Origin of the sequence: Mucilaginibacter lutimaris (assembly GCF_042676625.1) — a bacterium.
Classification (GTDB): Bacteria; Bacteroidota; Bacteroidia; order Sphingobacteriales; family Sphingobacteriaceae; genus Mucilaginibacter; species Mucilaginibacter lutimaris.
On record NZ_JBHTIA010000025.1, the window covers coordinates 1 to 55817 of the forward strand.

Sequence of the window (55817 nt, forward strand, 5' to 3'; positions counted from 1 at the left end):
CAGTATCTTTCTTTGAACATGTTGATACCAACTGTTTATAACCAAACCTGCTCTCAACTCTTTTCACTTAAGTACCATACAAACATAGGAGTAACCAAAGAAAAGTCGCGACTGCGCCACCTTCTGTGAAAGTTAGTGCTGCTGCAATGGCTGTACCACCCAAATGTGACAAGGTCGCATTTTGAGGTGTCATTCCGTCCGTTTTTTGGTCTAAACCTGAATTTCAAGAATTTTCAGAATTGTTTTTAACGAGCGGTGGCTCAAACGTCAAAGGGGGCGGGCCGGGAGTTGGCGGGAATGCCGGTTTAGCCAGTGCTCATAAAAAGTAGCGATGGGTTTAAAACCCATCGCTAAGAGTAAATTCTGAAAATTTGGTTTCAACAAGAGGGCCTGATGAACCGAACGTCAGCTCTCTTATTGCGGCCTTAGCGCGTTGCGGATAGTACTGACATTGCCTTAGCACATCCTTTAACAGCGACGCGGTTAAGCCGCGTGTTTTTTCTTTTGGTACTTTTCTTTTTTGCGACAAAAAAGAAAAGTACATCCACTAACGATTCATATACCCACCATTATTCCTAATGAAAAACTAATCGGCAACATTTCCTCCTAAAGATTGCTTAGTACCTTTCATCAAGAACACCCCTTTTCTTATTGCCCGCTAAACTGCTCAGCCTTTACACCAAACCTGTTTAAAAAATCAACCCCTTCATCGCTGGTAAGGCCTTTGTATTGGGCATACGATTTATCGAAGTAAACGTGTTTGATGCCGGCAGAAAAGATAAGCCTTGCACATGGCAGGCATGGCGATAGCGTGGTGTATAACGTAGCCCCTTCCAGATTGGCACCATTCTTCACAGCGTATAATATGGCGTTCTCCTCGGCATGCAAGGCAAGCGAGCAGCTCCCTTTAGAATCGCGGGCGCAACCTGTTTGGGGCCATTCCTCGTCGCAGTTATGGGTACCCGCTGGTGGACCGTTATAGCCTATAGAAATTATACGTGTGTCCTTAGCTAAAACGGCACCGACCTGGGCCTTTACGCAGTGCGAGCGTTGGGCCAGGTCGGTTGCCAAATTCATGAAAATATGTTCGAAACTGGGTTTCATGTTAGTAAATTAGAGATTGGAGATCAGAGATTAGTTGCTCGACTATATAAACCTAATCTCAAATCAACTAACCTCCGGTCACTAATATTAATGTCCTCCGCCTGCTTCCAGGTTGTCTACATCTATACCCTGTTTTTTAAGGATAGCGCCTGCTTTGAACGCGAAGAATGCAAGGTAAGCGAAACCTACAACCGGAATAATATATGATTTATGGATACCGATGCCATCGGCAAGAATACCTTGTACCGGAGGAATGATAGAACCACCCAGGATCATCATAATTAAAAACGCCGACCCCTGGCTGGTGTATTTACCCAAGCCGGTTACCGACAACGAGAAAATTGATGGCCACATAATAGAACAGCATAAACCACCCGCTGTAAACGCGAAAATGGCTACCATACCGGTAGATACTAAGCCGATGACCATGAAGATAGCACCAAGTATACCAAACAATGCCAGTGTGCGTACCGGTTTTTGGTTACCAATTAAGAAACCGATCACCAAAATAGCCACACAACCCGCGTAAGGGTAAAGCATGCTAACGTCGGTACCGCTGATGCGGTTCACTAATAACACCACACCAAAGGCTACAAACGGAACAACAACAGTAAGGATAAATTTAGTGGTTTTTGAAAGGTTGAAAGCTGCGATGGCACCTGTCCAGCGGCCTATCATTAAACTGCCCCAGTAAAGCGAAATAAACGGCGCTACCTGGTCTGTAGTGAAGTTACCAAAGGTTGGCGTTTCTAATAACGACCCCATGTTACTTTGGATAGTTACCTCAACACCTACATAAGTGAAGATAGCCAACATACCGTAAACCAACTGCGGAAACTGCATGGCGCCCCAACCCTGGCTGCCCTTACCTGCTGCCGATGATGTACCTATAAGGGTAAACAGGATAATAGCTAAAGATGCGTAAACAAGGTATTGTTTATCTACACCTGTGGCTTGTGCAAGTGGTGTAGCTGCTAAAATAAGCAGGAATGCTACAAATATAATGGCAAGCGGTGTATTTGCTTTGTTGCTGGGCTCTATTTTCTCATCGCTGGTTACGCTTGGTAACTTAGATACCCAAAAGAACAACGCCACTGCCAGGAACAAACCCGCCAGTATCATATATAAAGTATTTACCGAGGCTATCTTTACTTCAGATGCAGGGATCTTGGCAGACGCCGAACCGAACAGTACAAAACCAACAATAACCGGCCCCCAGATACTACCGAAGTTGTTTACACCACCCGCGAAGTTTAAGCGGTGGGTACCGGTTTCGGGGCTACCTAAAGCAACCACAAACGGGTTTGCCGCGGTTTGCTGTAACGAGAAACCTAATGCTATTACAAAGAAGGTGAATAATATAAACGCGAACGACCCCGAGTTAATAGCCGGGATCATGATCAACGCACCAACAGCCGAAATTAAAAGGCCGTAAATGATACCGTTCTTGTATCCAATTTTGTTAAGAATATCAACCTTAGATGCAGCCGAAGCAAAATACAATATTAACGACCCGATGAAATAGCCACCGTAAAATGTAAAATCGATCAGTTGAGATTCAAATTGTGTTAAGCTAAAGTGCGCTTTACAAAAAGGGATGAAGATACCATTAGAGGCTGCTAAAAAGCCCCAAAAGAAAAACACGGTAATGATGGTGTATAATGCCGAACCATTACTCTTAGAGTTGTCTTGTGCCATTGTTTATTTAAAGGTTAATACTTATTGGTGTGTTTAAAACACTAAACATAAATCAAATTTTATAATTATGGCTATAAATTCTTCAAAATTTAAATTACAATTTTATAATACCGTTGTTTAAAAGATAAATTTGCATCTTAGTGACCTGATTTTTTTACCTGTAAAAGAAACAGGATATATAAGCCTATATAATGATAGAAGCCATTATTTCGGGAATTGGATTTGGATTAGTGCTCACGTTTATAACAGGCCCGGTCTTTTTTGCTTTAATAAAAACCAGTATTGAAAAAGGCTTTCACGCGGGTTTATCACTTGCCCTGGGCGTAGTAACCAGCGATATGGTTTTTGTGGGCGCCATCCTTTTTGGTTCGCAATATTTTGATATTACCGCGCACGATAAAACCATAGCAGGCATTGTTGGTAGCATCATCCTCTTTACTATCGGTATTTACTACATTTTTAAAAAAGCAGATGTTAACTACAACAGCACCATACCTAAAAAAATAAACCACGCGGGCTATTTCTTAAAAGGCTTTGTGATGTGCATTTTTAACCCAACCGTGCTGCTGCATTGGACGGTAGTGATAGGCGTTGCCAGCACCCAGTTCCACGCGGGTATTCATAACCGGATGCTAAAGATTGCGGTAATGTTCCTCACCATTCTTATTATTCAATTTGGATTGGATGCTGTAAAAGCTTTTTACGCCAATAAGCTCCGCGAAAAGATCTCCCCCAAATTTGTACACCGACTAAACGAGGTGGCCGGCATTGCTCTCATTATCGCGTCATTGGTTTTGATAGACAGGCTGGTAACACACTTTATATTTTCGGCACCGGCGGTTAGTTAAGCCAAAGTCTCCCTGAAGGAGAAGTTCTTGAAGCGCAATTAATTATACTCGCGGAAATTGCATCTCGCCCATTTTACTCAACCGGTCATTGCTTCGCTTGACCAGCCTCTCTCCGCTACGCGGAAAGAAGGAATCTATCTTTACCCCCTCTCCTTCGGAGAGGGCCGGGGTGAGGCCTCTTAACCCTCTTTGCGAAGCAGAGAGGGTCGCGCACGTAGTGCCGCAGGGTGAGTAAATTGTACGCCTGACTCTTCATTGTAGAAAATCACATATAATTACAGGAAACTAAAAAAGGCGAAAAGTATAAATACCTTCCGCCTTTTACCTTTAAGCTTTCGCCTAAAAATTACATATACGCCCTTTGGTTATTACCTTCCATCCAGTTAACAAAGGCGCGGTTTACAACTTTATTACCGCCCGGGGTTGGGTAATCGCCGCTGAAGTACCAGTCGCCAAGATGACCGGGGCAGGCTATGTGCAGATTATCGAGTGTTTGATATAGCACCTGTACTTCGGCAGTAATATTCTTAGGAGTAATGATCTTCGCGATGCGGTCAGAAATTTCCTGATCGGTAAACGGCGCGTAGATGGCCTTTACGTAGTTCTCTACTTCCTCTTTAGGCAGCTTAGAGCTATCCTTACACTTCTGGTAAACCTCTACAATGATGTTTTCTTTACCCTGCTCTTTTAACAGGCTTATCGCAGCTTCAAAAGCCACAAACTCGCCCATGCGCGACATATCAATACCGTAACAATCAGGGTAACGGATCTGCGGGGCAGACGATACTACAACAACCTTTTTAGGGCCAAGGCGGTCTAATATCTTCAGGATGCTTTGCTTTAAGGTAGTGCCACGTACAATAGAGTCATCCAACACCACCAAAGTATCGGCATCTTTTTTAATCAGGCCGTAGGTGGTATCGTAAACGTGGGCAACCATTTCGCTGCGGTCGGCATCCTGCGTTATGAACGTGCGGAGCTTAACATCTTTAATAGCTATCTTTTCTACACGTGGGGCAAGCGCCAAAACCTCTGTTAACTCTTCTTCGCTAATTTTATCTTCGCGGTTCAGGAGCCTGTCGCGCTGGTATTTTTTAATGTATTTGTGTACACCCTCTACCATGCCATAAAAAGCCACTTCGGCGGTATTTGGTATGTAAGAGAATACGGTGTTCTTCACGTCATTGTTAACGGCATCCAATATCTGCGGACAAAGCAACCGGCCCAGCTGTTTACGCTCGCGGTAAATAGCCGCGTCGCTGCCACGAGAGAAATAGATACGCTCGAACGAACATGATTTATTCTCCAGCGGTTCGCTAAACATGCTCTCCGTTATCTTGCCGTCTTTTTTAACAATAAGGGCATGTCCGGGTTTTATCTCGTTAATAGCCTCAAACGGGATGTTAAAGGCCGTCATAATTGCGGGGCGCTCAGATGCGGCAACCACTATCTCGTCGTTATAGTAATAGTATGCCGGGCGGATGCCTACCGGGTCGCGCATTACAAACGCGTCGCCGTGGCCAAGTATACCTGCTATGGTGTAACCACCATCCCAGTTCTTAGCGCTCTTGCGTAGTATCTTGGCAACATCCATATCGTTGGCGATCAGCTTACTAATTTCAGCGTTATCGTCAAGCCCTTCGCGTTTGTATTGGTCAAACAGGCCTTGTACCTCAGTATCAATAAAATGGCCTATTTTCTCCAATACGGTAACGGTATCGGCTTTCTCTTTAGGGTGCTGGCCAAGTTCGTAAAGCTGCTGCAGCAATTCATCAACATTGGTCATGTTAAAGTTACCGGCAATAACCAGGTTACGCGTCATCCAGTTGTTTTGGCGCAAAAACGGGTGACAGTTCTCTATACTGTTTTTACCGTGTGTACCATAACGCAAATGGCCCAACAACACTTCGCCGGTAAAGCTTACGTGCTCTTTGAGCCATTCGGTATCAGCCATCTTCTCGGGCGATTCCTTCTGTATCTCAGCAAACTTTTTCTGGATATATTCGAATATATCAGCAACGGCGTTACTCGCCATCGACCGGTGCCTGCTTATATACCGCTTGCCAGGCTCAATATCCAGTTTAATAGTAGCAACGCCCGCGCCATCTTGCCCGCGGTTATGCTGTTTTTCCATTAAAAGGTAAAGCTTGTTCAATCCATACAGGGCAGTCCCGTACTTTTTCTGATAAAAAGAGAGTGGCTTTAAAAGGCGGATAAATGCCACACCGCATTCATGTTTAATCTGATCGCTCATGATTGGGAATGAGCCTGCAAAGGTAAAATTTTATCTTATATACTGTTTAAACAATATGTCATTAGTTGGTATTTTTTGTGCAACACCCAAACCCTCTCCAAAGGAGATGTTTGCGAAGAAATTTCCTCACCCTGTATACTGCGTAGAGAGGGTCGCACAGGTAGTGCCGCGGGTTGAGTAAACCATCATGTTCGGAAGTTGACTCACCCCCCCTGCCCCCTCTCTGCTGCGCAAAGAGGGGGTGTTTGTTTCCCTAACCCTTACCCACCCTCTATACGCAGTAGAGAGGGTCGCGCAAGCAGTGCCGCGGGGTGAGTAATCCATCAGGAAACGTTCGGAAGTTTACTCACCCCTCTCTGGAGTGCAAAGAGGGGGGTGAGCAATTTTTACATTTCTTCCTTACCCTCTTTCCACTTGTGGAGAGAGGGTCGACCAGCGAAGCGATGTCGGGGTGAGTAAATTACCAAGCGACGAATATTCTCCTTAAATTTACGTACATGAAAATCGCCCTTGCCTCCCCTACTTTCCCCAAATCCATTGCCGATGGCTTAGCCAAAACATTAAAGATGGCAAAAGAAGCCGCAAATAAAGGAGCCATCATCATTTGCTTCCCCGAAACTTTTATTCCCGGCTACCCGCTGGCTGACGTAAAAGTGCCCAAAGCCTCGCCTCAAGAATTGCAGGTTGCATTGGATAAACTTCGCCAGATAGCCGCCGAAAACAACATCGCCATTATTATGCCCATGGATTGGTACGATGATGGCAAATTCCTGAACGTTGCCCACGTTATATCTGCCGAAGGGAAGGTGTTGGGCTACCAAAGCAAAAACCAGCTGGACCCAAGTGAAGATACTACCTGGCAACCGGGAACAGACCGCAGCGTATTTGAGGTTGGCGGATTGAAATTTGGCATAACCATTTGCCATGAAGGTTTCCGCTACCCCGAGTCGGTACGCTGGGCAGCACGCGGGGGCGCGAACATTGTGTTCCACCCACACCTAAGTGGCAGCGATGTAAGCGGAGTAAAACTCACCGAATGGGGCAACATCAATAGCCCATATTACGAAAAAGCCATGATGATGCGGGCGCTGGAAAACACCATTTACTTTGCCAGCGTGGGTTACACCATGCAATACCAGAAAGCAGCTACCTCCCTCATAGCGCCAGACGGCAAGTGCATTGCCTATCAGCAATATGGTGAAGAGTGCATTATTGTAGCAGATATTGACCCTGCTAAAGCAACCGGGTTATTGGCAAGAAGGTTTAAACCGGAGTTATATAAATAATCAGTTGTTATGGTGAGCCTGTCGAACCATCAGCCATCGTTTAAATCTTCGATAAGCTCAGACTAACATGAGGGGTAGATTATTTACTAAACCCGACCATTTTATGCAACACACTGGGGTCGTAAACTTTACCCGCTTTTATCACCATTTTAACATTACGTACATTGCTAATGTTGGTTAACGGGTTGCCATCTAAGATGATCAGATCGGCATTTTTGCCCGTGCTAATGGAGCCGGTTTGCTTGCCAAGACCCATCACTTGCGCGGGGGTAATAGTAGCCGTTTTAAGTGCCTGTGCCGGGGTTAGGCCTGCTTCTACATAAAGTTCCAACTCCCTATCCACGCTAAAGCCGGGGAAACCCATATCCGTACCTGCTACAATGGGCACACCGTCGTCATACAGTTTTTTAACGATCACCTTCATACTTTTCAGCATTGGTGCAACACGCGCTACCGTGGCCGAGTCCTCGCCGTAAGTCCTGAACTGAGTTTGCAGCATTGGGGGTAGCGTATTAAAGGCCGGCTCTAATTTGGTAATGTCATCTTTAACATTGCGCAGAGCCAGTTCGTATACGCCTATAGTTGGGTCTATAACGGTACGATGGTCTTTAATAAACTTAAGGGCGGCTATGCTGGTACTATCCTCAAAGTTAACAGAGCGGTCTTTGTTTCTCTTCAAGATGCTGTACACATATTGCATGTGGTTAACCATGTTCATACCCGAGTCCACTCCTGCCTGCAGCGTCATTCCGTTGGGGATGTGGCCGGTTACCGTAAAGCCTATCTTATGCGCTTCATCGCAAATAACTTTTAAAATGGCCGGCTTAACTGAGCTGTAGACTTTTATTTGGTCGAACCCGCGTGCTTTATAAGTATCAACAGCTTTTATCGCCTCCTCCTTAGTATGAACCTGTATAATACCTAACGACATCGGGCCCTTGCCATCAATGATACCGGCCATCAGTATTTTAGGGCCAATACCTTTGCCGCTATCGATAGCTTTTTGGATGCCATCAATAAAACCAAGCTCATTACCGCAATCGCGCACGGTAGTTACGCCCGCCGCCAAATAAGCCGGGCCCCATTCGGTTTGTTCAAAGTGGGCGTGCATATCCCATAAGCCGGGCATAATTGTTTTACCGCTGGCATCAATAACTTTCGCGCCTGCAGGGATAACGGTACCAGCTTTAGCAATACTGCTGATCTTACCATTCTTTAATATGATCACCCCATTCGGTACGGTTGTGCCGTTAATAACATCTACAATAGAACCTCCTTTGATAGCAATAATGCCCGAACCTCCTTTTTGCACCGGGGAAACCTTTGCAAAGGTTTCCATCCCGTAACCGGCTGCACGTTTGATCAACTCGGGTAACAAGGTTTCGTATTGCTCGCGCATCATTTCTGTTTTGTCGCCTTCAGCATCAATGGTGAGAATGCAGATCAGTTTTCCTTTTGTATCCGTCCAAACCAGTTCATTCCCCCAGATTAGTCCGCTAATAGTATGGCGTATAAAACTAATGGGCTTGCCGTTAAAAGTTAGGTTATCAACGCCCGTCTTTTTTATTTGTAGCGAGCCAAAAGGCAGGGTTTGGATAGTGGCAGGCTGCTTTTTATTATTCCAGTATTGCAGCAATAATTGTTGAACCGTTGCAGGCGAATAACCCGTTACCGGGAAAGCAATAGGACCAATATTTTTGGTGAACGTGGAATCGCTTACGCGAATGTTAGCGGTTCCTCCTTTTATATGAATAGAATCGCTGATGGTAGAAAATCTGGAGGTATTACCCTTTACAACCAAATCTATCGGGTCGCCCACGGGGTTTAGCTTAATAGTAGCTTTCAAAGGTACGGGGCTGCCCCTATCCACAAATTTGAAATCAATCAGATATTTCTTCTGATCCTTATAATTATAAACCTTGTAAGTTTCCTTACCGATGTGTTGTTGAAATTTATGCAACAAAAACACGCCGCTATCAGCAGGTGCTTCCTGCGCTTTTGTTTGAGTGATGGCAATAGAAAGCAAGGCGCAGAAAAAAAAATTCTTCATAATGATGTGATTGGGTTGATCAAATATAAAAGAAAAAGCCCTTCGAAAAGAAGGGCTTAACATCATTCAGAACGCTGTATTCATGTTTTTTAGTTTTTATCTAATTGTTTTCCTGCCTACAACTTCTCCCCGTGCTGGCTAATATCCAAACCTACTATTTCATCTTCGGCAGATACGCGCAGCGGCGAGATCATGTCGGTTACTTTAAGCAATATCACCGAGCCGAAGAACGAGAAGATGGAAGTAGCTACTAATGCCAGTAACTGAATCAGGAACAAATGGGTATGGCCAAAGAAAAGCCCGTCGGTAGATACTCCGGCGTTTACATTATGGTTGGCAAATACACCTGTTAGCAGCATACCTACCATACCGCCTACACCATGGCAGGGGAACACGTCCAACGTATCATCAATACTGGTGCGGGTGCGCCATTCTACCACCAGGTTACTCACTACGGCAGATATAATACCGATGGCCAGCGAGTGCGGCACGCTAACAAAGCCGGCTGCCGGGGTAATGGCTACCAAACCTACTACAGCACCAATACAGGTACCCATAGCCGATGGCTTGCGGCCACGCAGCATATCAAAAAATATCCAGGTTACGCCACCCGCTGCAGATGCGGTTGTACTTGTAGCCAATGCAATTACCGCCAAATGGTTAGCGCCAAATGCCGAGCCGGCGTTAAAACCAAACCAGCCAAACCATAATAAACCGGTACCTATCATTACATAAGTGATACGCGCGGGCGAATGGTTGGCTTCGTTACGGCGTTTAAGGAACAGTGCCGATGCAAGGGCCGCCCATCCTGCCGACATGTGTACTACCGTACCTCCGGCAAAATCCAGCACGCCTAATTTAGCTAACACACCATCCGGGTGCCAGGTGGCATGTGCCAGCGGCGAAAAGATAAATATGGAGAACAGCACCAGAAATATGATGTAAGAGTTAAAACGGATGCGCTCGGCAAAAGCACCTGTTATCAGCGCCGGGGTAATTATGGCGAACTTTAACTGGTACATAGCAAATAATAGTAATGGGATTGTTGGCGCTGCTTTCCAACTGGCGTTTCCCAGCATACCCTTCATCATAAAAAAGGTTGATGGATTTCCAATGATGCCGCCAATGCTATCGCCAAAGGCCAAACTGAAACCAAATATGCCCCAAAGCACCGTAATGATCACCATACACACAATGCTTTGCAGCATGGTAGATATTACATTCTTTTTATTTACCATTCCGCCGTAAAAAAAGGCAAGTCCGGGGGTCATGATCAAAACAAGGGCGGTAGACATTAACATCCAGGCAATATCACCCGTGTCAAAGTTAGATTTCACTGTTTTATCGTATTCTACGGATGGGAAAATAAACGTAAGCGATAAAATAACAAGAATGATAAGGAAAGGAAAGTAGCGTTTCATATTAAATTAAAAACCATTTTTTAAAACGGCCTCAATTTATACAATTTTGGTAGACTTTTTATAAAAAATGAAACAATTATAAGATATTTATCAATTTATCGGGGATTAGGCCGAATATTATTAGCAATAACGCAATCAGAGAAGAAAAAACTATGAGTTTTCTGGAATGCAAAATTTCATTTGGGATAATTTCGGTGCGTTTTAAAAATAAATTCAATGGGATTTTGATATAATAGAATAAACCTACCACCGTAGTAACCGCGCCGGTAATTAACATGGCTAAAAGCCAAACGTCATGCGTTTGCTGGTAAACACCATATACTGCCGAAAACACCACAACCTTACCCGTAAAACCCGCGCTAATGGGAATGCCTGTTAGGGATATTAATACCACAACAAACGCTACAGATGCCAGCGGATACTTAAATCCAAGTCCCTTATAATCGCTTATGTTGGTAATGCCTTCGTTATTTTCAAAGTAGTTGGCCAACATCAGCGCGGCAATATTTGCCAGGCCATAAACCAGCAAGTAGTAAGTTAGCGCGCTAAGGCCCTGCCCGCTAAAGGTAACAACGGCCATTAAAGCAAAGCCCGTGTGCCCTATGCCCGAATAAGCCAGCATCCGTTTTACACTATTTTGCCATACGGCTGCAAAGTTACCCACCACCATGGTTAAGATACCTACCACCGATAGTACCAGCCTGAAATTTAGTCCTGACCAGTTAATATACATCCCGCTTGAGGTGATGAACGGCGTAATAAAATTCACCAGCAAGGCAAAACCCGCTATTTTTGGCAGGCTAGACAGGTAGGCCGTTACCGGTGTAGCCGCTCCCTCGTAAACATCGGGCACGTAAAAATGCGCCGGCACCAGCGACAGCTTAAACCCGATACCTAATAATATCAGCGTAAGCGCGAATGATACGCTTAGATGGTTAACCTGTATGAGCCCCTCCTGCATCTCGCGCGAAAAAATATCCAGCGTGCCGCAAAAAGCGTAGATCATGGAGATGCCGTATAGCATCACCGCTGAGGCTGCCGCGCCAAACAGCACGTATTTCAAACCAGCCTCGGTGCTTTTAGCATTATCGGTACGGTAAGCTACTAACAAGTACGATGCAAGCGAAACCATTTCAATAGCCAGGTAAACCGACAGCAGGTTTACCGCCATGGCCATTAAATGCAGGCCCAAAACCGAGCCGATGACGATAGTATACAGATCTGATAACCCTTTTTTATGCGATGCCAGTTTCTTGTCCCACGCGAAATAGAACAATAACATCAGCGCCAGCACATCTATGATCAGTTTAAAAACGATGCCGGTGTGATGCAGCAACAGCATCCCGCCAAAAAAACGGGCTGTGTCGGTTGCATTGAGGCTCAATTTTTGGCTGATGACCTGCACAATGACGATCATCATCCCTCCTGTTGCTACCGCCCGGCACAACATTGCCGACCGCTTACCAAATAGAAGATCTGTTACCAGCACCAAAATAAACAAGGCGGTTAAATACAGCTCTGGCACAAAAAAGCGCAGGCCGCGTAATACATCGTTTAACTGGGTTGTAATTTCCGGTAACAGATCCTTCATTTATTTTATTGTACTATAACTAACTGGTTTTTTGGGTATTTAACCTGGTATTTTAAATGCAATTGTTTCTCGTCCATTGGTTTCAGGTTTTGGCTCCACGATAGTTTACCGCTAAGCTTATCCATCTGCGCGCCGCTAACGTCCTGGGTTTCTACCTCAATAGCGGAGTTTTGCGACACCGGTACCTGGTCTTCCACCAATAAATTTACGGGCTGGCTTTTGCGGTTCTTCACTGTTATAAGCCAGTCGCGGGTCTCTTTTTTGTTAGAACCAAAGCCTTGTTTCCCGGTCAAATCTTTTTGCAAGGTACGGGTTACCACAATATTTTTATCCGTCCCTAACGATAAATTTAAGGTATCGGTAGTAGCATGCGTATCTATCAGCGATTTACCAATGAAAGTTCCCTCAAAAAACAGGTTGGCCTCGCCCGATAAAAAGTTGTATTTGTTCCAGTCGGTAATGCGTGCGGTCAGGAAAACGTCGGTGCTAAGCTTAGGCGCAACAAAGTATTGGTAAGTGGCATCGGTACTCACCTCGTTTATCTCAACCGTGTAGGGTTTGCCATCGCTCGGTATAGTATATTGGTTAGCAATGTTAAACTCTACGTTGGTTTGGTTCTCTACCTGCTGCACCTCAACCGGGGTGGATTGTAAACCAGAAGTTTTACTTTTTAGGGCTCGCGGAACACTATTGTATTCGTAATTTGAATCCTTATCAGAAGAACCATACCCCATCACCACAACCTCATTTAATGCATTAACTGATGGCTTTAAGCTAATATTAAGCACGGGCTGAGCGGCTGTGCGCTCAGCTTTTTCAAAACCAACAAAACTATATTCCAGAACAGCGCTACTATTGGGTACCTGGATAGAATAATTCCCGTTAACATCAGTTTGTGCCCCAATGGATGTTCCTTTAACCCTTATTGATACGCCGGGCAAAGGTGAACGATCGTCCTGACCAGTCACTTGTCCGGTTACCTTGGTGATAGCTGATTGCTGACCGGCGTAGTACATGCCGTACGTTAAAAAGTAAGGCGTTAATTCGGGTTTGCCACCACTAATGGTTGGGTTGCCGGTTGAGAGGGTAAGCTTTACATTTTTCCAGTCTTCGCCGCTTTGCTGGGTAACGTTGGCTTTGTAAGCGATACTGATAGGGCTATTTACATTTTTGGCCCTGATATCATATGTAGGGAACCAATTGGCATTATTCACCAGATAAGTAAGCGTAAATTGTGATTGCGCCGCAATCTTTGATGATACCGTCACCAGTATATTACTTGTAGCATCCGTTACACCTTTGCTTTTACGAATGTCGGCAATTTGTTTGTCGTAGCGTTGTAGTTCTGTATTAACAGCGGCAATATCGTTATTGATAACCTGCTCTTTCTTTTTATTATCGGTAAGGCGGGCGGTCTGGAAATCGAGCGCCTGCTTCAGTTTAAGCACATCAAGGCTGGCATTTTGCCCGGTAATGGTTTGGTTTTTCACCAACATATTATATTCTTCCTGGTTAATAACCAGCGATGCGTTGAGCAGCGACAATTTATCGCGCAGGACTTTTTGTTGTGACTGTAGTTGCTCTACTTGTTTTTGTTTTTGCTGCAGGTTAAGATAGTTCATCTCGTGCTTTACCGACAGGATGGTAAAATCGCCCGCGGCACGCACCTGGATGCTTTGCACATCGATATTTGGCGAAATATCTTCAAAAACAAGTGTACTTGTGCCGGGGACAATACTTACCGGTGATGTGCGGGTTACTTGCGCCCCATTCAAAAACAAAGTAACCTTTTGAACTTTTGAGGCGATCTTTTGTGAATCATCGGCATTAGCTGCACGCGTAAGGCTGATGAAAAGGCAGGTAATAAATAATAACTTTTTAGCCATGATATTTAATTTTACCTGTATGATGCGCAAGCCTCAAGTTTTCCATAAACCGGCATAGAAATATTTAAAATTTATTTATGGATTCTTTTATTACTTGTAATTCATCCTTAAAACCCTTATCCCGGTGATGTTTTACCTGGTTAAATATGTAATTACGGACTTTCTTTAAGCTATCAGGACTTACCGAAAACACTGCAAACCCATCTTGCCACGTGATATACTTTCCGGGTTGGTCTTTAAAATACTCCCACGAATTACCTTTGATAGTTTTTACAACCTCCGCTATTGATTGGTCGGTTTTTAACCTTACTAATAAATGTATATGGTCATCAACGCCATTAATGCAGTCAATGTATATTTCATAGTCTGTGGCTATTGTTCTAATGACCCGAAAAAGCTCTTTCCTTAGCTCGGGGTTCAGGATCGGTTCACGATTTTTTGTGGACCAAACCAAGTGTACCCAAACGGCAGAATAACTATGTGGCATGTGTATGTTTTAGCGATGGTGTAAACCTTATTACCTCGTATAGCGATGGGTATAAAACCCATCGCTATTGAATATTTTTGCTTTCTTAAACTATGTATTAAAAATATATCGATGGGTTTTATACCCATCGATAATTATTCGATTATTTCACCTGAATAAATTGCACCAGCGCCAATACCGAATCATTCACCTTGCCTAATACCAGCGATGGCATGATACCAAGCAGTAAGGCGATCAAAGCCAGCGGTAACAGCGTTGCCGTTTCGCGGAAGTTGAGGTCGGTGAGGGCGGTTTTCCAAACTTCGCCGCCTTTTAGGGATACGGTGCCGAAGAACATGCGTTGAAGCGTCCAAAGGAAATAGGCCGCGCTCAATAATATACCCACCGAGCCACAAATGGCCATCCAATATGGCAGCAAGCCGTTTACCGAGTGCGATTTAAACGCGCCTGCGAGGGTAAATGCCTCGGCCACAAATGCGGAGAAGCCCGGCAAGCCAAGCGAAGCGAAAAACGCCACCATTACGTAAACTGTATAGCGCGGCATCAGTGTGCCTAAGCCGCGGAAATTGTAGATATCCCTGTCGTGCACCCGGTTGTAGATAACGCCTACCAGGAAGAACAGCATGGTTGAAAGGAATCCGTGGCTCACCATTTGCAGCACGGCGCCGCTGATGCCCTCGGCAGTGCTGGAGGCGATGCCTAACAGTACAAAACCCATGTGCGATACAGATGAGTAGGCGATCATGCGTTTCAGGTCGCGCTGGGCAAGGGCGTTGAATGCCCCATATAAAATGGATATAACTCCCAATAATCCCAACCAGAATGCGCCCGATAAAGCCACCTCTGGGAAGATACCCATACAAATACGGATGATACCATAGCCGCCAATTTTTAGCAGGATACCGGCCAGGATGATAGATACCGGGGTTGGCGCCTCTACGTGCGCGTCCGGCAGCCAGGTGTGCAAAGGCACTACCGGTACTTTAATAGCAAAGGCAACGAACAATATTACAAAACCAACCGTGCGTGCGGGCATGCCCAATATGGTTGCGTTGCTGAGTACCGAGAACACTGACCCCTCGATATAATTGGCCGGGTTCATCATGTGGATCATGTTAAACGTGTGGCTGCCCGTAACCGGGTCTTTAACCGACAGGTATAAACCCACCATCACCAGCAACATAAACACCGACCCAAACAGCGTGTATAAGAAAAATTTAATGGCTGCGTACTCTCTCCGTGCGCCGCCCCACATCCCTATCAGGAAGTATAATGGCAGCAGCATCAGCTCGTAAAAGGTATAAAACAGGAAGAAATCCAGCGCGCAAAAAACGCCTATCACGGCCATATCAAGCAGCAGGAACAGGGCGAAGAACCCCTTCAGGTTGCTTTTTATCTCCCAGGATGCTATGGCGGCTATCACCATTACCAGCGAGGTCATCACCAATAACGTAACTGAGATGCCATCTATACCAACAAAATATTCTATCTGCATTTTGCCGAGGCTGCCAAGGTCGAGGCTTATCCAGGGGAGTTTTTGCACAAACTGAAACTGGCCCTCGTTACTGATGCCCGCATGGGCCACCCCGGTTTGGAAGTGCATATAAATGTAAATGCTGAAACAAAGCTGCAAAAAGGTTGCCGCCAGCGTAAGATATTTAAAACTCGCGCGCAGCGATGACGGCAACAGCAGAATAACTAAGCCAAACAAAATTGGGGTAAAAATGAGCAGGGTTAATATATTCATCAGGTCCAGATCAGTTTTAAAATAAATACGGTAATAAGCACTAACAGCATGCTGTATAAATAATATTGAATTTTACCGCTTTGAAAATGGCGGGCAAAACCACCAATGCCATGTACAATACCGGCAACTAAATGTAAAAATCCGTCGACGATATTTTTGTCGAACCAGGCTGCAAGGCCGGCCATGTTTCTGCCTACTTGCTCCAATTCGTTCACAAAACGGTCGATAATATTTTTATCGAACCAGTACAGGGCATGGCTCAACCATACTATAAAGCGCACAATAACGCGGTTATAAAACCTGTCGATATACCACTCGTTGTACGACATACGGAACAGCAGCCCCTTTTGCGGGAACGACCAAGTGTTCCGTTTCACATAAATAACATATGCGCTATACATTACCACTACGCTTAAAATTACTACAATAAGCGGAATGATCACATGGTATAAATTCTCTCGGGCGAAAATATTGGTCAGCAAAAAGCCCTTGTATAACCAGGCATCTTCATAAAACACCGGGCTATAACTAAACACCGGGAACAAACAGCATATGGCCAAAAACACCAGCGGCAGTTTATATTGCCAGCCGCCATCGCCCATATGGATATGGATGTGCGGGTTCATCTTTTGCAGGCGGAACTCACCAAAAAACACCTTGGTAATAAGCCTTGCCACATAAAAAGCAGTAAGCCAACTGGTAAGCAGTGCAAAGTATGGCACTAATTTCAGCAGCCCGCCCTTGTCGTCGCTCCAGTCGAACGCCTGGATCAGGATGCCATCTTTAGACAGGTAGCCCGACGTTAGCGGCAACCCGGCAAGGGCCAAACCGCCAACAACAGCTGCTATAAGGGTAAGCGGCAACTTTTTGCGCAGGCCGCCCATGTGCAAAATATTTTGCGGATCGATGTCCAGGTTATTATCGTCCTTAATGTGTTTCATTTGGTGGATGACAATACCGGCCACCAAAAACAGTAAACATTTAAAAAACGCGTGTGTTGCCAAGTGGAACAACGAAGAAGCGTATGCCCCCACCCCCATTGCCATCACCATAAAACCTAATTGAGATATGGTGGAGTATGCTAAAATTCTTTTCAGGTCGTTTTGTGTAAGCGCGATTGTTGCCGCCATAAAAGCGGTAAAGCAACCGGTAACCGCCAGTATGGTTAGCTCCGTTTCGGTAAACATTGGGTAGAACCTGCCCAGTAAAAACACCCCTGCCGCCACCATAGTAGCCGCGTGAATGAGTGCCGATACCGAAGTTGGCCCCTCCATGGCATCGGGTAGCCAGGTATGTAAAGGGAACTGTGCTGATTTAGCAGCAACGGCTAAAAATATCCCGCCAAATGCTACATATTGGTAAAAAGCGGGTAATTGGTAAGACACACCGGGAATCACCCAATTGCTGCTATTTGGCGACATCCAAACTCCGTTAGCAAGATCAGGCAACCTTGTCAGTCCGGGCTTAATAAAAAGCGTTTCAATGTCAAATGTATGATAAACGGCAAAAAGGATTAGTATTGCAACCAATAATCCCACATCCCCTATCCGATTCATGATAAAGGCTTTTTTGTTGGCGATGATGGCGCTCTCGCGCGTGAACCAGAAACCGATAAGCAGGTAGGATGAAAAGCCCACCATTTCCCAAAAAGCATAAAGCAGGATGAGGTTATCAACCACTACCAGGGCCAGCATGCTAAAACAAAACAAACTTAAATAGCGGAAGTAGCGGCTATAACCGTCGTCGTCCTTCATGTAAGCTGTGGAGTAAATATGCACCGGCAGTGCTATAACCGGCACCAGTAGCAACAGCAATACAGAAAGATTATTCAATAGGATGCCCACCTGCACGGTGGTAGCGCCAACGGTAAACCAAACCTGCTGTACGTGGATGGTATGGCTGTCCCAAACTTCAAAGAATACGTTAGCGGCTAATACCGTACTTGCCCCTATAGCTAAAGTAGATACCCAACCCGATGCCTTGCTTTTACCAAGCAGTAAAAAGTTTACCACAAAGGCAGCGAAAGGCAATACCACTGCAAGTATTGCAAGGGTTACGGTTTGCGCGTCGGTTTGTGGTAGGGTTGGGTTCAAATTATATCGGGTTTATTATTTTAACTTTTTGTTCCCCTCTCGAGAGGGGGCGCCTTGGCCTGTGTTTTGCAGGGGTGTGTTCGTCGCGTGGTGAACACACCCCTTACCCCTCTCAAGAGGGGTACTTAGTTCTTATTTTGTTCATTCGCCGGTTCGTTTAATTCAATTACTAAAGTTGCCGGTTTACGGTTCTTGCGGGTACCGCTTGGGCCGGTAAATGTGGCGGCTTTTATGTCGGCTTTACTGGCCAGTTCCCATAGTTGCAGCTTGTCTTCGCCGGTTAGTTCGGTACCATCAGGCATAACGTATGTTACGGCCAGGTCCTTACCCCTGCGCGAGCGGATGTACGATTTATAAGCCTTAGATAAGGTACCAAACTTCCATTGATACAGCTTGGTGCCGTACTTTTTGGTGGTAACGTTCACTGTGGTATCGTTATCCTTAGATCCGGCAAACTTAGGCTGTATCAGCGTATCAATTTTCAGAATGGTTTCCGGGTCGATGTCTGATACCTTACCAACCGTAGCTTCCTCGTTCAGCACAAATCCTTTTTGGATGCCTTGCTGCTTTGGCAAGGGCAACAGCGTACCCGGAAGATCAGCGGGCAGGGCTTGTTTGGTTTTTACGATTAGCGCCCCGGCGGCGGCCTTTTGGCCGTACATCATCTTAGCGCCCTTTGGTTTTATGACAGAAATATCCAGGATACTTTCAGGCTTAAGGTCCTGCAAACGTCCGTTGTATGGGTTATCGTTCACCATTACAAACGGGCGGTCGCGTTCTTCGGGCGGGTCTTTAAGCACCAGTTTTTTGGTGACGCTGTCTACCGAAAAGAACGGATAGGCAACCCGCTCTTCTTCTTCTACAGGCTCTTCTACACGGGCTTCTCCGCCTCTTGAACGATGGCGGGATGAACGTTTTTTGGTATGCTTGGTAGTCCGCGCCTTCTTCTTTGTCGCATGCTTCTTCCGCTGCGCAAAAGCGCCTACGCATAAAAACATCAACAATATTAAAAGGAGTTTCTTCATCACTTATCTTTGTTTTCCTTTTCTTTCAGTTTCGGCTTTTTTAGCGGCATGTTCTTTTTTGTATGCCTTGGTAACTACTATTATTACGCCGTTTTTACCGGCAGGGCCATATTGTTTGATCGATTCCTTATTTTTTAATACCGAGATATTATCAATATCGTCGGGATTTAAACTTTTAAAGCCGGCCGCAGCCGTGATCTTACCATCAATAATATATAACGGATTGTTAGATGTAGTATCGGCTTTAGACGCCTCCGTTGGTTTAGATAACAGGTTAATGACACCCTTATCCTTTTTGGTGGCGATAAGTATTACACCATTTACCCCCTCTGCACCATATAATGATGTTGCCGACGGTGATTTTAACACCTCCATCTTTTCGATGCTTTTCGGGTCGATACTTTTAATATCCCCTTTGTATTTTATACCATCAACAATTACCAATGGCGGCAAAGCGTCAGCGGTATAGCCGGTTACTTTCAAAATATCATTTTTTGTAGTGTCGGCCTTTTGCGCCATGGCGCTTACCGATAAGAACAACGCGAAAACAAAAATCAGCTTCTTCATATCATTTAGTCCTTTAAATGGTTTATTTTATCCGGATCTATAGTTCTATATCTACGGTAAACATTCAATATTATTGCAAGGGCCACGGCGGTTGTGGCAGCAGCTAAAACTATGGCAAACAGCGCGAACACCTGCCCGCCGTTGTTTACCTTATCGTATTTACCAAAAGCTACCAGGTTTAAAATGGCGGCGTTCAGCATCAGCTCGATGCCTATCAATATTTGTATGGCATTCTTTTTTGATACGATGATGAACAGGCCGATGCAAAACAGCGCTACGCTCACCAGCATAAAATCGTTAAGCCCTATCATGCTTCTGCCGGCTCCTTTCTGGACAGGTGTGCCGAACCAACCAACGCTATCATCAGCAATACCGATATCACCTCGAAAGGCAGCAGGTAGCGGGTCATTAAATTTATGCCTATATTATTTATGCCTGTACCATTTACCGGCACCACATTTTTTGTAGCGATAGCTGTTTTTACCCAGGGCAGGTTGTTAACATCGGCTTTAAAAACAACGTTTAGCATCACTAATAAAAACAGTGCTGCCAATATAAACGCCGGTAAATTATGCAGACTGATAAATTTTGTTTTTTGCTGTTCTGCGGTGGCCAAAGCCTCCTTGCCCGATAGCATAAAGGCGAACAGTATCAGCACCAAAATGCCGCCAACGTAGATCACTATCTGGGTAACGGCCACAAAATCGGCAAGTGCTAAAACATACAGCCCTGCCAAACCAAACAGCGTTACAAAAAACATAAAGATGCTTCGTATTAAATTCTTGCCCATGGCCACAACCAATGCCGAACCAAGCGTAACAAATGCCATAACATAAAACATCACCTGCACTAAACTCATGCCCCTCCCTCCTTTGCTTTCATGGCGGCCAACTTAGCGGCTTGTTTTTCGGCGTTCTGCTTTTCGAGCAGGGCGCGTTTTTCGGCTGCCATTTCGGGCGACATGTCCGAAAATTCGTAGGTTAGGTTAGTGAGGTCAAATACCGTTTTATCGTACTCGTCGGTCATTACAATACACTCGGTTGGGCATACAATGGTACACAACCCGCAGTACATACATTTGGCCATATCAATATCAAACTTGGCAGCGTAAAGCAGTTTTTTCGACCCGTCGGATGTTTCGCCATAGCTGCCTTCAGTAGATTTTATAGATTCGATAGTAATACAGTCTACCGGGCAGATCTTAGCGCAAAGGTCGCACACGATGCAGTCGTCTATCTCCACATCCAGCTGGTAGCGGCCTACCTCGGGCACGGGCAATTCCTGTTTAGGATATTGTATGGTATTGGTATTATTTTGCTGATGGAAGTAATTGTCGTTGGTGATAGGCGTAATATTACGCCTGGCATTTGAGGCAAACAAAGTCCTGATGGTAAGGGATAGACCCTTCCATGCCGTTGTAAAACCATTAATTGCCTTGTTTATCATATATTAAATATCGAACATTGAATTTTGAATGTCGAACTTCATCATTCGTTATTTAGCATTCGGTGTTCATTATTATTTTCTTCTTCCTAATCTTTAATAACCAATCTCTAACCTCTAAACTTACATTACCCACAGCCGCCACACGCCAGATATAAGCATACAGGCAAAAGCCAGCGGGGTAAGTACCTTCCAGCACAGGTTCATCAGTTGGTCTACCCGTAAACGTGGCAGCGTCCAGCGGATCCACATTTGCACGCCTACTAAAAGTAACGTCTTTATCAAGATCCAGATTATGCCCCAGGCCCAGCCGGTTGTCCAGGTTGCCAAATGTACCGAACCTATATTGGGTAATGGCGTATTCCAGGCGCCTAAAAATAAAATTACACCCACCATCGATACCAAGAACATCATGGAGTACTCAGCCAAAAATACCAGCGCGAACTGCAAACCGGTAAACTCTGTATGAAAACCTGCCACCAGTTCCGATTCGGCCTCCGGGATATCGAACGGCGCGCGGTTACTCTCTGCCAGCGACGCGATAAAATATATCACAAAGGCCACCATCAAATGCGGCGCCTGGAAAATGTTCCACGACAGGATGCCTCCAATTTGCGATACATCCCAAAAACCAAAGAATTTTGCTTTTTCTGCAGATAATACACCCTGCTGCATGGATATGTCCTGGAGGTTTAATGTCTGCGCTATCATCACTACCGATATCAGCGCGAAACCGGCCGGGATCTCGTAAGAAATGATCTGTGCGGCAGAACGCATAGCGCCCAGTATAGAGTATTTATTGTTAGAACCCCATCCGGCCATTAATATGCCGAGCGTTTCGATGGATATGATAGCGAAAATATAGTAAAGCCCAATGTTGATGTTTGCAGGGATAAGCCCCGGCCCCCAGGGCAGGGCGGCAAATGCAAGATATACGCCTATAAAAATGATAATGGGTGCAGCCAAAAACAGTATTTTATCGGCAGCGGCGGGTATAATAAGTTCCTTTTGCGCCATTTTTACCATATCGGCCAATACCTGCAAGCTACCATATTTACCCGTTTCTGTAGGGCCAAGCCGGTTTTGGATAAAGGCGCTTACCTTACGCTCGGCATATACGCCAAACATGGTAAATAAGCCCACAAAAGCAAATAAACCTGCTGCTACAATAAAATATGTAATGTAATGATTCAAGGGTTATTGCTTTGGGTTGCAAACTTACTAAAAGCACAGGATAGTTGACTGTTTTGGTAGTGGTTTTTTGCAGGGATAGAGATTGTGGGTTAATTCGTCGTTAGGGATGGCAGTGAGTACCTTGTAAGCCTGTGGATGTACTGTTTTTCGTAATGTATTTATTTTTTGTTGGCACTCAAGATGGCTACGCCGTTCTTTTTTGTTGCAAAAAAGATAAAGTACCAAAAGAAAAGACACGAAAGCTTAGGCTCCGTCCGTTAATCTCAAAAAATCTTGTCATGCTGAGCGATAGCGAAGCATCTAATTACCAATCTATCATTGAGAGCACAGTCAATAATAGATACTTCACTATATTTAGGATGAGGAAGACTTCTAACGCAAAGCTATTGGTTGAGTTATCCCCGTGCGATTGCCACGCTATCGCTCGCAATGACATCGTTGTATAAATTTAACATCTTCCCCTTATATCCACAAATTCACTCTTAACCTCTTTACCGAAAAATTGAGAGGCATGGTGGTCAAAATCCGGGGTATCATCAATGGTGGTATAGAAATGGAGGTTGCCTTGTTTGCTCAGGCGTTGCTCCATTTCGGGGTGGCGCTGCAGGTAATCAACCAGGCTTGCGGCTACAATATCCCCCTGTGCAACCACATTGACATTGGCCGGCAGGTGTGCTTTAATTTTTTCCTGTAAGAGCGGGTAATGGGTACAGGCCAATAAAATCGTGTCGATATCCGGCGATTGTTGCATCAACTGATCCAGGTATAGCTGCACGTAATAATCCGCGCCGGGTTTATTGTATTCGCCGTTCTCTATCAGCGGTACCCAGAGCGGACAAGCCTGCTGATAAACTTTAAGTTCGGGAAAAAAGTGTTCTATCTCTAACAGGTATGAGCCTGACTGTACCGTACCCTTTGTGCCCAGTACGCCTATATTTTTACTTTTGGTATAATTACCTATCACCTCGGCTGTTGGGCGTATAACGCCAAGCACACGGTTATTGGTTTGCAGGGCAGGCATATCCTGCTGCTGTATGGTGCGCAGGGCTTTGGCCGATGCGGTATTACAGGCCAGTATCACCAGCGGGCAGCCTTGTTTAAACATCCACTGCACACACTCCCACGTATATTGGTGTATGGTTTTAAAAGAACGGTTGCCATACGGCGCGCGCCCGTTATCGCCCAGGTATAAATAATCGTAACCGGGAATCTGCTTCGCAATAGAACGAAAAACCGTTAAACCACCTATACCCGAATCAAATACCCCTATAGGACCGCCTGATAACATAGCATCAAAAATAAAAAAGCGCCCCGTAATGGAGGCGCTTTCTAAATAATTTAATTTTCAGATTACTTTAATCCTAATTTAAGCTTTACAGCCGGCATTAAGTCATCAGCATCAGGAGATACTACTAAGTACTCGCTCGTTGTATCTAATACGTAACCGTAACCTTTTTCTTTTGCTACAGCGCTAACCGCACCACGAGCTTTATCAATAAGTGGTTTACCTAACTCGCGTTGTTTTGCTTCCACCTGTTGTTGTGAAGTTTGTTGGTAATCCTGTAAACGCTTGCCAATGTCTTGCAATTCTGTTTCGGCTGCAGTACGTGCAGCATCAGTCATAGAAGCGCGTTTTGATTGATATGCCTGGCCTTTGGTTTGGTATTCGTTATTCATTGTAGTTAATTGGTCAATGAATTGTTTCTGGTAAATTTCAAGCTGAGATTTTACAGTTTTAGTTTCGGGCATTAGGTCGATCAGCTGCTGAAAATTGATGTGGCCAATTTTTGATTGTGCCTGGGCAAAGTTGCCTGCAAATAACATTCCTGCTGCAACTAAAGCAACTTTAAATAGTTTTTTCATTTGTGTTCTTCTGTTCTGTGTTTAAATAATAGTTCTATAAATATACAATCTTTATTTAGCAAACACGCCGGGTTTTAAGCCTAAGCGGGTTACTACAGCATCGCTTTTATTATAACGCGGGCTTGCGTATAACATTATCACTTCGCTGTTTTTGTCAAATATCATATCAAGGTTTTCGCTTTCGGCTACGGCCTGTACAGCTTTAGACACTCTATCCTGTATTGGTTTAATCAGCGAGTTGCTTTTTTTAGAAAGCTCGCCATCCGGGCCAAATATCTGGCGTTGGTAATCTTTCGCTTGTTTCTCTTTCTCTACAATTTCCGTCTCGCGGCGTTTACGCATATCCGGTGTCATTAACACCTGGTCGGCCTGGTAGGCTTTGTACAGGCGGTCTATCTCCTGGAAACGGCTGTCAACATCCTTCTGCCATGATTCTGAAAGTGATGCCAGTTGTTTTTGTGACGAAGCATACTCGGGCATATGTTTCAAAATATAATCAGAATCTACATAAGCAAAACGCTGCGCCATTGCGGCGGTACATGCTGTAAACGTAACAAAAAGTATTAAAATTATCTTCTTCATCATATTAATCGTTATACAAAATTAATTAAACCCGCCACTTAAGCTTTGCGAAATTGTAAAGTGGAAGTGGCCTTTGTTGGCGTCAGGCTGGTTCGGGATCTTGTCGAAACCGTAACCGTAATCTAAACCAAGCAAACCAAATATCGGTAAAAATATCCTTGCACCCACACCTACAGATTTACGCACATTGAAAGGGCTGAATTTGCTAAAATCATTCCAAACATTGCCACCCTCTGCAAACGCTAATAAGAAAATTGTTGCAGATTGCCCTGTAATAACGGGATGCCTTAGCTCCATAGTATATTTATTGTAAATAGCGCTACCCTGGTTGGTATTTGCATTTAAGCTCGATCCCTCCGGTACGATAGAGAAGTTTTCGTAACCACGTAAGCCCACAATATCTGTACCTTGTAAGAACTGGTAGCTTTGCATACCATCGCCACCCAGTTTAAACCGCTCGAACGGAGACGGACCAACCAACGCATTATACTGGCCAAGGTAACCAAAACGTACCTGCGACATTAATACCAGTTTACCGGTTATACGCTCGAACCATTGGGCGTCAAACTTCCATTTGTAATATTCAACAAAGTGGTAACGCTCCTCGGGCGTAGCAACCTTGTAATTTACATTGTTAAACAATGAATAAGGCGGCGTTGCCTGTATGGTTAATTTTATGTTTGAACCCGAAGTTGGGTAAAGTGGCATATCTACCGAGTTACGGCTAAGCTCCTGAGTTAATTTAATGTTATATGATGTACCATTCTGGAACAGGTAACCACCATAGTTATCCAGATTGTAGTGATCTACGTTTAATGAGTAGTTTAACTGGAAATAGTTATCTGGCCAATTTAAACGTTTACCCAACGTAATACCTACACCGTTAATACGCAACTTGTTGTAATAAGGGCTGCTTTTAGGGTAATACTGCCCAGTTGAGCTACCTTGGGTATAAGCCGATAACGCAAAGTAAATTGGCTTTTTACCACCTAACCATGGCTCGGAGAACGTGAACGAAAAGTTTTGATAGGTACGGCCGCTCGATTGCCCCCTTAAGCTTAGTTTTTGGCCATCGCCTTTTGGTAAAGGTTTGTAAGCTTTTAGGTTGAACAGGTTACGCAGCGCGAAGTTGTTAAAAGTTAAACCTAATGTACCAACCAACTGGCCGCCACCAAAACCACCCGATAGCTCTATCTGATCTGATGGTTTTTCAACCACGTTGTAAACCAGGTCTACGGTACCATCGGCAGGGTTAATGTTGGTAGGCCTTGGCTCGGTTTTTTGTTCATCAAAGTTACCTAACTGACCAATTTCGCGCGCGCTGCGGATCAATAATTCTTTATTAAACTTTTGCCCCGGCTTTGTACGGATCTCACGCATTACTACCTTATCGTTAGTAACGTCGTTACCTTTTAGTATTACACGGTTAATGGTGTACTGAGGGCCCTCGTAAATACGGATATCAAGGTCAACGGTATCGTTATAAACCCTGGTTTGTACCGGGTCGGCGTTAAAGGTAAGGTAACCATCATTTAAGTATAATGATGATACGTCATCATTATTTGGCGTTGGGCCTGTTAAACGCTTGTTTAGCTCTTCTTCACTAAACACCTGCCCTTTTTCGATACGCAGGATGCGCGATAATACATCTGTGGGGTAACGCGCGTTGCCCGAGAAGGTAACTTTACCAAAGTAATATTTAGGGCCTTCGTAGAGCTTAATTTTTACGTCGACGGTTTTCTCATCGTGCTTTGTAACGGTATCGCTTAACACCTCGGCATCGCGGTAACCTTTATCCTGCATTTTTTCGACAAGCGTTTGCTTATCTTCTTCGTATTTATCCCTCTTGAATTTTTTAGATCCAAAAATATTGTAGAATTTCTTCTCGCGGGTATTCTTTAAAAACTTACGCAGCTTTTTGTCAGAAAATGCCGTATTGCCTTCAAAATCTACACTATTGATCTTAACCTTCGATTTTTTATCTACCGCTACATCCAGTATAACGCTGTTAGCGTCGCCCGGGTCTTTGGTTTGGGTAATGTTAACAGTGGTATTAAGGTAACCTTTTTCGTTAAAGTGCTTTTTAATGATAGCCGTTGTAGTGCTAAGCAGGTTCTCATTTACGATCTTACCTGTTTTATCGGCCAGTTTTTTATTCACGTCCTCAATCTCGCCCTTGCGGATGCCCGTAATGTGCAAACGCGATAAACGGGGGCGCTCTACCACGGCAATTTCCAGGTAAATGGTATCCATATTGATACGGGTAACATTTAACTGTACATCATCAAAAAGGCCCTGTTTGTAAAGGTCTTTTATCACATTGGCATTTTGCTCGCCCGGGAGGTTTATTTTATCGCCCTTGTTTAATTTAGATATGGTGAGCAACACATCCTTGTCCAGGTATTTAGCGCCGGATATGGTGATACCACCTATGATATAATCTTTAGGGTTTAGGTAGCTTAGGCTATCGGCAGGTATAGAGCCGCCAGACAATGCTGACTGCCTTTGGCCACCAATCTGAGCGAATGCTGCAGTGCTTATAACAGAGAAGAGTAGAGCAAAAAAAACTTTATTCATTCGAATATTTTAGTGGGCTAAAAATAATTTATACAGTTGTTAAAAAGTGTTAAAAGTAAAAATTTAGTTTACCTGCTCGCTTGTCATCCCAAAACGGCGTTCGCGTTTTTGGTAATCAAGTATAGCTTCGTACAAATCCTCGCGCCTGAAATCGGGCCATAATTTGGTGGTGAAGTATAGTTCGGCGTAGGCAATTTGCCACAACAAATAATTACTTATACGGTACTCGCCACTCGTTCTTATCAAAAGCTCGGGGTTGGGCATACCGCCGGTATATAAATTATCTTCAAACAATTGTTCATCAATATCGGCAGGGTTTAACTCCCCGCTTTGCACTTTGGCGGCTATATTTTTGGCGGCCTGTAAAATTTCGCCGCGGCTGCTATAGCTTAATGCAAGTGTTAGTACCAGCCCGGTATTACCTGCTGTTTTGCTTATTGCATGCTCTAATTCCTGGTGGCATTTGCCCGGCAGGGCCTTTAGGTCGCCTATGGCATTCAGGCGTACATTATTCTTCACAAGCTTGGCAATCTCCTTATTAAGGGTGCTAATAAGCAGTTCCATTATAGCGGTAACCTCAAATTTGGGGCGGTTCCAGTTTTCGGTACTAAAGGTATAAAGGGTAAGGTATTCTATACCAAGTTCGCCGGCGCTCTCTACAATATCACGTACAGACAGCACACCGTTGTGATGACCAAACACCCTTAATTTGCCCTTGCCTTTTGCCCAGCGGCCGTTACCATCCATAATAACCGCTATATGACGGGGTAATTTCTGTAGATCTATCTGGTCCTTTAAACTCATTTTTCCCGAAGGGTGTTAACAGCTATATAGAAGCTGTAGCGCGTGTAGCCTTGTTAAAATTTAAAACGTTTTTAGCAAAGCCCTCAACAACTTATGCCATTTTTTTCAGGTGACAAAGGTAAAACTTAATTGTATTTATTTTAGTATGCGGTAAAAAAGAAATAATTAGCCCTCCTACTCCCTGAAGGAAGTTTACCTTATTTGATAATGCGGCAAGCGGGATGAATGCGGTTCGGCTGGGTAGTTTACAGTTGAACCGTTAAGCCAAGCGCCGCATGCAGGGCCTTTGTGGTATTGGAAGGCACGTGAATCGCAAAGTAAGAACCCGCCCTGCCAACCCTAAACTTGTTACAGGGTTTACAGGACGGGCTACCACTTTATTATCTTGCATGTGGGATGCCGAAACAAGTCCGGCATGACGGATCGCCTTAAGAAGCAACCCGACAACAGTAACTTTAATACACCTGTTTCTCTTTAAGCAAACCAATATCCTCCTGTGCAATCGGCAACGGCGTATTGCTGGGTATCTGTTATTTTCATTTCGTCGAGCGTATTCACCAGGTTGCCGTAAACCGATGTTTGGGCAGGTTTTATAATTACCAGCATGGTTTTGCCCGTTGCTTTTTTAACCTTCTGGGCTGTTTCCATTATGGCTTTGCGTAACCCGCTACCGCTATAATCAGTTACCGTTGCCGGGATAATGGGATGCGCCGCCATGCCAAGATAATACAGCGCCTTATTGTTTTTACCCAGGCAAATGGTCATGGTGCGCGATTCGGCCTGCCCACCCGGTTCTTCGCCTACCGGCATAGTGAGTTGCATGGCCCTGGGTTTGCTTAAGGTTGTGGTAAGCATAAAAAAGGTGATGAGCAGGAAGGCAAGGTCTACCATTGCAGTAAGGTCTACCCTTAACGCGGCTTTTTTGGAGCGGGTTTTAGTGCCAGATCTTTCGGGGGTTGAATTTAATTCGGCCATGGCGTTTATTTTTAGGTGAAATAATTGGTTATATATTCTTTATACAGATAAATATACCGTTTAGTTTCAATAAACAAAATTAAATTCTGTTTTATTTTTATTTATAGAATTATATTTTCCAAATGTTTAGGGTTAATTGGTTGAGATACTCGCATAATTTACTCACCCCGACTACGCTACGCTGGTCGACCCTCTCTGCTTCGCAAAGAGGGTGAGAAAGCCTCTTCCCAGCCCTCTCCTTCGGAGAGGGAGTTGAAAACATATTTTTAATATTACCTTCTTTTTGCGTAGCAAAGAGAGGGTCGCGCGCGAAGCGTCGCAGGGTGAGTAAATTGACGGGATGCACGTTTAATTACTGCCTAATAATAACATTCTTGTGTTACAAAGGTGTAAGAAATGGTGAAGCCCACAAACATATAAAAATCCCTGGGCTTGTAGTCGCCTCGCTGAGAGCCGGCTTTACCTATATAGATGTTGTTCTTTTCGCCCGAACGGTCGGACAGTGCGCGGGCTATCTCGTTATTGAATGAGCTTTTCGGAGCGTAGTTCCTGCTCACATCGTCCAGGTAATCGGTATTGGTAAAGCGGTAACCCAGATCGGCCGCCACTGTCCACTTGCCCGAGAAGTTATATTTTACCCCTGCCCCAAACGGTATAACAATGGCTTTACTTGAATAGGCTGTGCCTTCGGTTTGTAAGGGGCGCAACTCGTAGATCTCACCATTGTACTTAGCCTTAGGGTTATATGATGTTATGCCCGCGCCCAGGTATATATAAGGTGTGTATTTGTTTTTACCTGCATCGGGTATAAAACTCATAAAATTAAGCTCGGCCATCAGGCTAAGTTCTTTTAAGGGTGTTGTAAAACTCAGGTTACGGTCCCTGAGCTGCTGGCTGCCCGATGTGCTGTCGGCGCCGCTTATCTGCCCGAAACTATAATTTAACTTTACCCCCAGGTAGCGGTTAAAGTTGCGTTTTATAAACAGGCCCGCCTGCGCGCCGCTGGGTTTAACAGGGTTGTTAATGTTGAGGTCGCCTATGTAGCCGGCCGCGCCAACGTTACCGCCAATTTCCCAGGTTTGTTGGGCCTGTGCATTCATGCAAATGAACATGATACAAAAAAAAGCGATGAATTTGGGCATCAAGGCAATAGTTAATAATTATTCGCCTCACCTAAATCCTCTCCAAAGGAGAGGACTTCAACTCTCTTGTAGAAGCCCTGCTCAAAGAGCAGGCCGGGTGAAGCATATGTTGTAAGCAATAGTTAATAATTACGGGCGTCTAAACCCCATAATAGTTTTTTCCTCAACGTAGATAAGTAGCTTTCATTATTAAGGCGTACTAAATTTAGCTTAAAGCCAGCCTTATAAACCTTAAACTGCATAGGCTTATCTACAATAATGGTGCGGCTATCGCACGATACAATGTAGTTGTTGCCACGGTAATCAATATCTAAAATAAGTACGCTGGTATCGGGCAGTACCACCGGCCTTACATTCAGGTTATGCGGGGCAACAGGTGTAAGCGCTATACTGTTTGATTGCGGGAAGATAATAGGCCCGTTACAACTTAACGAGTAAGCAGTTGAACCCGTTGGTGTAGATATAATGATACCATCGCCCCAGTACGAGTTTAAAAATTCGCCATCGAGCGATACATGGGTGGTTATCATGGCGCTGTCATCGCGCTTGTGGATGGTTACATCGTTAAGGGCAAAGTTGTTTTCGCCAAAAATATCCTGTTCAGACTCTATCACCAGCAGTTCGCGGCTATCCAGCGTAAATTCTTTATTTACTACCGCGTGTATGGCGGCGGCTATATCGCTTTTGTTGATACTGGCCAAAAAACCCAGCCTGCCAAAGTTAATACCTATCACCGGCACGCCCGAATCGCGTATAACGGTTACCATATCCAGCAGGGTGCCATCGCCGCCAAGGGTTAAAAAAACATCAATGCCGCTTGGGTCGGTGCAATTTAAGATGGTACAGGCCGATGTATCGACATTCCCCTTTAAAAAATCATTTAAAACGGGGTGGATGCAAACTTCTACCTTGTGCTGGGCAAGGCTATCAAAAACCTGCCGTATGTATGGAAACACCGATGGATCGTTAAACTGCCTGCCGTAAACTGCTATCTTCATATTATTTACTACGAATATCGAACTTTAAAATAAAGTACGGCAGTATAGTTTTAAATATATTGCTGTTTACAATTCATAATTGCCCTTAACGCTCTAAAAAATACCCGAATGTAGGTATTCCATTATCGCTTATTTTTTATTCACTTCGGCAAACTTAAGCTATTGATGAAAACGATCAAACTAACCCCTCCACGCTTACCCCTGTTGGTATTGCTGCTTCTGTTTATGTTTACAGGTACAAGCTATGCGCAAAGTACCACCTCAGATAAAGAAGAACCGGCGACTTCAAAAATTGAACAACTTTACAAGAAGGTAACTTGCTCTAACCATAAAAACCAGCTCGAAGAAGAAGGGTTTAAATATAACCGGATGCTTAAGATGGAGCAAACCAACTGTTATATTTACAGCATAGATGATGAAGATATAAGCCTTTATTTATATTGTTATAACAAACAGGCAGTACATATGGCTATTACAATGGCTCAGGAAGATTACATTGAAGTTAGAGATGTAACCATTAAAAACAAGCAATTTAAAAAGATCAAACAAACCGATACCGACAGCTACTTTGTAAAAGGGGCCTACACCTATATTTTTAATAACAAAAGTTCTACGATAGGTATACGGGAAAAAACAGCAAGCGATAATTAAAAACAACCTAAACTTTATTGCAAAACAAAAACGCTAAACCATTGATAATGATTTAGCGTTTTTTTATGATCAAAGTGATTTAACTTTTACAAGTTAAGGTAGTTCATAAACGAATCGAACCTATCCATAGAGTTGTCGTTATGATCGGTAAAGTTAAATGTAGCCTTTACATCATAATTATAGCGTTGGAATGTGGCCAGGATGTTAGAGATATCCTGCTTATTAACCTTTAAGGTAACTTCCATTTTAGTACTATCCGGGAAGGTGCGGGTGTACGAACTCAGGATCTGCGCATTGTCTGACTCTACCACCTGCGACATATGCGCCAGCGAGTTATTCTTATTATCAACCTCCAAAACAATAATGCCGCCCGGGTCTGATACAGAGGTAAGTTTGGCAAAATACTCGGCCATGGCGTTGATGCTGATCATGCCCTGGTAATCCTTTTTTATGTTTAGCACCGGCACTATACTAAGCTGCTGCTCGTAAAACAGGCGTATAACATCGTAAATATGCTGCTCCTCTAAAACATAAGGGTTTACAAGCGATAAAGCCAGCGAGCCTACAGGGGCATTGTAATCCGGTTCTTCTATCAGGTCATCCTCACTTATCAAACCCAAAAACTGCTCTTCGTTTACAATTGGCAGGTGGCTCACACGAAACTCAGCCATACGGTCAAACACCTTCTGTAAACTATCAGAGGTATGAACGGGCGGTATAGCGTCAGATATCAGTTCAATTGCAAGCATAGTTTTAGCCTTACCCAAACCCTCTCCAAAGGAGAGGATTTAAGATTTTATTTTTTGATATTATGGCCAACCCCAGGAATTTCTTTTACTCCCTCTCCTTCGGAGAGGGCTGGGGAGAGGCTCTTTATCTTTTTAATTTATCTAAAAACTGTTTTAAATATACATTAAATTCCTGCGGGCGCTCCATCATTGGGGCGTGGCCGCATTTATCTACCCAGTGCAACTCCGAGTTTGGCAGCAGTTCGTTAAACTCAACGGCAACCTCGGGCGGGGTTATCTTATCATCTTTACCCCAAACCAGCAGCACCGGCATGGTTATTTTACGTAGGTCGCCCTTCATGTTATGGCGAATGGCCGATTTTGCCATGGCCAGTATCCTGATAACCTTATGCCTGTCGTTAATAGTTTGGTATACTTCCTGCACCATTTCTTCGGTAGCTATTGCCGGGTCGTAAAAAGTGTATTGTACCTTCTCGCGCACAAAATCTATACTCTCGCGGCGTGGGAAAGATCCGCCAAACGCGTTTTCATACAATCCCGAACTGCCGGTTAATACCAATGCCTTAACATAACCCGGGTGTGCAAGTACATAAACCAGGCCAACATGCCCGCCAAGAGAGTTGCCCAAAAGCACAACATTGCTTAACTGTTTAAATTTGATGAACTTATGTACAAATTTTGATAATGCACGCACCCCTGTGGTTAACAAAGGCAGGTCATATATAGGTAACAGCGGTATAATAACCCTGTAATTGGGGCTAAACTCGCGAATAACATCTTCCCAATTGCTTAAAGCGCCCATTAAACCGTGAAGCAGCAACAGCGGTTCGCCCTGCCCCTCCTCAATGTAACTGAAACCTTTTTCCTGTTTAAGCGCAAATTCCATAGTATGGCTGGTGTAAGTATCTTTGTAAATATATCAAGACCAAATTCAATATCAGTCCAAATTGTTGTAAAATTATAATTATTAAAACAGTTTGCCAGTTTTAGCCCCAATAATTATTAACGTGCGGTTAACCTAACAGTTGTTTAACCACTTCAGATACGGTTTTACCATCGGCACGGCCGGCAAGTTCTTTATTGGCAACACCCATTACCCGGCCCATATCTTTTACCGATGTAACACCCAGGCGTTCAATAATTTCCTGCACCATGCCTTCTATCTCAAATCTGGTCATTTGCTGCGGCAGGTAGGGCTCTATCACATACATTTCGGCCATTTCAATATCGTAAAGATCTTCGCGTCCCTGGGTTTTATAAATATCGGCAGACTCTTTACGTTGCTTGATCAGCTTTTGCAACACTTTTATTTCCGCATCCTGGGTTAATTCCTCGGCAGCGCCTTTTTCGGTTTTGGCAAGCAATAAGGCCGATTTTATGGCGCGCAGCCCCCTTAGCCTGTCGGGCTGTTTAGCCAGCATGGCTTGTTTAATATCCTGGTCTATTTGTGTTTGTAATGACATTTGTAATTAGTGATTTAGTGAGTGATTGATTTAGTGATTTAAACCCCTTGTGTCATTTCGATGCGATAGCGAGAAATCTTGTTAGCCAACAAAGCGGACTGTGCAGTTGGCATGCAATCTAACAAGATTTCTCCTCACGGTCGCTCGTTCGAAATGACATTTTTTATTTATTTAATTTTCGACCGTGGGCTTTTAACTTCCCTACCTACTTCCTAAATATATTAGTTGCTGATGCCTGGGCAGTTGGCATAATTACCAGATCGTTGATGTTTATATGCGCGGGGCGCGATGCTACAAACCAAATGGTTTCGGCAACATCATCGGCCACCAGGGGTTCAAAGCCTTCGTACACTTTTTTAGCCCGGTCCTTATCCCCTTTAAAGCGCACTTCCGAAAATTCGGTCTCTACCGCGCCCGGGTGTACGGCCGAAACACGGATGCCCTTATCATTCAAATCAAGCCGCATACCTTTATTAAGGGCGTCAACTGCGTGCTTGGTCGCGCAATATACATTACCGTTAGGGTAAACCTCTTTACCGGCTATCGAACCTAAATTAATGATATGCCCGTACCCGTTGGTAATCATCCAGTTAGATACTACGCGGCTTACATAAAGCAGGCCTTTAATGTTGGTATCTATCATGGTGTCCCAATCGTCGTAACTGCCGTTCTGTATCGGGTCGAGGCCCTGGCTAAGGCCGGCGTTGTTCACCAGCACATCAACCTTTTTCCAGTGCGCTGGCAGTCCCTCCAGGTTTTGGATAACCTGCTCGCGGTTGCGTACATCAAAAGATGATACCGCCACCTCCACGTTATACTTATCATTTAAGTGGTGCGCTATCTTTTCCAGCCTGTCCATACGGCGGCCGGTAAGGATAAGGTTATATCCTTCGCGTGCGAAGGTGTGGGCACAGGCCTCGCCTATGCCTGCTGTAGCGCCTGTTATTAATGCGATCTTTGCCATAGATATTGTAACTATCGGCAACGAAATTATGTTTTTATGTTGACTTTATTTGTCTTTTTACAGTAAGGATAGATGGGGCGTTTAAAGCCCCCGTAAAAGTTAATCTTGTTTTTCTTCGGGCGGGGCAACCTTAAACTTATCCTCTGCTCTCCAGGGCTCGTAATTAAGGCCGGGGGTAAGCCAGTAAAGCAGCGCCACCCTCGAGTAACGGTAATTAAAAGGCGATAATATAAATATTACACCCAGTAACACGCCAACATATACCCATGGCGAGTTTGAACCTGTTAAAATATGAAGCCCCACGGCAAAGGTCACCATTTCGGCTACATTAAAAGCGTAACTCACAAACATGGCTACATACCAGTACCCCGGTTCGCGCTCGTAATGCAGGCCGCAGTGCGAACAACGCTCGTGCATTTTTTGCCCGCCAAAACTATAGGTAGGCGTGCTGTAAATATCGCCGCGGCGGCAACGCGGGCATTTGGCTTTTATAAATGCTTCTAAAACATGCACTTTTTTGGCGGGTTTCAATTCGGTGGGTGTCATTGTGCTATTGGGTTTTTACGGAAATCCTCGGGGGTAAGTCCGGTGTATTTTTTAAAAAATTTGGTAAAGTAAGAGTTGTCGGCAAAGTTTAACTTACCGGCTATCTCGGCAATATTAAGGTCGAGGTTTATAAGCAGGCGTTTGGCTTCGAGTATCACCCGGTTGCGGATCACCTCCCCTGCCGAAATGCCCAGCATATCATTACACAAAGCGTTTAAATGGTTGGGGGTAATATAAAGCAGCGCGGCGTAATCTTTAGGTAAACGCAATGTAGCAAAGTTTTTATCGGTCAACTTTCTGAAACTTTGCAGCAGGGTGTAGTTATAGGTAGGCGCTGTTGTTTGGCTGCTGTGTACACTTTGCCTGGCCACCAAAATAAACAGCTGCAGCATAATGGTACGTATCATATCCATTCCCATCCTGCTGATTTCATCCCCCTCCTTTATCAGTTGCTCAAACAATGCCAAAACCTGCCGGTGTACTTCCGGTTTCAGGTTTATCACCTCATCGTCTACACTACCAGTAAAAAAGGGCAGGCTTTCCAAATAATCGGGCCTCAGTAAAAACGACTGGAAAAACTCTGCCGAAAAATTGATGATATAGCCATCAACCGGCCCTTCGAAATTCCAGCGGTGCACCTGCCCGGGTACCATAAAGTAAATTTGGTAGGGCTTTACCGCAAAGCTGGTAAAATCTATAGAATGGCTGCCGCCGCCTTCGGTAAATAATACCACATGGTAAAAGGTGTGTTTATGGGGCAGACTAAGATTTTGGTGTTTTTGCAGATATGGCGCGAAACGGCTAATGAGCAGATCATTATGCTGATTATCAGCCAATGAACATATATCATAAACCGGAAACGCCTTTTTCATACTACAAAGATACTTAACTATTACCTACACCAATGGTGTTGAACGATGATGTTATGGTACTTTTTACTGATTAACTATTGGTTCCCCTCTTGAGAGGGGTTAGGGGTGTGTTATACAGGCGGTGAAATTAGGTTTATGATGGGCGATATTATCGTTAGTCTGCTCATTCGCCGCGCAAGGCCACCATTGTTCTTCACGCTTTCGGACGAAGCTATTCTGCTGACAAAGACGAAACAATAAAATAATCTGATCTGGATAAATATATCACGCATAACAAATCCACGTAAACGACTAATTTTAAAATTAACTTACTATTTTCACCCCATGCAAAAGCCCGACAGCCTTATTTTTGATATGGATGGCACCCTTTGGGATGCCGTTGACACTTACGCCCACTCGTGGAATGTTGTTTTCGCCGAATTGGGGATAGATAAAACCATTACCCGCGATGTACTTGCCGGCATGGTTGGTATGGAGGGCAAAAAGGTTATTGAGATACTGATGCCCGAATTTGACCACGATAAGCGCGTGGAGATCTATGGACTGGTGAACGGCCGCCGCCATAACTTAATTGCCGAAAAGGGTGGCATTTTATACGATGGCGTTAAAGATGGCCTTAAACTGCTTGCCGAAAAATACCCGCTTTTTATCCTGAGCAACTGTGCCAAGGGCATCATTCGCCAGTTTATTGACTGGGCCGGGATAGACGACCTGATTAAAGATGAACTTGCCCATGGCGTAAACTTTATGCCCAAAAACCATAATATTAAGCTACTGATGGATAAGCACGGGCTTAAAACCCCGGTTTATGTTGGCGATACAGAAGGCGATGGGCAGCAGAGCCGCCTGGCAGGCATCCCCTTTGTTTTTGTAAGCTACGGTTTTGGCACTACAGAAGATTATGACCTTAAATTCGACGATTTTACATCGCTGGTAAACTATTTTGTAAACTTATAGGCTGCCAATACGTTAGCCTTACATAACAAACATATTATGAGAAAGGGACGCGTATTTACAATTATATTTTTGGTTTTGGCCGTAGTTATCATTGGTGTGGTTTACTACCGCTACTACTTTGTTTTTGGCGAAGGTACCAAAGCCGGCACCATGAATTACTTTGTTAAAAAAGGCTACATGTTTAAAACCTACGAGGGCAGGCTGATACAGAGCGGTATTCGCAGCCAAACGCAAGGCAATATATCATCTAACGAATTCATGTTTTCGGTAACGGATGAGAAAGTAGCCGATAAGCTAAACCACAGCGCAGGCGCCATGCTGGAGGTACATTATAAGGAGTACCTGCACACTTTGCCATGGCGCGGTGTAAGTAATTTTGTGGTTGATAGTGTAATGTCGGTAAGGCCGGTTACACCTACAGCACCTTAAAACTGCTTTATAAAAGCTTTTATAACAACAAAGCCCCTCATTACTGAAGGGCTTTGTTGTTATATATATATTTAAGCTTAGTGCCTGCCGTGGCCTCTGCCACCGCCATGCCCGCGGCCCCAACCGTTACCGTGGCCCCGGTCCCAACCTCTACCCCAACCGTGGTCGCGGTAAACTACGTTGCGGTAAACGGGGCGATTGTAATAACGCGGACCGTAATAAGCAGGGCGGCCATAATATCTGCGTACAACTACAGGGCGCTCATATACTACCGGTTCGTAATAATCATCATAAACAACGGGGCGTTCTACATAACGTACCGGTGCGCCTAAATTAATACCTATACCAACCCTTACCTGTGCTTTTGCAAGCTGCGCGCCAAGGGTTAAGGCTAAAGCTATTATTGAAATTTTAAGTGTTTTCATAGTAGTGAATTTATTTACAACTATCGTTTCATTTGCAGGTATGACACCATAACCGTACCAATGGTTTAATAAATAATCACTCTTTTTTTTATTTTTATCTTTCGTAAAGTCGCAGCTTACTGCGTAAAACACTCATTTCCTGCTCCATATCTTCTAATTTTTGAAGTAAATTATTTATGGTGGCAAGGCCCGGTTCATTAATCTCCAGCTCGTTGTGTAGCCGTACCAGGCGTTCTAATTTCTGTATTTCTTCCAGCGGGATGCTTTGGGTTTTGTTTACAGTTACAACCTTCACAAGGCCTGCATCCGCCAAATAATCTACAAAGGTGTATTCCACGTTGTGGTATACACAAAAGTCGTTTACGGTTATTAAATTTTCGGTCCTCATATGGGTTATGATTTAGCCAGTTCTTCAAATAACTCTTTTTGCTTATCGTTAAGGTTGGTTGGCAGCTGCACGTTATAGGTAAGGTACAGGTCGCCAAACTGGCCGTCCTTTTTATAAACAGGTACGCCTTTGCCTTTAAGCTTTACCTTGGTACCCATTTGTGTACCGGGTGTAACTTTAAGCTTCACCTTACCGGTTAGCGTATCGGCAGTAATTTCACCACCTAAAACCGCCGTATACAAGTCCAGGTTTATATTACGGTACAAGTCGCTTCCCACGCGTTTAAAATCGGCATCCTCCGGAATGTTAAATGTAATGTATAGGTCGCCGGCCGGCGCGCCGTTACTGCCCGCGCCGCCATGGCCCGCGATTTTTATAGTTTGGCCGTTCTCTATACCGGCGGGAATGGTTAGCCTGATGTTTTTACCGTTAACAGTTATGGTTTGCTTTTTACTTTCCAGTATATCGCGCAGGTCGAGGCTTAGGGTAGCGTTCAGGTCCTGCCCGCGATAACGCGCCTGTTGCCTGCCGCCCCCGCTACCCGCAGGGCCGCCGCCAAACATGGAGTTAAAAAAGTCGGAAAAATCGCCGCCGCTGCTGCCGCCAAAATCAAAGCCGCCAAAGCCCTGTCCGCTACCACCACCGCCGCCATAACTACGCTGCTGGCTTTGCTGCCGCGCCTGCTGTTCGTAGGCTTCGCCATGCTGCCAGTTCTCGCCATACTTATCATACTTTTTGCGTTTCTCGGGGTCGCTTAAAACTTCGTTGGCTTCGTTTACCTGTTTAAAAAGCTTTTCGGCCTCAGCGTCGTTAGGGTTAAGGTCGGGGTGATGTTTGCGGGCCATTTTGCGGTACGCGCTCTTTATCTCTTTATCAGTAGCCGTTTTGCTGATGCCCAATATTTTATAATAATCAATAAATGCCATAGCTAATACAATATACAACTAAAATACGCCTTTTAAAAAGCTAAGTTTTAACATCCGCACATATTTACACCTGTTTTACATAATTTAGGCAACCAATTAATTACTATGCGCCCAATGCAACTGCCTGCCGCTTTTAAAGGCAGCCCTACCGCCTACCTTAACGTATTAAGGATCTTTGCCTGCCTAATGGTGCTTACCGTACACTCGGGCGAATTTTTTTACATTGGCGATAAGGGACAGATCATACGGCAGGACCATCTTTGGGTAAATAATTACGGCAGTTTAATGCGGGGGTGTGTGCCGCTTTTTGTCATGATATCGGGCTACTTGCTGCTGCCAATAAAAGAAAGCGGCAGCGAGTTTTATAAGCGCAGGTTTAGCCGTTTGCTTATCCCCTTTTTGTTCTGGAGTGTTATGTACGCCATTGTGCCCTACCTGTTGGGCAGCACCAAAACCGGCCAAATGTGGCACGACCTGCTCATCATCCCCATAAACTTTGCGCCAGGCGCGGGGCACTTATGGTTTGTATATATGTTTATAGGCGTATACCTGTTTATCCCCATATTTTCGCCATGGGTACAAACGGCATCCAAACGGTTTAAACAATTCTTTTTGCTGATATGGGTCATCACCCTGTGCTTTCCGTACATCAAAACCATCTACCCCGAAATTTTGGGCGAGGCCTTCTGGAACAAATACCATAGCGGATACTATTTCTCAGGCTATATAGGCTACCTGCTGTTGGGCCATTATATAAAAGAACATATAAGCATTGCTAAATGGAGCGGTTTTATGGCAGGGCTGGCATTGGTATTTATCGGCTACACCATCACCTACTTTGTTTTTGATCATCAATTGCCATTCGCTAAAGACATCCCCGAACTGGAACTTTCCTGGTCGTTCCCAACCATCAATGTGGCTATGATGGCCACAGGTTTTTTCCTGATGTTCCGTGTCATTAGCTTTAAAAGTGCGGCTATCGAAAACTTTATAGCCAAAGTATCGGGCCTTACCTACGGCATGTACCTGGCGCATATACTGGTGTTGGTACAGCTCTTTCCAATTATCAATAACTGGCTGCACAATGTAGCGCTTGTGATTCCCGTACTGGCAATAACTACCTTTGTGGTAACGTACCTGCTGATCAAATTACTATCGTATTTGCCGGGGAGTAAGTATATAGTTGGATGATACTATCCATCATCAGCACCAACTTTTTTATTAATTTTCACTCCTATGAACACTACCTACTTCCATCAATTTGATGCTATTGTTACTAAAGAAATAGCACCGGGCTTTTTTTCGAAGCTTATCCACACTGCTAATAATACCATTAACTTTATTGAAGTAAAGGCAGGTAACAGCGTTCCCGACCATGAGCATATACATGAACAAATGTCGTTTGTGTTGGAGGGGCAGTTTCAACTAACCATAGCCGGCGAGGCGCAGATACTGGATGCCAGCATGTTCGCGATCATCCCGCCTAACGTAAGGCACAGCGGAGTGGCCATTACCGATTGCAGACTGATAGATGTTTTTAGCCCGGTGCGCGAAGATTACAGAAATTTGTAACGGGGCATCGTAAATCTTACTCACCCGGTCCTTGCTTCGCCCGACCACCCTCTCTTCGCTCCGCGGAAAGAGGGTAAAACTTCTACCCCCTCTCCTTTGTAGAGGGCCGGGGTGAGGCTCTCTCCCTCTTTGCAAAGCAGAGAGGGTCGACCAGCGCAGCGTAGTCGGGGTGAGTAAACTATCCAAGCGTCTAACTTTTGTCGCAAATCTTACTCACCCGGTCATTGCTTCGCCCGACCACCCTCTCTTCGCTGCGCGGAAAGAGGGTAAAAACTTCTTCCCCTCTCTCCTTTGGAGAGGGCCGGGGTGAGGCTCTCTCCAATTTCCTAATTCCCCCGCTTTTAATAAATTTGCCGCATGGCTATTACACCTGCTATACTAACTGACGTACCCGAACTTGTTGCGCTTATTAACTCGGCCTACCGTGGCGAAAGCTCTAAAAAAGGCTGGACCACCGAGGCTAATCTGATTGACGGGCAACGCATAGATGCCGAAGGCCTGACCGAACAGATGGACGATTCTGATGCCATCATTCTGAAAAATACAAATGATGAAGGCCACATCACCGGCTGTGTTTACCTGCAAAAACGTAGCGATAAACTTTACCTGGGCATGCTTACCGTATCGCCCACATTGCAGGCGGGTGGGCTTGGTCGCAAGCTTTTACAAGCTGCAGAAGATTACGCCCGGAGCATTAACTACCATACCATTGTGATGACGGTTATTACTACCCGCACCGAGTTACTAGAATGGTACGAACGCCGCGGCTACTCCAAAACCGGCGAGATCATTCCCCTGAACATTACCGAGCGTAACGGTATATTAAGGCAGCCCGTAGAAATGTATAAGTTAGAGAAAAGCGTATAATTGTTTATATAATTTATAATTCCCCTCCCCAGGGAGGGAATTAAAGCCAAATGTTAAATTTTTCTGTTTAAAATCTCTTTTTATTAATTTTAGGTTGCAACGCCGTTGAAAAAACGGTGTCCTTTGGTTAACTATTAAGGGATCGTATGGACCAAATTCAACCACAGTTAAAAGATTTTATTATCAACTACTGTAACCGGTATAAGGTAAGCCGGGTTGATACGTCGCAGTTGCACCCCAATACCAGTATCGACCTCGACCTTGACATTTACGACATTGAGATAGATCTTTTCCTGGCCGAGTTTGCCGAACATTTTAATCTCGACAAATCCAAATTCAGCTGGTATAAATATGGTTATCCCAAAGGGTCTGCCCGGGTGCGGATGCTTAAAATGATGTTTGGGTACCAACGCCCCTGGGTTAAAAAGCTGGCCGGTTACTGCTATAAACCTAAATTTAAGGTAGCCAATTTGCAGGAAGCCTTAGCACATGGCAAATTGATATAATATTAAAAATAACTGTCGTGCCGCCCACCGGCCGGAGGGCGGCATCTCACACTAAATACGGCTCTGACAGGTTTGATATTTACGGTGTGGGGCCTGGTTTGGTAGCTAACAACCGGGATGACAGTATATTTTACTCACCCGGTCATTGCTTCGCCCGACCACCCTCTCTTCGCTGCGCGGAAGAGGGTGAAAACTTCTACCCCCCTCTCCTTTGAAGAGGGCCGGGGTGAGGCTCACACCCTCTTTGCGAAGCAGAGAGGGTCGACCAGCGAAGCGTAGTCGGGGTGAGTAAACTATGCGCACGACTAACTTTTAGCTCACCTTACTCACCCGGTCATTGCTTCGCTCGACCACCCTCTCTTCGCTGCGCGGAAAGAGGGTAAAGCGCTCTTTTCTCCCACCCTCTTTGCGAAGCAGAGAGGGTCGACCCGCGTAGCGTAGTCGGGGTGAGTAAACTATGCGCACGACTAACTTTTAGCTCACCTTACTCACCCAGTCATTGCTTCGCTCGACCACCCTCTCTTCGCTGCGCGGAAAGAGGGTAAAAACTTCTACCCCCTCTCCTTTGGAGAGGGCCGGGGTGAGGCCTTACCTAACCACCTCGCCCCTTTCACAGGCCGCTATGATATTGGCCAAACGGCTTAACTGCGTTTTCTCCTGCTTGGCGCTCATAATGCGGTGGTTGCATAATCTTTTATACCAGGGTGCCTGCGCATCAAAAAATCCCCAAGCCTTTTTATTGGTCTTAAACTGTTTAAGATAGGCAGGGCTCAGCTCCATAGGCTCCACCTCGAAGCTATAGATGGCCGATCTTTCTTCCTTACGTTTAGCAAACGCGGCTATGCCGGCCGGCTGCATCAGGCCTTTCTCGGTAAGCTCGGCTACTTTTTTAATGTTTACCGCGCTCCAGATACTGGCAGGTTTGCGAGGGGTGAAACGGATACTGTAAGCTTCGGCATTGATAGACCGGCGTACACCATCTATCCAGCCGAAACACAGCGCTTCATCTACCGATTGCGGCCAGGTAATGCTTGCTTTGCCACTGCCCACCTTATAAAAACCAACCAACAGTTCGGTTTCTTTATGGGCGTGTTTTTGCAGCCAATCCCGAAATTGGGCCGGTGTTTCAAAGAATTTGGGTTCCATTACCGCTAATATATATCAGGCTTAGGCTTTTTTAGAAGTGGCTACAATAACTATCCCGCCAACTAATAAAATACCGCCAAGATATGGGGGCCAGTTAACGCTCTTCTCCCTGTCGGCCGAGATCTGGATAGGTCCTGCATCTACAATTTTTTCTTTTTTGGTGTAGGTAAACCCTGTCCAAATAAGCATTGCCGCGCCTATTACAATAAGTATTATTCCAATTGTTCTGTTCATGATAGTGTTTTTAAGTTATTAGTCAAATACACAATGAGGTTTAATTGTTTGCGAAGATGGTGGTTTACACATTTTTACTTTTTTTTGGCTGATACCGTTTTATAGGTTAGGTTTGAGATAAGTTACACTAAACGCGCCCCCGGTTTAAAAAAATGAAAGACGATCTGATACTGGAAACCATATCGGTTACCAAAAATTTTTTTGGCGATAAGTCTTCAGGCGTTAATAATATTACCGTTTTTATACCCAAGGGCAAAATTACCGCTATTGTTGGCGAGAGCGGAAGTGGCAAAACTACGCTGCTAAAACTACTGTCGGGCGCAATGAAACCCGATTCCGGCGATGTGTTTTTTCATGGGCAGCCACTGCCTGTGCGTACGGCAAATTTCACAGCGGCGCAGCTTGCCATTACCATGGTAAGTCAGGACAATACCGATATGGATATGCACGCCAATGTTTGGGATAACGTAAGCCGCGGCCTGCCAACAGAAGACGCTAACTATAAGATACAAAAAACCACGCAGGCTTTAAACCTGCTGGGGATATACGAGCTGCGCGACCAGCCCTTTGGCAAGCTTAGCGGCGGCGAAAAGCAACGGGTAACCATTGCCAAAGCCCTTATTAACCGCCCCGAGGTGTTGATGCTTGATGAACCGTTTAACCAGGTTGATGCCGCCTATCGCGAAAGTTTGCAGCACGATATGCGCCAGATAGTAAAAGAATGGGGTGTTACGGTGATATTGGTATCACATGACCCTGCCGAGCTGCTGTCGATGGCCGATGAACTCATCGTTATAAAAGAGGGCGAAATAGTGGAATACGGCTCTCCCGAAATACTGTATCACGACCCTAAACTGCTTTATACCGCCAAAATATTAGTTAGCTGCAGCGAACTTACCGCAGCCCAGGCAAAAGTTTGCGGCATCAGATCTAAACGCGGCACCGTAGTTATATATGCCGAGCATATCAGCATCACTACCTTGGGGATGGGACCAAAATGGACGGTTAAGCAGGTATTATTTAAAGGCTTTTTCGAGGAACTTATCATCGAACGCGAAGAAGTTACGCTCCGCGTGATCAACTACGCGCGCCGTAAACACCCTGTTGGCAGCAAAGTAGGCATCAGCATTAAAAAGTTTTACGAGTTTGGGAAGTGGTTGAGTTAAAGAGGGGCGGGATCAAAACCACTAAAGCATTTTCTGAATATTATCTGTAGTCTTAAACTCTTCAAAAATTTTATTGCAAGGCACTAAGCAACTTCTTTAGGCAAATTTCCTATGGTTCTCCGTTAGGAATGGCAGTGTGATGTTGCCCGGCCTGTGGATGTTCATTTTTTCGTGTTGAATTGTTTTGTTTTGGCACTCAAGAGGGCTACGCCGTTCTTTTCTCTCAAAAGAAACGAACCAAAGAAAAGTCGCGACTGCGCCACCTTCTGTGAAAGTTAGTGCTACTGCAATGCCTGTACTACCCGAATGTGACGAGGTCGCATTTTAAGATGTCGTCCCGTTCGTCAAGCTCAAAACTTTGGCATGCTGAGCGATAGCGAAGCTTCTGATTGCCCGTTCCTAACGGAGCAGTAATTTCAAATACATTAATAATTCACGTTGTTTAAGTCTCATCAACCTCTAATCAACAAATCTTTAAACTCTTTTCTTTAAAGTTATCACCGTAATCTCCGGCCAGATGCCGAGGCGCCCGGAGAATGCCAGGAAGCCAAAGCCCCGGTTTACATACAGGTAGCGGTTTTTATTATTCACCAACCCTGCCCAATCCAGGTAACGGTACTTTACAGGGCTCCATTTAAGGCCGGCGGCTTCTATGCCAAACTGCGCGCCGTGGGTATGGCCCGACAAGGTTAAATGCACATCAACGGGGTGGTAGCGCACTTTCTTTTCCCAGTGGGTAGGGTCGTGCGAGAGCAGGATCTTAAACGCGTTGGGGTCGGCACCCTTAAGGGCACGGTCAAGGTCACCTTTTTGAACGAAGCCTTCGCCCCAGTTCTCTACACCTATCAATGTTATTTTTTGGCCAGCCTTTTCAAGCACAACGTTCTCATCCAGCAATAAACGGTAGCCCAGTTCGGCGTGGTGTTGCTTTAATTTGGCAAGGTTATCGCGCTTGGCCTGCTCGCTATCCCATGTAATATAATCTCCGTAGTCGTGATTACCCAATATCGAAAACTGTCCGAATGGCGCTTTTATAGCCCCAAAACGGTCTATATATTGTTCAATTTCCCAGGCGGCATTGTTTACCAGGTCGCCCGTAAAAACAAACAGGTCCGATTTTTGGGCTTTAGCCAAATCTATCCCTCGCTGCATGGCCTTTACATTATCAAAACTCCCGGAATGAATGTCAGACAACTGCGTGATGGTAAAGCCATCAAAGGCCTCGGGCAATTCATCGTAATAAATGGTTTGGCGGTGCACCCTGTAATCGTACTTGCCGCGCAGCATCGCGTAAAAAAATGATGTGAAAGGTATGGCTGCCAGCAGTATGGCTATCTCGGTAATAAACTTACGGCGCGAGGGGAATATGGACTCGCCCGTTTTACCATCTTTGGTTACAGCATGTATAATGCCTGTAATGAAACGGCCCAGGTCTCCCAGCGATAATACTATCACAAATACCAGTTTGGTTACAAAGAAGGTAAGGAACAGGCTCAAAATCCATTCGTGGAAAGGCGTCATGCCGCGGGCGGTGCTCAGGCTGTTAAGCCCTATCAGGAACACTACCGTTACAGCGACAGATATGAGCAGGAAACCCCAGGTAAGGATAAGCCTTGCAGGGCGGCTTTGCCAATCGGCAGTAAGTGTACGCAGGCCGTTAAAAACGTACCAATCCATTAATAATGTAATGGCTGATACGATGAGGAAAAATCTGAGGAAACCGCCTCTGTGCATATGGTAATTTTTGTTTAAGCCCGCAATATAAGTAAGCGAAGGTAATTAGGAAGTAAAAACATTGATTATCAATATCATTTACAACCTATATTTGTTTCATAAAAAAGCCCTCCTGAAACCAGGAGGGCTTAAATATTAATAGTGCCTAACTATTACACGGCGATGTACCGGGCGGTGGTAGTAAACCGGCCTTTCTACAACTACCGGGCGGCGGTAATGCCTTCGATGGTGCCTGTTTACTACAACTAAGCGGCGTTCTACAGGGCGCTCTACCACTACGGTGCGCGGTGCAGGGGCACCTATTCTTGCAGCTACTACTACTTGGGCCTTAGCGCCTTCAAAGGCAAACATGGCTACTATTGCTGCTGCTATTACTTTAATGTATTTCATGATATTTGGTATTTAGATGTATGTATGTTGATATGTATAAACCTGTCTTAATTAGTAACGGCCGTAATAACCGTTGTTACGGTCATTGTAGCGATTATCGTGATGGTAACGGCCATGATAGCGTTTGTTATCATACCTGCCGCGGCGGCCCTGGTTTTCAATTGAACAACCGGTTAATACTGCTGCGCCAAATACTAATAAGGCCAGCAATCTCAATATTTCCTTTTTCATAATGTTATATTTTAACGTGCTAATTACTGTTTGTTATAAGTTAAACTGAAGCCGCATTGCAAAGTTTAACCAACAGCAGGCAGTATCACTAAGTTGTTACAAAGCGCCCATCACAATGGTTAATAAAGACTTCTTGTGCGAAACGTGCTGTACAATACCCTTATAGCACAGGTTGGCATAGTACTATAAACGTAAAACTCAACTCCAGCTATGGCTGTTAATAATACGATTGCACAATGGCAATAAAAATAACCGTATATTTAACAGGTAATACAAACCTTAAAACAATGTTAAACTATCTACAATTAAAAACCCGCGTTTTTAAAATAGCTGCCTTGCTATTGTTTAGCGCCCCAATGGCCACCAACGCGCAGGCCGTGTTTAACCATGCTGCCCTTTGCTCTGCCGATCTTAAAAAAAGCAATGCCTTTTATACTTCTGTTTTAGGTTTAAAAATAATCCCTAATCCTTTTAAAGATACCGTGCACACCTGGTACAATATTGCACCAAATGTTGCCATGCATGTTATACAGGGCAATTGCTCTACCGTGCCAAAACTAATTGGCGACCATATTTGCTTCAGCGTGCCATCTATAACAAAATTTATTGCGCTGCTTAACGAGCGAAAGATAACCTACACCAACTGGAAAGGTGTTGCCGGCCAGGTAGAGCACCGGGTTGACGGTGTAACCCAAGTTTATATTCGCGACCCGGATGGCTACTGGATAGAGGTAAATGATGCCAAATAATTCCCCCGCCTAATTTTTTTAATACTTTCACAACCAGAACGAATAAAACCTACGTATATCACAGTATGAAGGGCTATGTAACAATACCCAAATCTATTTTTTGCAAGCCTTGCAAAGCATGCGGCGAGCGCCCTATTATTTCGCTTTTAGAAAATGGCGGATATGTAGTGAAGTGCCCCGCCGATGATACGCATTACCAAACCCGCCCCGGCCTTATTGATATTGAGGACTGGAACATTCATAACACGGTTTTGTACGAAGAAGGTAGGGTGGTTTAAACCAAAGTTAATGTGTTATTATAGTTTGTTGGATTTGACTTTCTTAATAATGTGCTTATCATAAGTATTTTGTTTTTGCCACTTTATGTAGGCGTTAGATTGAAAACCTATTTTTAAATTAAACCACATGATAAACATACATAAGTATAGTGTAATTGATATTTCCTTAGATAGGAATATACAAATTAGAGATTGGGAGGCTTGGAAAAACACTGTAGCGAAACTTCTTACAAGCGTTGCTTCAAATAATTTATTATCCTTATTCACTTTGGGAAAAGTAACTAAGCAAAGCATTATGTATGATTTGGGAGAAGTTAAGCTGAGTAAATGGCAGGCGTCAAAATATTCCATCTGTTTTATCAGTCATCTGTCATATGAAAGTGCAATTTCATTAGTAGATGAAGCCGAATTTTATTTAGGACATACTATACTAATAAAGCAATCTGTAACTGAAGAAACCATTTCCAGTTTAATTGTCGGGCTAAATAATGATATGACCTTATCTGGTATCGAGATGTTTAAAATGAGCTGTGATGGTTACTGCCTGCAGTGGTACAATCCATATGATCCTGCTTACGCCGAAAGCCTAATTAATTCATTACAGATAAACGATTAATTATTAATGTTACGTATTTACTCACACACGGCACCAAGTGCGCAACCCTCCCAGTTTCGCATTAAGGGTAAATAACACTCTAAATCTTTTTCTGCACAACTAAGAGTTTGGTCCGGCGAAGCGATGATGTCAAGGAAATACCGCGAGGAATGAGTAGCCAAGCTCAACATTATTTTTATCTTAGCTTTTTATTTTCTCATTAAACCTTCCGCCCGCTCTCATGGTCATAAAAACAGAAATCACAATTACTACTGTTTACCATGAAAAACGCGATCAACACCATATTAACCGACCTTAACCACGTATTTGTAAAAGGCGATTCTGATAAAGTAGAACAAGCAAGGGTATTCTTTTTATTGGCCATCCCGGCCTTATCGCTTTTATTTACCATTGGTCAGTTCCCGGTTTACTAATTACGCTTAGGCGACTATCGGCTAAAAATAATCTGCTACTTTTGCGGCACATAACGCAGCAATGGACAGCTTAAAAAATACATACGACAGCATTATTTTCGACCTCGACGGTACCCTCTGGGATAGTACCGACACCATTGCCGGCGCATGGCAGGCGGCGCTTAATCAGGCGCCCTACATGGCCGGCGAGGTAATGACCCGCGAGCGCGTACGCTCTATAACCGGGATGACCTATGATAAGATCTTTGAAAAGCTGTTCCCCCTTTTAAGCCCCGAGCAGCGTGAGGAAGTAAAGCACCTGTGCTCGGTTAACGAACTGGAGATCTTACACAAACAAGGCGGTACTTTATACCCTAACCTTGCAGATACGCTTACCTATCTTGGCGAAAAGTATAAGCTTTACATCGTAAGCAACTGTCAAAGCGGCTATATCGAACTGTTTCTCGATCTCTATAATATGCACCCGCACTTTCTGGCGCACCAATGCTACGGTACCAAGGGTAACCCCAAGGCCGATAACATTCTCGATATTGTGACAGACCATGACCTTAAAAACCCCGTTTACGTAGGCGATACCACGGGCGATTATGAAGCGGCCACCAAAGCGGGTGTCCCTTTTATTTTCGCGTCGTACGGTTTTGGCATGGTAGAAACCGGCCAGGTTGCCACCATAAACACCTTTAGCGATTTAAAACAGCTGCTGTAACCCAAACCTTTTAAGTACCGGCAAGGTTTAGTGATATTATAGCAAGCTTATGAAAATCACTAAATACCTGCACTCCTGCCTTGTTTTTGAGCTGGAGGGGCATAAACTATTGTTTGACCCGGGCAAGTTCAGCTTTGCCGAAGGCAGGGTAACCCCGCAGATGTTTGCCGATGTTAACAGCATTGTAATTACGCACATTCATCCAGATCATCTCGACCTCGATAATCTTAAAGAGATAGTAGCTTTAAGCAACGCCATCATTTATACAAATATAGAAGTAGGCACAGCCATCAAAAAAGAGGGCCTCAGTTACAGCTTAATAGAAGATGGTGTTTATAACATAGGCTCGTTCACATTAGAGGCCATATCGGTACAGCACGAACCCTTGCTGGATAACCCGATCCCTAAAATGACGGGGTTCATCATCAACAATAAAGTGCTGCATCCGGTAGATTCTATGGAGGATAAAATGCACAAATACAAAGGCATCCCGTTATTAATAATGGTTACCATGGCCCCCTTCGCCAATGAATTGCGAATAGCAAGCTTTGCCGATGCCATTCAGCCACAACAAATTTTGCCTGTACATGATGGCTACGCTAAAGACTTTTTTATTGAACAACGTTATCAAAATTACAGCAAACACTTTGAGCAACAAGGCATTAAATTTAACCGGGTATATAAATTGGGCGATAGCATAACTATCTAAAGTTCAGAAACTAAAACTTTTATGAGTTTCGTAAAATTGAGTTTTAAGTAATTTTTTAAACTTTTGGTATGCTTTTGGAGTAGTTAGTTCAAACTAAACTACTTATGAAAACCATCATCTTTATCCACGGAATGTTCCAAAACCCTAAAAGCTGGGACAAGTGGGTCACTTTTTTTAAGAATAAAGGCTATAATTGTATCGCTCCCGCCTGGCCAAAACACGAAGGCGAACCCGAGGACCTGCGTAATTACCCGCCCGAAGGCTTAGGCGACCTCCACCTCAAATCAATAGTTAAAAATATTGAAGCGCTGGTACGCGTGCAGGATGAGCCACCTATTTTAATAGGGCATTCTGTTGGTGGTTTAATAGTGCAGCTTATGGTAGCCAAAGGCCTTGCCGATATTGGGGTGGCCATTTGTTCGGTAGCACCCAATGCCATGCTTGCTTTTGATTGGGGCTTTATAAAAAACAGTGCTTTAATAGCCAATCCGTTTAAAGATAACAAGCCTTTTTATACAGATCTGGAAAGTTTCCATTCATCGTTTTGCAATACCATGAGTATGGAAGATACCCGGTTGGCCTTTGAAGAAACCGCCACCCACGACAGCCGCAATGTATTGCGTGATTGCATGGGTGATGAAGGAAAAATAGATACCGATATGCCGCATTCTCCCCTTTTATTTATTGGCGCCGAAAAGGATGAGATTATACCCGCCGAACTTTGTAAGCGCAACGCCGAGGCTTATACAGATGAAACCGGCATTGCCGATTACAAGGAATTTGAGAACCGCAGCCATTGGATATGCGGGCAGGAAGGCTGGCAGGATGTTGCCGGTTACATTGCCGACTGGCTGCAGGAGCACAAAACACTCAAGTACCGTGAAGCAAGCGCGAGCGTAAATTAAAAACTTTTAAGTATGGGATGATGGACTCCTATGAGTTTGTGTGTGGCTCATAGGAGTTTTTATTTGGGGATACGCGAAAGTTTTAAAACGACCGGATAGCCGTACACTAAGAAAGATTAAAAATTAAGCTATTATCAAAAACTGTATCTTTAAATAAATTAATCGCTTTTATAATGATACAACTTATTATTTGCGCTATTGTAGTAACCGGCCTTATTGTTTGGATTAGCATTGCCAACAGGAATAGATCTAAATGGGGAATCAATTTAAACCGTGTAAATTGCCCGGTATGCCAAACGCAACAACCTTTGATACGTGTACCTCAAAACCGCCAACAAATGTTATGGGGCGGCACAACTTGCCCAAAATGCCAAACAAGCCTAAATAAATATGGCGACGTAGTTTCCGAATAGATAACCTAAACCCTTACCATACCACGGAAACCCCTTGCCGCGTAATAAGATTCGGCACCGTTGTGGTAGGTAAAAACCTGGTTGTAACGCCTGTCGCAAAAGATAGCGGCGCCAAGTTGCTGCAATTCCCTGTATTGTTGTTCATTTAACAGTTCGACGCCCATATCAGCAGCCATATTCAGCGCGCTGTCTGCAGGTTTATGTTCCTTGCGAGATTCTAAGGCCTGGTGGTCGTAACAGATACTGCGCCTGCCTTTGGGGCTTTCGGGCGAACAATCATAAAATATATACTCACCGGTTCCTTCATCATAACCGACAACATCAGGCTCGCCGCCGGTGATTTCCATTTCGTTAAGTGACCATAGTGCCCGGGGACTCTGCTGCAACTTCGCGTGGACATCCGCCCACTCTATATGCCTATGCCTGTGGGGATGTTTCTCAAACCTTGCTTTCAAAAGGCCAAGCAATTCTTCACTTTGCGCCGGTGATAATGTTTGGGTTGCCATACTATTGATCATCTAAACCTTTTCCCATCATAATTTGTGGAATTGCTTTCGCTACCCTTGCCTCACGGGTTTTGGCTTGTTTAGCCGCCGAAAAATACAATAAATAACCTTTTTGCCTACCTGGGGTGAGTCCCTCAAATGCCGCCTTGAGGGCACTATCGCTATTAAGTTTATCTTGAAATTCTACGGCTACAGTAAAATCGGCCGTCTTTTTCATCTCCACCTGAAGGCCCGCTTTTTCTATCTCTATAGCCTCAAATACGTAAGCTTTTATGATGGCCTCCTGTTTCAAGATCTGCTCTGAACCCGTAAAACGTAACTGCCTCGCTGCCTGCACATTATTGGTTTGCTGCACTAAAATACCTTCTGTATCTTTTAACAAAACACCTTTAAAGAACAGCAAGGCGCAATACTCTTTAAAATCGTGAATGAGCACGATGTTATTATCCTGATACGTATAACACGGGCACCCCCATTTCAACTCTTCAGTAAGAGTACAATCTAATACAATGCGCCTCAGCAGGTTAACCTCAGATCGCCATTTTTTGTCTTTATGAAAGTCAAAATCAACTTTGGGGTTCATGAGCTCTCAGCTTTTTCCTATTACTAACCTCTTACCTGTTCCTCTTTATCAAAGTTCTCCATTACCAATACGGCCGCGCCAATTAGCTCGGCGTCAAAGCCCAAGGATGATATGAGCAGTTCGGTACCCGATGAAAGGCGGGGAATACAATATTTATGCAGGGCCTGCTGTATTGGGGCCATCAGTATCTTGCCAACTTTAGCCCCGCGGCCGCTAAGTACAATATTAGCCGGGTTCATGATATGGATAAGGATGGCCAATGCCTTGCCAATTTTGTAGCCGGCATCGGTTAGTAATTCGATGGCAAACTGGTCGCCCTGGTTGGCGGCGTCCATCAGGTCCTCGCCCATTAATTTAGATTGGCCGTGATGCGCCTTAAGGCTGGTAACGCGGCCTTTTTTAATACCTTCTTCGGCTTTTTCGGCAACAACCAGCATAGATGCCTCGGCCTCTAAACAACCGCGTTTACCGCACACGCAAAGCGCGCCGTTATCTGATAGCGGTATGTGGCTTAACTCGCCCGCGAAGCCGTTATACCCGCGAAAGATCTTACCGTCTATGATCATACCGAGGCCTATTCCCCAGCCCAGGTTTATCACCATTACTTCCTGCTGCGAGCGGGCAATGCCAAACTTTTGCTCGGCCAGCGCTATCAGGCTGCTATCGTTATCAATATAAGTGGTGATGCCTGTTTCTTTAGCGATATGCTTACTCAGACTTTCGCCGCCGGCGTCGAGGTAAGTGTAATTTATACCCTCCACCGCGTTAATAAAGCCCGGCATACCAATGCCAATACCGGCTATTTTTTTCCTGGAAATACTACTTTCTTCAATATAACTATTGAGGTAACTGATCAATTGTGGCAGGGCGTTTTCGTTATTATGGAGCTTTAACTCAACCGTAGCCATTTCTGCAACGGGGTTGTTATTTAAATCGATAAGCTGGATACGTGCTGACAGCTGGTCCATAGCTACTGCCAGTATAAACATGGCATGGGTATTTATAGCATACATTAAAGGCCTGCGGCCGCCACTTGAGGGGGCATAGCCCTGCTCTACCACGAAACCTTCTTTTATAAGTTCGTTTATTGCTTTTGCGATGGAGGGGATACTCTTATCAAAAAGCTGGCTTAACGCGGCACACGACATTGCTTTATCAAAATACAACCGTTTAATGATCATATTTTTTAACCAGCCGCCTTTAACGCCGTTGCTCTTTATTTCCATTCAGTATTTGGTGCCTTTAAATAGTTCAGGTTTATATCCTGCTATAAATTTATAAATAAAGCACAAAACTACAATAAGTTACAAAACTTTTTAAAAATTGATGAATTATGGCAAACAGATGTTTTAAAGCCCCATACGCATCTCTATCATATGGCTATTAAAACCAACTTTTTCGTAAGCCTTAATGGCGGGCACGTTATTAAAATATACCTCTAACCTAAACTCGGTTACCCCTTGCCTTACCGACCATTCCTGCAACGCACCAATCACAACTTTATTAACGCCTTTACCCCTGTGTTGGGGCAACACGTACATAAAGCCCAGGTAGGCGTGCTGCTGATGTTTGAGATAGATCTTTGAAGTTTCGATACGTGCATAGCCGCTGCCGATTACCTCACCGTTGAGTTCGGCTACTACGAGGTGGATATGCGGGGAGGTGATAAATTCGTTAAGGTCGTAGTAATTGATATGCCCGTCCTTAAGCGTCGGGTCAAACGGCCGCTCGGCGTTGATAACGCCCTGCTCAAATTGACGCAATATATCCATATCGGCCATGGTAGCCGGGCGGGTGGTGATGTTCTCCATTTCTTTATAGGCTGATGGTGTCCAGTCGAAACGTTTCGGCATAGGGTAAAGATACGATGATAAGATTTATATCATTATTTCTCTCGGTAGTATTACATAACAACCAGTTCTCCGTTAGGAATAGCAGATCTATATTTAGGGTCTGTGGTCGTCACTTTCTTTTCTCTCAAAAGAAAGATTCTGTGTTAAGAATGAAATAAAGTTTTACTTTAGATTTCTTAAGGCGGCGTTAGCCAGCCTGTTTAGGGCGATTGACTCACGGGTTATATTCGCCCTA

The 55817-nt window shown here is 44.5% G+C and carries 59 protein-coding genes; 17 read left to right on the forward strand and 42 right to left on the reverse strand.

Annotated elements, in window-relative coordinates:
• Positions 1–648: 648 nt before the first annotated feature.
• Together ACFQZI_RS20090 and ACFQZI_RS20095 are read right to left on the reverse strand one after the other, a co-directional pair.
• A complete protein-coding gene (locus ACFQZI_RS20090; RefSeq protein ID WP_377145703.1) occupies positions 649–1104 on the reverse strand; it encodes a deoxycytidylate deaminase in 456 nt (151 codons plus the stop codon).
• Between the two features lie 87 nt (positions 1105–1191).
• Positions 1192–2802 (reverse strand): MFS transporter, encoded by a 1611-nt coding sequence (locus tag ACFQZI_RS20095; RefSeq protein WP_377145705.1) that lies wholly within the window; start codon positions 2800–2802, stop codon positions 1192–1194.
• A 191-nt stretch (positions 2803–2993) separates the two neighbouring features.
• Here ACFQZI_RS20095 and ACFQZI_RS20100 point away from each other — a divergent pair, with 191 nt between their 5' ends.
• Positions 2994–3650, forward strand: a complete 657-nt coding sequence (locus tag ACFQZI_RS20100; RefSeq protein ID WP_377145707.1) for a LysE family translocator — start codon at positions 2994–2996, stop codon at positions 3648–3650.
• Positions 3651–3996: 346 nt separating this feature from the next.
• Here ACFQZI_RS20100 and ACFQZI_RS20105 read toward each other — a convergent pair whose 3' ends face one another.
• A complete protein-coding gene (locus ACFQZI_RS20105) occupies positions 3997–5904 on the reverse strand; it encodes a class II glutamine amidotransferase (protein ID WP_377145709.1) in 1908 nt (635 codons plus the stop codon).
• 497 nt (positions 5905–6401) lie between these two features.
• Between ACFQZI_RS20105 and ACFQZI_RS20110 the strand changes: the two genes are divergently transcribed.
• Positions 6402–7190 (forward strand): carbon-nitrogen hydrolase family protein, encoded by a 789-nt coding sequence (locus ACFQZI_RS20110; RefSeq protein ID WP_377145711.1) that lies wholly within the window; start codon positions 6402–6404, stop codon positions 7188–7190.
• 79 nt (positions 7191–7269) lie between these two features.
• Here ACFQZI_RS20110 and ACFQZI_RS20115 read toward each other — a convergent pair whose 3' ends face one another.
• The 21 genes from ACFQZI_RS20115 to ACFQZI_RS20215 all read right to left on the reverse strand — a co-directional run bounded on the left by ACFQZI_RS20115 (position 7270) and on the right by ACFQZI_RS20215 (position 31635).
• Positions 7270–9240, reverse strand: a complete 1971-nt coding sequence (locus tag ACFQZI_RS20115; RefSeq protein ID WP_377145713.1) for an amidohydrolase family protein — start codon at positions 9238–9240, stop codon at positions 7270–7272.
• Between the two features lie 116 nt (positions 9241–9356).
• A complete protein-coding gene (locus ACFQZI_RS20120) occupies positions 9357–10661 on the reverse strand; it encodes an ammonium transporter (RefSeq protein ID WP_377145715.1) in 1305 nt (434 codons plus the stop codon).
• Positions 10662–10737: 76 nt separating this feature from the next.
• The gene (locus ACFQZI_RS20125; RefSeq protein WP_377145717.1) at positions 10738–12252 is read right to left on the reverse strand and encodes an NADH-quinone oxidoreductase subunit N; all 1515 of its coding nucleotides are present in this window, start codon (positions 12250–12252) and stop codon (positions 10738–10740) included.
• A 5-nt stretch (positions 12253–12257) separates the two neighbouring features.
• Positions 12258–14138 carry a DUF4139 domain-containing protein gene (locus ACFQZI_RS20130; RefSeq protein WP_377145718.1) on the reverse strand — a complete coding sequence of 627 codons (1881 nt, stop codon included), beginning with the start codon at positions 14136–14138 and terminating at the stop codon, positions 12258–12260.
• Positions 14139–14202: 64 nt separating this feature from the next.
• The gene (gene tnpA, locus ACFQZI_RS20135) at positions 14203–14625 is read right to left on the reverse strand and encodes an IS200/IS605 family transposase (protein ID WP_377145720.1); all 423 of its coding nucleotides are present in this window, start codon (positions 14623–14625) and stop codon (positions 14203–14205) included.
• A gap of 142 nt (positions 14626–14767) precedes the next feature.
• On the reverse strand, positions 14768–16372 hold the full coding sequence (locus ACFQZI_RS20140; protein WP_377145721.1) for a complex I subunit 4 family protein: 1605 nt from the start codon (positions 16370–16372) through the stop codon (positions 14768–14770).
• Positions 16372–18465, reverse strand: coding sequence for an NADH-quinone oxidoreductase subunit 5 family protein (locus ACFQZI_RS20145; protein ID WP_377145723.1), 2094 nt, complete (start codon positions 18463–18465; stop codon positions 16372–16374). Before ACFQZI_RS20145 ends, ACFQZI_RS20140 begins: the two co-directional genes overlap by 1 nt.
• A 125-nt stretch (positions 18466–18590) precedes the next feature.
• The gene (locus tag ACFQZI_RS20150) at positions 18591–19490 is read right to left on the reverse strand and encodes a hypothetical protein (protein ID WP_377145725.1); all 900 of its coding nucleotides are present in this window, start codon (positions 19488–19490) and stop codon (positions 18591–18593) included.
• A gap of 3 nt (positions 19491–19493) precedes the next feature.
• Positions 19494–20057: a TonB-dependent receptor plug domain-containing protein gene (locus ACFQZI_RS20155; RefSeq protein WP_377145727.1), complete on the reverse strand. Its 564-nt coding sequence runs from the start codon at positions 20055–20057 to the stop codon at positions 19494–19496.
• Between the two features lie 5 nt (positions 20058–20062).
• Positions 20063–20368 carry an NADH-quinone oxidoreductase subunit NuoK gene (gene nuoK / locus ACFQZI_RS20160; RefSeq protein WP_377145728.1) on the reverse strand — a complete coding sequence of 102 codons (306 nt, stop codon included), beginning with the start codon at positions 20366–20368 and terminating at the stop codon, positions 20063–20065.
• Positions 20365–20916 (reverse strand): NADH-quinone oxidoreductase subunit J family protein, encoded by a 552-nt coding sequence (locus ACFQZI_RS20165; RefSeq protein WP_377145730.1) that lies wholly within the window; start codon positions 20914–20916, stop codon positions 20365–20367. The genes nuoK and ACFQZI_RS20165 overlap by 4 nt, the downstream gene beginning before the upstream one ends.
• Positions 20913–21503 carry a 4Fe-4S binding protein gene (locus ACFQZI_RS20170; RefSeq protein ID WP_377145732.1) on the reverse strand — a complete coding sequence of 197 codons (591 nt, stop codon included), beginning with the start codon at positions 21501–21503 and terminating at the stop codon, positions 20913–20915. Before ACFQZI_RS20170 ends, ACFQZI_RS20165 begins: the two co-directional genes overlap by 4 nt.
• 120 nt (positions 21504–21623) lie before the next feature.
• Positions 21624–22694, reverse strand: coding sequence for an NADH-quinone oxidoreductase subunit NuoH (nuoH, locus tag ACFQZI_RS20175; RefSeq protein WP_377145734.1), 1071 nt, complete (start codon positions 22692–22694; stop codon positions 21624–21626).
• Between the two features lie 448 nt (positions 22695–23142).
• On the reverse strand, positions 23143–23982 hold the full coding sequence (murI, locus tag ACFQZI_RS20180) for a glutamate racemase (RefSeq protein ID WP_377145736.1): 840 nt from the start codon (positions 23980–23982) through the stop codon (positions 23143–23145).
• A gap of 62 nt (positions 23983–24044) precedes the next feature.
• Positions 24045–24557, reverse strand: coding sequence for an OmpH family outer membrane protein (locus tag ACFQZI_RS20185; protein WP_377145738.1), 513 nt, complete (start codon positions 24555–24557; stop codon positions 24045–24047).
• Between the two features lie 51 nt (positions 24558–24608).
• Positions 24609–25139: an OmpH family outer membrane protein gene (locus tag ACFQZI_RS20190; protein WP_377145806.1), complete on the reverse strand. Its 531-nt coding sequence runs from the start codon at positions 25137–25139 to the stop codon at positions 24609–24611.
• A 21-nt stretch (positions 25140–25160) separates the two neighbouring features.
• Positions 25161–27716, reverse strand: a complete 2556-nt coding sequence (gene bamA / locus ACFQZI_RS20195) for an outer membrane protein assembly factor BamA (protein WP_377145739.1) — start codon at positions 27714–27716, stop codon at positions 25161–25163.
• A gap of 63 nt (positions 27717–27779) precedes the next feature.
• Positions 27780–28520 carry an isoprenyl transferase gene (locus tag ACFQZI_RS20200; RefSeq protein ID WP_377145741.1) on the reverse strand — a complete coding sequence of 247 codons (741 nt, stop codon included), beginning with the start codon at positions 28518–28520 and terminating at the stop codon, positions 27780–27782.
• 474 nt (positions 28521–28994) lie between these two features.
• The gene (locus ACFQZI_RS20205; RefSeq protein WP_377145743.1) at positions 28995–29495 is read right to left on the reverse strand and encodes an ExbD/TolR family protein; all 501 of its coding nucleotides are present in this window, start codon (positions 29493–29495) and stop codon (positions 28995–28997) included.
• Between the two features lie 359 nt (positions 29496–29854).
• Positions 29855–30637, reverse strand: coding sequence for a type IX secretion system protein PorG (gene porG, locus ACFQZI_RS20210; RefSeq protein ID WP_377145745.1), 783 nt, complete (start codon positions 30635–30637; stop codon positions 29855–29857).
• A 122-nt stretch (positions 30638–30759) separates the two neighbouring features.
• Entirely contained in the window at positions 30760–31635 is an 876-nt protein-coding gene (locus ACFQZI_RS20215) for an NAD kinase (RefSeq protein ID WP_377145746.1), read from the reverse strand.
• Between the two features lie 165 nt (positions 31636–31800).
• Here ACFQZI_RS20215 and ACFQZI_RS20220 point away from each other — a divergent pair, with 165 nt between their 5' ends.
• A complete protein-coding gene (locus tag ACFQZI_RS20220) occupies positions 31801–32286 on the forward strand; it encodes a hypothetical protein (protein ID WP_377145748.1) in 486 nt (161 codons plus the stop codon).
• A gap of 86 nt (positions 32287–32372) precedes the next feature.
• Here the strand turns inward: ACFQZI_RS20220 and ACFQZI_RS20225 are convergent, their stop codons facing one another.
• From ACFQZI_RS20225 to ACFQZI_RS20250, 6 genes are all read right to left on the reverse strand, one after another.
• Entirely contained in the window at positions 32373–33035 is a 663-nt protein-coding gene (locus tag ACFQZI_RS20225; protein WP_377145749.1) for a CBS domain-containing protein, read from the reverse strand.
• A gap of 124 nt (positions 33036–33159) precedes the next feature.
• Positions 33160–33921 carry an alpha/beta fold hydrolase gene (locus tag ACFQZI_RS20230; protein WP_377145751.1) on the reverse strand — a complete coding sequence of 254 codons (762 nt, stop codon included), beginning with the start codon at positions 33919–33921 and terminating at the stop codon, positions 33160–33162.
• A gap of 127 nt (positions 33922–34048) precedes the next feature.
• On the reverse strand, positions 34049–34498 hold the full coding sequence (locus ACFQZI_RS20235; protein WP_377145753.1) for a GatB/YqeY domain-containing protein: 450 nt from the start codon (positions 34496–34498) through the stop codon (positions 34049–34051).
• 205 nt (positions 34499–34703) lie between these two features.
• Complete coding sequence (locus ACFQZI_RS20240; protein WP_377145755.1) at positions 34704–35462, reverse strand: SDR family oxidoreductase; 759 nt, start codon at positions 35460–35462, stop codon at positions 34704–34706.
• A gap of 99 nt (positions 35463–35561) precedes the next feature.
• Positions 35562–36008 carry a DUF983 domain-containing protein gene (locus ACFQZI_RS20245; protein WP_377145757.1) on the reverse strand — a complete coding sequence of 149 codons (447 nt, stop codon included), beginning with the start codon at positions 36006–36008 and terminating at the stop codon, positions 35562–35564.
• Complete coding sequence (locus ACFQZI_RS20250; RefSeq protein ID WP_377145759.1) at positions 36005–36880, reverse strand: AraC family transcriptional regulator; 876 nt, start codon at positions 36878–36880, stop codon at positions 36005–36007. The genes ACFQZI_RS20245 and ACFQZI_RS20250 overlap by 4 nt, the downstream gene beginning before the upstream one ends.
• Before the next feature lie 324 nt (positions 36881–37204).
• On the opposite strand from ACFQZI_RS20250, the gene ACFQZI_RS20255 reads away from it, so the two are divergent.
• Complete coding sequence (locus ACFQZI_RS20255) at positions 37205–37837, forward strand: HAD family hydrolase (protein WP_377145761.1); 633 nt, start codon at positions 37205–37207, stop codon at positions 37835–37837.
• A gap of 36 nt (positions 37838–37873) precedes the next feature.
• Positions 37874–38266 (forward strand): hypothetical protein, encoded by a 393-nt coding sequence (locus ACFQZI_RS20260; RefSeq protein ID WP_377145762.1) that lies wholly within the window; start codon positions 37874–37876, stop codon positions 38264–38266.
• A 77-nt stretch (positions 38267–38343) separates the two neighbouring features.
• Here ACFQZI_RS20260 and ACFQZI_RS20265 read toward each other — a convergent pair whose 3' ends face one another.
• The 3 genes from ACFQZI_RS20265 to ACFQZI_RS20275 all read right to left on the reverse strand — a co-directional run bounded on the left by ACFQZI_RS20265 (position 38344) and on the right by ACFQZI_RS20275 (position 40005).
• Positions 38344–38691 (reverse strand): hypothetical protein, encoded by a 348-nt coding sequence (locus tag ACFQZI_RS20265; protein ID WP_377145764.1) that lies wholly within the window; start codon positions 38689–38691, stop codon positions 38344–38346.
• Positions 38692–38785: 94 nt separating this feature from the next.
• Positions 38786–39079, reverse strand: coding sequence for a chaperone modulator CbpM (locus tag ACFQZI_RS20270; protein WP_377145766.1), 294 nt, complete (start codon positions 39077–39079; stop codon positions 38786–38788).
• Between the two features lie 5 nt (positions 39080–39084).
• Positions 39085–40005 carry a DnaJ C-terminal domain-containing protein gene (locus ACFQZI_RS20275; RefSeq protein ID WP_377145767.1) on the reverse strand — a complete coding sequence of 307 codons (921 nt, stop codon included), beginning with the start codon at positions 40003–40005 and terminating at the stop codon, positions 39085–39087.
• A 105-nt stretch (positions 40006–40110) separates the two neighbouring features.
• Between ACFQZI_RS20275 and ACFQZI_RS20280 the strand changes: the two genes are divergently transcribed.
• The 4 genes from ACFQZI_RS20280 (at position 40111) to ACFQZI_RS20295 (ending at position 42950) form a co-directional block, all read left to right on the forward strand.
• On the forward strand, positions 40111–41196 hold the full coding sequence (locus ACFQZI_RS20280; protein WP_377145769.1) for an acyltransferase: 1086 nt from the start codon (positions 40111–40113) through the stop codon (positions 41194–41196).
• 45 nt (positions 41197–41241) lie between these two features.
• Entirely contained in the window at positions 41242–41577 is a 336-nt protein-coding gene (locus ACFQZI_RS20285) for a cupin domain-containing protein (RefSeq protein ID WP_377145770.1), read from the forward strand.
• Between the two features lie 357 nt (positions 41578–41934).
• Positions 41935–42444 (forward strand): GNAT family N-acetyltransferase, encoded by a 510-nt coding sequence (locus ACFQZI_RS20290; protein WP_377145772.1) that lies wholly within the window; start codon positions 41935–41937, stop codon positions 42442–42444.
• A gap of 146 nt (positions 42445–42590) precedes the next feature.
• Complete coding sequence (locus ACFQZI_RS20295; RefSeq protein WP_377145774.1) at positions 42591–42950, forward strand: DUF1493 family protein; 360 nt, start codon at positions 42591–42593, stop codon at positions 42948–42950.
• A 588-nt stretch (positions 42951–43538) separates the two neighbouring features.
• On the opposite strand, the gene ACFQZI_RS20300 is transcribed toward ACFQZI_RS20295, so the two are convergent.
• Both ACFQZI_RS20300 and ACFQZI_RS20305 read right to left on the reverse strand, forming a co-directional pair.
• The gene (locus ACFQZI_RS20300; protein ID WP_377145776.1) at positions 43539–44096 is read right to left on the reverse strand and encodes a YdeI/OmpD-associated family protein; all 558 of its coding nucleotides are present in this window, start codon (positions 44094–44096) and stop codon (positions 43539–43541) included.
• A gap of 21 nt (positions 44097–44117) precedes the next feature.
• Entirely contained in the window at positions 44118–44330 is a 213-nt protein-coding gene (locus tag ACFQZI_RS20305) for a hypothetical protein (protein WP_377145778.1), read from the reverse strand.
• Positions 44331–44482: 152 nt separating this feature from the next.
• On the opposite strand from ACFQZI_RS20305, the gene ACFQZI_RS20310 reads away from it, so the two are divergent.
• On the forward strand, positions 44483–45496 hold the full coding sequence (locus tag ACFQZI_RS20310) for an ABC transporter ATP-binding protein (RefSeq protein WP_377145779.1): 1014 nt from the start codon (positions 44483–44485) through the stop codon (positions 45494–45496).
• A gap of 474 nt (positions 45497–45970) precedes the next feature.
• Here ACFQZI_RS20310 and ACFQZI_RS20315 read toward each other — a convergent pair whose 3' ends face one another.
• From ACFQZI_RS20315 to ACFQZI_RS20325, 3 genes are all read right to left on the reverse strand, one after another.
• Positions 45971–47230, reverse strand: coding sequence for a metallophosphoesterase (locus ACFQZI_RS20315; protein WP_377145781.1), 1260 nt, complete (start codon positions 47228–47230; stop codon positions 45971–45973).
• 135 nt (positions 47231–47365) lie between these two features.
• Entirely contained in the window at positions 47366–47620 is a 255-nt protein-coding gene (locus tag ACFQZI_RS20320; protein ID WP_377145783.1) for a hypothetical protein, read from the reverse strand.
• A gap of 51 nt (positions 47621–47671) precedes the next feature.
• Complete coding sequence (locus tag ACFQZI_RS20325) at positions 47672–47851, reverse strand: hypothetical protein (protein WP_377145785.1); 180 nt, start codon at positions 47849–47851, stop codon at positions 47672–47674.
• A gap of 236 nt (positions 47852–48087) precedes the next feature.
• On the opposite strand from ACFQZI_RS20325, the gene ACFQZI_RS20330 reads away from it, so the two are divergent.
• From ACFQZI_RS20330 to ACFQZI_RS20360, 7 genes are all read left to right on the forward strand, one after another.
• Entirely contained in the window at positions 48088–48600 is a 513-nt protein-coding gene (locus ACFQZI_RS20330; protein ID WP_377145787.1) for a VOC family protein, read from the forward strand.
• Between the two features lie 65 nt (positions 48601–48665).
• Positions 48666–48878: a hypothetical protein gene (locus ACFQZI_RS20335; RefSeq protein ID WP_377145788.1), complete on the forward strand. Its 213-nt coding sequence runs from the start codon at positions 48666–48668 to the stop codon at positions 48876–48878.
• Between the two features lie 127 nt (positions 48879–49005).
• Complete coding sequence (locus ACFQZI_RS20340; protein WP_377145791.1) at positions 49006–49494, forward strand: hypothetical protein; 489 nt, start codon at positions 49006–49008, stop codon at positions 49492–49494.
• 260 nt (positions 49495–49754) lie between these two features.
• Positions 49755–49907, forward strand: coding sequence for a hypothetical protein (locus tag ACFQZI_RS20345; protein ID WP_377145793.1), 153 nt, complete (start codon positions 49755–49757; stop codon positions 49905–49907).
• 61 nt (positions 49908–49968) lie between these two features.
• Positions 49969–50613, forward strand: coding sequence for an HAD family hydrolase (locus ACFQZI_RS20350; protein ID WP_377145795.1), 645 nt, complete (start codon positions 49969–49971; stop codon positions 50611–50613).
• Between the two features lie 49 nt (positions 50614–50662).
• On the forward strand, positions 50663–51322 hold the full coding sequence (locus tag ACFQZI_RS20355; protein ID WP_377145796.1) for an MBL fold metallo-hydrolase: 660 nt from the start codon (positions 50663–50665) through the stop codon (positions 51320–51322).
• A 104-nt stretch (positions 51323–51426) separates the two neighbouring features.
• Entirely contained in the window at positions 51427–52227 is an 801-nt protein-coding gene (locus tag ACFQZI_RS20360) for an alpha/beta hydrolase (RefSeq protein ID WP_377145798.1), read from the forward strand.
• A 418-nt stretch (positions 52228–52645) separates the two neighbouring features.
• On the opposite strand, the gene ACFQZI_RS20365 is transcribed toward ACFQZI_RS20360, so the two are convergent.
• From ACFQZI_RS20365 to ACFQZI_RS20380, 4 genes are all read right to left on the reverse strand, one after another.
• Positions 52646–53146 carry a DUF4256 domain-containing protein gene (locus ACFQZI_RS20365; RefSeq protein WP_377145799.1) on the reverse strand — a complete coding sequence of 167 codons (501 nt, stop codon included), beginning with the start codon at positions 53144–53146 and terminating at the stop codon, positions 52646–52648.
• 1 nt (position 53147) lies between these two features.
• Positions 53148–53729: a YdeI/OmpD-associated family protein gene (locus ACFQZI_RS20370; protein ID WP_377145801.1), complete on the reverse strand. Its 582-nt coding sequence runs from the start codon at positions 53727–53729 to the stop codon at positions 53148–53150.
• Between the two features lie 23 nt (positions 53730–53752).
• On the reverse strand, positions 53753–54955 hold the full coding sequence (locus ACFQZI_RS20375; protein WP_377145802.1) for an ROK family protein: 1203 nt from the start codon (positions 54953–54955) through the stop codon (positions 53753–53755).
• A 123-nt stretch (positions 54956–55078) separates the two neighbouring features.
• Complete coding sequence (locus ACFQZI_RS20380) at positions 55079–55582, reverse strand: GNAT family N-acetyltransferase (RefSeq protein ID WP_377145804.1); 504 nt, start codon at positions 55580–55582, stop codon at positions 55079–55081.
• Between the last annotated feature and the right edge of the window lie 235 nt (positions 55583–55817).

What these genes read in the sequence shown, in the direction of transcription:
- ACFQZI_RS20090 (WP_377145703.1), bottom strand. Translation starts at nt 1,104, where the DNA reads ATGAAACCCAGTTTCGAACATATTTTCATGAATTTGGCAACCGACCTG.
- ACFQZI_RS20095 (WP_377145705.1), bottom strand. Translation starts at nt 2,802, where the DNA reads ATGGCACAAGACAACTCTAAGAGTAATGGTTCGGCATTATACACCATC.
- ACFQZI_RS20100 (WP_377145707.1), top strand. Translation starts at nt 2,994, where the DNA reads ATGATAGAAGCCATTATTTCGGGAATTGGATTTGGATTAGTGCTCACG.
- ACFQZI_RS20105 (WP_377145709.1), bottom strand. Translation starts at nt 5,904, where the DNA reads ATGAGCGATCAGATTAAACATGAATGCGGTGTGGCATTTATCCGCCTT.
- ACFQZI_RS20110 (WP_377145711.1), top strand. Translation starts at nt 6,402, where the DNA reads ATGAAAATCGCCCTTGCCTCCCCTACTTTCCCCAAATCCATTGCCGAT.
- ACFQZI_RS20115 (WP_377145713.1), bottom strand. Translation starts at nt 9,240, where the DNA reads ATGAAGAATTTTTTTTTCTGCGCCTTGCTTTCTATTGCCATCACTCAA.
- ACFQZI_RS20120 (WP_377145715.1), bottom strand. Translation starts at nt 10,661, where the DNA reads ATGAAACGCTACTTTCCTTTCCTTATCATTCTTGTTATTTTATCGCTT.
- ACFQZI_RS20125 (WP_377145717.1), bottom strand. Translation starts at nt 12,252, where the DNA reads ATGAAGGATCTGTTACCGGAAATTACAACCCAGTTAAACGATGTATTA.
- ACFQZI_RS20130 (WP_377145718.1), bottom strand. Translation starts at nt 14,138, where the DNA reads ATGGCTAAAAAGTTATTATTTATTACCTGCCTTTTCATCAGCCTTACG.
- tnpA (WP_377145720.1), bottom strand. Translation starts at nt 14,625, where the DNA reads ATGCCACATAGTTATTCTGCCGTTTGGGTACACTTGGTTTGGTCCACA.
- ACFQZI_RS20140 (WP_377145721.1), bottom strand. Translation starts at nt 16,372, where the DNA reads ATGAATATATTAACCCTGCTCATTTTTACCCCAATTTTGTTTGGCTTA.
- ACFQZI_RS20150 (WP_377145725.1), bottom strand. Translation starts at nt 19,490, where the DNA reads ATGAAGAAACTCCTTTTAATATTGTTGATGTTTTTATGCGTAGGCGCT.
- ACFQZI_RS20155 (WP_377145727.1), bottom strand. Translation starts at nt 20,057, where the DNA reads ATGAAGAAGCTGATTTTTGTTTTCGCGTTGTTCTTATCGGTAAGCGCC.
- nuoK (WP_377145728.1), bottom strand. Translation starts at nt 20,368, where the DNA reads ATGATAGGGCTTAACGATTTTATGCTGGTGAGCGTAGCGCTGTTTTGC.
- ACFQZI_RS20165 (WP_377145730.1), bottom strand. Translation starts at nt 20,916, where the DNA reads ATGAGTTTAGTGCAGGTGATGTTTTATGTTATGGCATTTGTTACGCTT.
- ACFQZI_RS20170 (WP_377145732.1), bottom strand. Translation starts at nt 21,503, where the DNA reads ATGATAAACAAGGCAATTAATGGTTTTACAACGGCATGGAAGGGTCTA.
- murI (WP_377145736.1), bottom strand. Translation starts at nt 23,982, where the DNA reads ATGTTATCAGGCGGTCCTATAGGGGTATTTGATTCGGGTATAGGTGGT.
- ACFQZI_RS20185 (WP_377145738.1), bottom strand. Translation starts at nt 24,557, where the DNA reads ATGAAAAAACTATTTAAAGTTGCTTTAGTTGCAGCAGGAATGTTATTT.
- ACFQZI_RS20190 (WP_377145806.1), bottom strand. Translation starts at nt 25,139, where the DNA reads ATGAAGAAGATAATTTTAATACTTTTTGTTACGTTTACAGCATGTACC.
- bamA (WP_377145739.1), bottom strand. Translation starts at nt 27,716, where the DNA reads ATGAATAAAGTTTTTTTTGCTCTACTCTTCTCTGTTATAAGCACTGCA.
- ACFQZI_RS20200 (WP_377145741.1), bottom strand. Translation starts at nt 28,520, where the DNA reads ATGAGTTTAAAGGACCAGATAGATCTACAGAAATTACCCCGTCATATA.
- ACFQZI_RS20205 (WP_377145743.1), bottom strand. Translation starts at nt 29,495, where the DNA reads ATGGCCGAATTAAATTCAACCCCCGAAAGATCTGGCACTAAAACCCGC.
- porG (WP_377145745.1), bottom strand. Translation starts at nt 30,637, where the DNA reads ATGCCCAAATTCATCGCTTTTTTTTGTATCATGTTCATTTGCATGAAT.
- ACFQZI_RS20215 (WP_377145746.1), bottom strand. Translation starts at nt 31,635, where the DNA reads ATGAAGATAGCAGTTTACGGCAGGCAGTTTAACGATCCATCGGTGTTT.
- ACFQZI_RS20220 (WP_377145748.1), top strand. Translation starts at nt 31,801, where the DNA reads ATGAAAACGATCAAACTAACCCCTCCACGCTTACCCCTGTTGGTATTG.
- ACFQZI_RS20225 (WP_377145749.1), bottom strand. Translation starts at nt 33,035, where the DNA reads ATGCTTGCAATTGAACTGATATCTGACGCTATACCGCCCGTTCATACC.
- ACFQZI_RS20230 (WP_377145751.1), bottom strand. Translation starts at nt 33,921, where the DNA reads ATGGAATTTGCGCTTAAACAGGAAAAAGGTTTCAGTTACATTGAGGAG.
- ACFQZI_RS20235 (WP_377145753.1), bottom strand. Translation starts at nt 34,498, where the DNA reads ATGTCATTACAAACACAAATAGACCAGGATATTAAACAAGCCATGCTG.
- ACFQZI_RS20240 (WP_377145755.1), bottom strand. Translation starts at nt 35,462, where the DNA reads ATGGCAAAGATCGCATTAATAACAGGCGCTACAGCAGGCATAGGCGAG.
- ACFQZI_RS20245 (WP_377145757.1), bottom strand. Translation starts at nt 36,008, where the DNA reads ATGACACCCACCGAATTGAAACCCGCCAAAAAAGTGCATGTTTTAGAA.
- ACFQZI_RS20250 (WP_377145759.1), bottom strand. Translation starts at nt 36,880, where the DNA reads ATGAAAAAGGCGTTTCCGGTTTATGATATATGTTCATTGGCTGATAAT.
- ACFQZI_RS20255 (WP_377145761.1), top strand. Translation starts at nt 37,205, where the DNA reads ATGCAAAAGCCCGACAGCCTTATTTTTGATATGGATGGCACCCTTTGG.
- ACFQZI_RS20260 (WP_377145762.1), top strand. Translation starts at nt 37,874, where the DNA reads ATGAGAAAGGGACGCGTATTTACAATTATATTTTTGGTTTTGGCCGTA.
- ACFQZI_RS20265 (WP_377145764.1), bottom strand. Translation starts at nt 38,691, where the DNA reads ATGAAAACACTTAAAATTTCAATAATAGCTTTAGCCTTAACCCTTGGC.
- ACFQZI_RS20270 (WP_377145766.1), bottom strand. Translation starts at nt 39,079, where the DNA reads ATGAGGACCGAAAATTTAATAACCGTAAACGACTTTTGTGTATACCAC.
- ACFQZI_RS20275 (WP_377145767.1), bottom strand. Translation starts at nt 40,005, where the DNA reads ATGGCATTTATTGATTATTATAAAATATTGGGCATCAGCAAAACGGCT.
- ACFQZI_RS20280 (WP_377145769.1), top strand. Translation starts at nt 40,111, where the DNA reads ATGCGCCCAATGCAACTGCCTGCCGCTTTTAAAGGCAGCCCTACCGCC.
- ACFQZI_RS20285 (WP_377145770.1), top strand. Translation starts at nt 41,242, where the DNA reads ATGAACACTACCTACTTCCATCAATTTGATGCTATTGTTACTAAAGAA.
- ACFQZI_RS20290 (WP_377145772.1), top strand. Translation starts at nt 41,935, where the DNA reads ATGGCTATTACACCTGCTATACTAACTGACGTACCCGAACTTGTTGCG.
- ACFQZI_RS20295 (WP_377145774.1), top strand. Translation starts at nt 42,591, where the DNA reads ATGGACCAAATTCAACCACAGTTAAAAGATTTTATTATCAACTACTGT.
- ACFQZI_RS20300 (WP_377145776.1), bottom strand. Translation starts at nt 44,096, where the DNA reads ATGGAACCCAAATTCTTTGAAACACCGGCCCAATTTCGGGATTGGCTG.
- ACFQZI_RS20305 (WP_377145778.1), bottom strand. Translation starts at nt 44,330, where the DNA reads ATGAACAGAACAATTGGAATAATACTTATTGTAATAGGCGCGGCAATG.
- ACFQZI_RS20310 (WP_377145779.1), top strand. Translation starts at nt 44,483, where the DNA reads ATGAAAGACGATCTGATACTGGAAACCATATCGGTTACCAAAAATTTT.
- ACFQZI_RS20315 (WP_377145781.1), bottom strand. Translation starts at nt 47,230, where the DNA reads ATGCACAGAGGCGGTTTCCTCAGATTTTTCCTCATCGTATCAGCCATT.
- ACFQZI_RS20320 (WP_377145783.1), bottom strand. Translation starts at nt 47,620, where the DNA reads ATGAAATACATTAAAGTAATAGCAGCAGCAATAGTAGCCATGTTTGCC.
- ACFQZI_RS20325 (WP_377145785.1), bottom strand. Translation starts at nt 47,851, where the DNA reads ATGAAAAAGGAAATATTGAGATTGCTGGCCTTATTAGTATTTGGCGCA.
- ACFQZI_RS20330 (WP_377145787.1), top strand. Translation starts at nt 48,088, where the DNA reads ATGGCAATAAAAATAACCGTATATTTAACAGGTAATACAAACCTTAAA.
- ACFQZI_RS20335 (WP_377145788.1), top strand. Translation starts at nt 48,666, where the DNA reads ATGAAGGGCTATGTAACAATACCCAAATCTATTTTTTGCAAGCCTTGC.
- ACFQZI_RS20340 (WP_377145791.1), top strand. Translation starts at nt 49,006, where the DNA reads ATGATAAACATACATAAGTATAGTGTAATTGATATTTCCTTAGATAGG.
- ACFQZI_RS20345 (WP_377145793.1), top strand. Translation starts at nt 49,755, where the DNA reads ATGAAAAACGCGATCAACACCATATTAACCGACCTTAACCACGTATTT.
- ACFQZI_RS20350 (WP_377145795.1), top strand. Translation starts at nt 49,969, where the DNA reads ATGGACAGCTTAAAAAATACATACGACAGCATTATTTTCGACCTCGAC.
- ACFQZI_RS20355 (WP_377145796.1), top strand. Translation starts at nt 50,663, where the DNA reads ATGAAAATCACTAAATACCTGCACTCCTGCCTTGTTTTTGAGCTGGAG.
- ACFQZI_RS20360 (WP_377145798.1), top strand. Translation starts at nt 51,427, where the DNA reads ATGAAAACCATCATCTTTATCCACGGAATGTTCCAAAACCCTAAAAGC.
- ACFQZI_RS20365 (WP_377145799.1), bottom strand. Translation starts at nt 53,146, where the DNA reads ATGGCAACCCAAACATTATCACCGGCGCAAAGTGAAGAATTGCTTGGC.
- ACFQZI_RS20370 (WP_377145801.1), bottom strand. Translation starts at nt 53,729, where the DNA reads ATGAACCCCAAAGTTGATTTTGACTTTCATAAAGACAAAAAATGGCGA.
- ACFQZI_RS20375 (WP_377145802.1), bottom strand. Translation starts at nt 54,955, where the DNA reads ATGGAAATAAAGAGCAACGGCGTTAAAGGCGGCTGGTTAAAAAATATG.
- ACFQZI_RS20380 (WP_377145804.1), bottom strand. Translation starts at nt 55,582, where the DNA reads ATGCCGAAACGTTTCGACTGGACACCATCAGCCTATAAAGAAATGGAG.